At 34.0% G+C, this 57,671-nt stretch carries 56 protein-coding genes, 1 tRNA gene, 4 pseudogenes and 1 other annotated feature (1 of these 62 running past the window's edge); of the genes and pseudogenes, 19 read left to right on the top strand and 42 right to left on the bottom strand.

The window, feature by feature from the left end:
- Positions 1–574, top strand: partial view of a response regulator gene (locus SB717_RS28630; RefSeq protein ID WP_410906019.1) — the 3' portion only. Its footprint begins 71 nt before the window's first position; only the last 574 of its 645 coding nucleotides appear in the window; the start codon falls outside the window, past its left edge; it ends in the stop codon at positions 572–574.
- Between the two features lie 63 nt (positions 575–637).
- Here SB717_RS28630 and SB717_RS28625 read toward each other — a convergent pair whose 3' ends face one another.
- Complete coding sequence (locus SB717_RS28625; RefSeq protein WP_410906017.1) at positions 638–2,875, bottom strand: MMPL family transporter; 2,238 nt, start codon at positions 2,873–2,875, stop codon at positions 638–640.
- Positions 2,876–3,396: 521 nt separating this feature from the next.
- Here SB717_RS28625 and SB717_RS28620 point away from each other — a divergent pair.
- The 5 genes from SB717_RS28620 to SB717_RS28600 all read left to right on the top strand — a co-directional run bounded on the left by SB717_RS28620 (position 3,397) and on the right by SB717_RS28600 (position 5,610).
- Positions 3,397–3,579, top strand: a complete 183-nt coding sequence (locus SB717_RS28620) for a DUF6678 family protein (RefSeq protein WP_410906015.1) — start codon at positions 3,397–3,399, stop codon at positions 3,577–3,579.
- A 598-nt stretch (positions 3,580–4,177) separates the two neighbouring features.
- Positions 4,178–4,567: a hypothetical protein gene (locus SB717_RS28615; protein WP_410906013.1), complete on the top strand. Its 390-nt coding sequence runs from the start codon at positions 4,178–4,180 to the stop codon at positions 4,565–4,567.
- Positions 4,568–4,624: 57 nt separating this feature from the next.
- The gene (locus SB717_RS28610; protein WP_410906011.1) at positions 4,625–4,837 is read left to right on the top strand and encodes a hypothetical protein; all 213 of its coding nucleotides are present in this window, start codon (positions 4,625–4,627) and stop codon (positions 4,835–4,837) included.
- On the top strand, positions 4,834–5,310 hold the full coding sequence (locus tag SB717_RS28605; RefSeq protein WP_410906009.1) for a YrvL family regulatory protein: 477 nt from the start codon (positions 4,834–4,836) through the stop codon (positions 5,308–5,310). The genes SB717_RS28610 and SB717_RS28605 overlap by 4 nt, the downstream gene beginning before the upstream one ends.
- Before the next feature lie 123 nt (positions 5,311–5,433).
- Positions 5,434–5,610 (top strand): hypothetical protein, encoded by a 177-nt coding sequence (locus tag SB717_RS28600; RefSeq protein ID WP_176547838.1) that lies wholly within the window; start codon positions 5,434–5,436, stop codon positions 5,608–5,610.
- Between the two features lie 135 nt (positions 5,611–5,745).
- Here the strand turns inward: SB717_RS28600 and SB717_RS28595 are convergent.
- From SB717_RS28595 to SB717_RS28585, 3 genes and pseudogenes are all read right to left on the bottom strand, one after another.
- A pseudogene (locus tag SB717_RS28595) lies at positions 5,746–5,949 on the bottom strand (erythromycin esterase family protein); the annotation flags it as partial.
- 163 nt (positions 5,950–6,112) lie between these two features.
- A complete protein-coding gene (locus tag SB717_RS28590) occupies positions 6,113–7,681 on the bottom strand; it encodes a 2-isopropylmalate synthase (RefSeq protein WP_410906007.1) in 1,569 nt (522 codons plus the stop codon).
- Between the two features lie 57 nt (positions 7,682–7,738).
- Positions 7,739–7,982: a binding site (T-box leader), on the bottom strand.
- Positions 7,983–8,105: 123 nt separating this feature from the next.
- Positions 8,106–8,360: a DUF4304 domain-containing protein gene (locus SB717_RS28585; protein ID WP_410906005.1), complete on the bottom strand. Its 255-nt coding sequence runs from the start codon at positions 8,358–8,360 to the stop codon at positions 8,106–8,108.
- A gap of 850 nt (positions 8,361–9,210) precedes the next feature.
- Here SB717_RS28585 and SB717_RS28580 point away from each other — a divergent pair.
- Positions 9,211–10,719 carry a glycine betaine uptake BCCT transporter gene (locus tag SB717_RS28580; RefSeq protein ID WP_144646267.1) on the top strand — a complete coding sequence of 503 codons (1,509 nt, stop codon included), beginning with the start codon at positions 9,211–9,213 and terminating at the stop codon, positions 10,717–10,719.
- 64 nt (positions 10,720–10,783) lie between these two features.
- On the opposite strand, the gene SB717_RS28575 is transcribed toward SB717_RS28580, so the two are convergent.
- Entirely contained in the window at positions 10,784–11,941 is a 1,158-nt protein-coding gene (locus tag SB717_RS28575) for a cation:proton antiporter (protein WP_074683194.1), read from the bottom strand.
- A 374-nt stretch (positions 11,942–12,315) separates the two neighbouring features.
- Between SB717_RS28575 and SB717_RS28570 the strand changes: the two genes are divergently transcribed.
- The 3 genes from SB717_RS28570 (at position 12,316) to SB717_RS28560 (ending at position 14,253) form a co-directional block, all read left to right on the top strand.
- Entirely contained in the window at positions 12,316–13,497 is a 1,182-nt protein-coding gene (locus tag SB717_RS28570; protein WP_074683195.1) for a cation:proton antiporter, read from the top strand.
- A 170-nt stretch (positions 13,498–13,667) separates the two neighbouring features.
- On the top strand, positions 13,668–13,877 hold the full coding sequence (locus tag SB717_RS28565; RefSeq protein ID WP_410906003.1) for a hypothetical protein: 210 nt from the start codon (positions 13,668–13,670) through the stop codon (positions 13,875–13,877).
- A 115-nt stretch (positions 13,878–13,992) separates the two neighbouring features.
- Positions 13,993–14,253 carry a GreA/GreB family elongation factor gene (locus tag SB717_RS28560; RefSeq protein ID WP_410906029.1) on the top strand — a complete coding sequence of 87 codons (261 nt, stop codon included), beginning with the start codon at positions 13,993–13,995 and terminating at the stop codon, positions 14,251–14,253.
- 309 nt (positions 14,254–14,562) lie between these two features.
- On the opposite strand, the gene SB717_RS28555 is transcribed toward SB717_RS28560, so the two are convergent.
- A complete protein-coding gene (locus SB717_RS28555) occupies positions 14,563–16,101 on the bottom strand; it encodes an MDR family MFS transporter (RefSeq protein WP_029714741.1) in 1,539 nt (512 codons plus the stop codon).
- 83 nt (positions 16,102–16,184) lie between these two features.
- Positions 16,185–16,811 (bottom strand): PadR family transcriptional regulator, encoded by a 627-nt coding sequence (locus tag SB717_RS28550; RefSeq protein WP_049817104.1) that lies wholly within the window; start codon positions 16,809–16,811, stop codon positions 16,185–16,187.
- Between the two features lie 321 nt (positions 16,812–17,132).
- Here SB717_RS28550 and SB717_RS28545 point away from each other — a divergent pair.
- Both SB717_RS28545 and SB717_RS28540 read left to right on the top strand, forming a co-directional pair.
- Positions 17,133–17,527 (top strand): annotated as a pseudogene (locus tag SB717_RS28545) (recombinase family protein); the annotation flags it as partial.
- Between the two features lie 136 nt (positions 17,528–17,663).
- On the top strand, positions 17,664–17,801 hold the full coding sequence (locus SB717_RS28540; RefSeq protein WP_176547840.1) for a hypothetical protein: 138 nt from the start codon (positions 17,664–17,666) through the stop codon (positions 17,799–17,801).
- A gap of 378 nt (positions 17,802–18,179) precedes the next feature.
- Here the strand turns inward: SB717_RS28540 and SB717_RS28535 are convergent, their stop codons facing one another.
- The 7 genes from SB717_RS28535 to SB717_RS28505 form a co-directional block, all read right to left on the bottom strand.
- Positions 18,180–18,365 (bottom strand): hypothetical protein, encoded by a 186-nt coding sequence (locus SB717_RS28535; protein WP_025751520.1) that lies wholly within the window; start codon positions 18,363–18,365, stop codon positions 18,180–18,182.
- Positions 18,366–18,675: 310 nt separating this feature from the next.
- Positions 18,676–19,068, bottom strand: coding sequence for a UPF0715 family protein (locus SB717_RS28530; RefSeq protein ID WP_410906000.1), 393 nt, complete (start codon positions 19,066–19,068; stop codon positions 18,676–18,678).
- Positions 19,069–19,518: 450 nt separating this feature from the next.
- The gene (locus SB717_RS28525; protein ID WP_029714745.1) at positions 19,519–19,743 is read right to left on the bottom strand and encodes a hypothetical protein; all 225 of its coding nucleotides are present in this window, start codon (positions 19,741–19,743) and stop codon (positions 19,519–19,521) included.
- Positions 19,744–19,808: 65 nt separating this feature from the next.
- On the bottom strand, positions 19,809–20,399 hold the full coding sequence (locus tag SB717_RS28520) for an HMA2 domain-containing protein (RefSeq protein WP_029714746.1): 591 nt from the start codon (positions 20,397–20,399) through the stop codon (positions 19,809–19,811).
- Complete coding sequence (locus SB717_RS28515; RefSeq protein WP_410906027.1) at positions 20,371–22,485, bottom strand: heavy metal translocating P-type ATPase; 2,115 nt, start codon at positions 22,483–22,485, stop codon at positions 20,371–20,373. Before SB717_RS28515 ends, SB717_RS28520 begins: the two co-directional genes overlap by 29 nt.
- A complete protein-coding gene (locus SB717_RS28510) occupies positions 22,485–23,018 on the bottom strand; it encodes an HMA2 domain-containing protein (RefSeq protein WP_047933083.1) in 534 nt (177 codons plus the stop codon). Before SB717_RS28510 ends, SB717_RS28515 begins: the two co-directional genes overlap by 1 nt.
- An 18-nt stretch (positions 23,019–23,036) precedes the next feature.
- Entirely contained in the window at positions 23,037–23,321 is a 285-nt protein-coding gene (locus SB717_RS28505; protein WP_029714749.1) for an HMA2 domain-containing protein, read from the bottom strand.
- Positions 23,322–23,886: 565 nt separating this feature from the next.
- On the opposite strand from SB717_RS28505, the gene SB717_RS28500 reads away from it, so the two are divergent.
- Complete coding sequence (locus SB717_RS28500; RefSeq protein ID WP_029714750.1) at positions 23,887–24,723, top strand: STAS domain-containing protein; 837 nt, start codon at positions 23,887–23,889, stop codon at positions 24,721–24,723.
- 264 nt (positions 24,724–24,987) lie between these two features.
- Here the strand turns inward: SB717_RS28500 and SB717_RS28495 are convergent, their stop codons facing one another.
- Positions 24,988–26,079: a YsnF/AvaK domain-containing protein gene (locus SB717_RS28495; protein WP_410905997.1), complete on the bottom strand. Its 1,092-nt coding sequence runs from the start codon at positions 26,077–26,079 to the stop codon at positions 24,988–24,990.
- Between the two features lie 325 nt (positions 26,080–26,404).
- Between SB717_RS28495 and SB717_RS28490 the strand changes: the two genes are divergently transcribed.
- Both SB717_RS28490 and SB717_RS40295 read left to right on the top strand, forming a co-directional pair.
- Positions 26,405–26,716 (top strand): hypothetical protein, encoded by a 312-nt coding sequence (locus SB717_RS28490; RefSeq protein WP_074683201.1) that lies wholly within the window; start codon positions 26,405–26,407, stop codon positions 26,714–26,716.
- Positions 26,717–26,817: 101 nt separating this feature from the next.
- Positions 26,818–26,970: a DUF8096 family protein gene (locus SB717_RS40295; RefSeq protein ID WP_486360772.1), complete on the top strand. Its 153-nt coding sequence runs from the start codon at positions 26,818–26,820 to the stop codon at positions 26,968–26,970.
- Between the two features lie 140 nt (positions 26,971–27,110).
- Here SB717_RS40295 and aspA read toward each other — a convergent pair whose 3' ends face one another.
- The 7 genes from aspA to SB717_RS28455 form a co-directional block, all read right to left on the bottom strand.
- Positions 27,111–28,553 (bottom strand): aspartate ammonia-lyase, encoded by a 1,443-nt coding sequence (aspA, locus tag SB717_RS28485; RefSeq protein ID WP_410905995.1) that lies wholly within the window; start codon positions 28,551–28,553, stop codon positions 27,111–27,113.
- Positions 28,554–28,590: 37 nt separating this feature from the next.
- On the bottom strand, positions 28,591–29,862 hold the full coding sequence (locus SB717_RS28480; protein ID WP_029714754.1) for a cation:dicarboxylate symporter family transporter: 1,272 nt from the start codon (positions 29,860–29,862) through the stop codon (positions 28,591–28,593).
- A 1,346-nt stretch (positions 29,863–31,208) separates the two neighbouring features.
- Positions 31,209–31,334 (bottom strand): hypothetical protein, encoded by a 126-nt coding sequence (locus SB717_RS28475; protein WP_312036236.1) that lies wholly within the window; start codon positions 31,332–31,334, stop codon positions 31,209–31,211.
- Between the two features lie 32 nt (positions 31,335–31,366).
- Positions 31,367–31,639 (bottom strand): GlsB/YeaQ/YmgE family stress response membrane protein, encoded by a 273-nt coding sequence (locus tag SB717_RS28470; RefSeq protein ID WP_028408939.1) that lies wholly within the window; start codon positions 31,637–31,639, stop codon positions 31,367–31,369.
- Positions 31,640–32,027: 388 nt separating this feature from the next.
- The gene (locus SB717_RS28465; protein ID WP_074683203.1) at positions 32,028–32,507 is read right to left on the bottom strand and encodes a site-2 protease family protein; all 480 of its coding nucleotides are present in this window, start codon (positions 32,505–32,507) and stop codon (positions 32,028–32,030) included.
- Positions 32,508–32,835: 328 nt separating this feature from the next.
- Positions 32,836–33,411, bottom strand: coding sequence for an MEDS domain-containing protein (locus SB717_RS28460; RefSeq protein WP_410905993.1), 576 nt, complete (start codon positions 33,409–33,411; stop codon positions 32,836–32,838).
- A gap of 620 nt (positions 33,412–34,031) precedes the next feature.
- The gene (locus SB717_RS28455) at positions 34,032–34,379 is read right to left on the bottom strand and encodes a CBO0543 family protein (protein ID WP_410906025.1); all 348 of its coding nucleotides are present in this window, start codon (positions 34,377–34,379) and stop codon (positions 34,032–34,034) included.
- 257 nt (positions 34,380–34,636) lie between these two features.
- On the opposite strand from SB717_RS28455, the gene SB717_RS28450 reads away from it, so the two are divergent.
- Positions 34,637–34,711: transfer RNA gene (locus tag SB717_RS28450), tRNA-Gln, on the top strand.
- Between the two features lie 10 nt (positions 34,712–34,721).
- Here SB717_RS28450 and SB717_RS28445 read toward each other — a convergent pair.
- From SB717_RS28445 to nhaC, 15 genes and pseudogenes are all read right to left on the bottom strand, one after another.
- Positions 34,722–35,030 carry a hypothetical protein gene (locus SB717_RS28445; RefSeq protein ID WP_410905991.1) on the bottom strand — a complete coding sequence of 103 codons (309 nt, stop codon included), beginning with the start codon at positions 35,028–35,030 and terminating at the stop codon, positions 34,722–34,724.
- Between the two features lie 123 nt (positions 35,031–35,153).
- Positions 35,154–35,387, bottom strand: coding sequence for an alpha/beta hydrolase family protein (locus SB717_RS28440; protein ID WP_410905989.1), 234 nt, complete (start codon positions 35,385–35,387; stop codon positions 35,154–35,156).
- Positions 35,388–36,088: 701 nt separating this feature from the next.
- A complete protein-coding gene (locus SB717_RS28435) occupies positions 36,089–37,075 on the bottom strand; it encodes a DUF3231 family protein (protein ID WP_234483551.1) in 987 nt (328 codons plus the stop codon).
- A 167-nt stretch (positions 37,076–37,242) separates the two neighbouring features.
- Positions 37,243–38,244, bottom strand: coding sequence for a DUF3231 family protein (locus tag SB717_RS28430; RefSeq protein WP_074683208.1), 1,002 nt, complete (start codon positions 38,242–38,244; stop codon positions 37,243–37,245).
- A gap of 632 nt (positions 38,245–38,876) precedes the next feature.
- Positions 38,877–39,065 (bottom strand): annotated as a pseudogene (locus SB717_RS28425) (transporter); the annotation flags it as partial.
- 745 nt (positions 39,066–39,810) lie between these two features.
- Entirely contained in the window at positions 39,811–40,233 is a 423-nt protein-coding gene (locus SB717_RS28420; RefSeq protein ID WP_410905987.1) for a hypothetical protein, read from the bottom strand.
- Complete coding sequence (locus tag SB717_RS28415; protein ID WP_410905985.1) at positions 40,223–41,734, bottom strand: FTR1 family iron permease; 1,512 nt, start codon at positions 41,732–41,734, stop codon at positions 40,223–40,225. Before SB717_RS28415 ends, SB717_RS28420 begins: the two co-directional genes overlap by 11 nt.
- Positions 41,735–42,268: 534 nt before the next feature.
- Entirely contained in the window at positions 42,269–43,063 is a 795-nt protein-coding gene (locus tag SB717_RS28410) for a DUF2935 domain-containing protein (RefSeq protein ID WP_074683212.1), read from the bottom strand.
- A gap of 243 nt (positions 43,064–43,306) precedes the next feature.
- Positions 43,307–44,044: a transglycosylase domain-containing protein gene (locus tag SB717_RS28405; protein ID WP_098621000.1), complete on the bottom strand. Its 738-nt coding sequence runs from the start codon at positions 44,042–44,044 to the stop codon at positions 43,307–43,309.
- 45 nt (positions 44,045–44,089) lie between these two features.
- Positions 44,090–44,359, bottom strand: a complete 270-nt coding sequence (locus tag SB717_RS28400) for a Chromate resistance protein ChrB (protein ID WP_372491312.1) — start codon at positions 44,357–44,359, stop codon at positions 44,090–44,092.
- A gap of 299 nt (positions 44,360–44,658) precedes the next feature.
- Complete coding sequence (locus tag SB717_RS28395; RefSeq protein WP_081351007.1) at positions 44,659–44,934, bottom strand: hypothetical protein; 276 nt, start codon at positions 44,932–44,934, stop codon at positions 44,659–44,661.
- Between the two features lie 311 nt (positions 44,935–45,245).
- Entirely contained in the window at positions 45,246–45,695 is a 450-nt protein-coding gene (locus SB717_RS28390) for a DUF6843 domain-containing protein (protein WP_410905982.1), read from the bottom strand.
- Between the two features lie 145 nt (positions 45,696–45,840).
- The gene (locus tag SB717_RS28385; protein ID WP_410905980.1) at positions 45,841–46,179 is read right to left on the bottom strand and encodes a hypothetical protein; all 339 of its coding nucleotides are present in this window, start codon (positions 46,177–46,179) and stop codon (positions 45,841–45,843) included.
- Positions 46,180–46,366: 187 nt separating this feature from the next.
- Positions 46,367–46,921 carry an SF0329 family protein gene (locus tag SB717_RS28380; protein WP_182007350.1) on the bottom strand — a complete coding sequence of 185 codons (555 nt, stop codon included), beginning with the start codon at positions 46,919–46,921 and terminating at the stop codon, positions 46,367–46,369.
- Positions 46,922–47,426: 505 nt separating this feature from the next.
- On the bottom strand, positions 47,427–48,833 hold the full coding sequence (gene nhaC / locus SB717_RS28375; protein WP_182007349.1) for a Na+/H+ antiporter NhaC: 1,407 nt from the start codon (positions 48,831–48,833) through the stop codon (positions 47,427–47,429).
- Positions 48,834–49,777: 944 nt separating this feature from the next.
- Here nhaC and SB717_RS28370 point away from each other — a divergent pair.
- The 3 genes from SB717_RS28370 to SB717_RS28360 all read left to right on the top strand — a co-directional run bounded on the left by SB717_RS28370 (position 49,778) and on the right by SB717_RS28360 (position 53,348).
- Positions 49,778–50,224 carry a MarR family transcriptional regulator gene (locus SB717_RS28370; protein ID WP_074683216.1) on the top strand — a complete coding sequence of 149 codons (447 nt, stop codon included), beginning with the start codon at positions 49,778–49,780 and terminating at the stop codon, positions 50,222–50,224.
- Positions 50,225–50,324: 100 nt separating this feature from the next.
- Positions 50,325–51,524 carry an MFS transporter gene (locus SB717_RS28365; RefSeq protein WP_410905978.1) on the top strand — a complete coding sequence of 400 codons (1,200 nt, stop codon included), beginning with the start codon at positions 50,325–50,327 and terminating at the stop codon, positions 51,522–51,524.
- A gap of 402 nt (positions 51,525–51,926) precedes the next feature.
- Positions 51,927–53,348 (top strand): purple acid phosphatase family protein, encoded by a 1,422-nt coding sequence (locus SB717_RS28360; protein WP_410905976.1) that lies wholly within the window; start codon positions 51,927–51,929, stop codon positions 53,346–53,348.
- A 208-nt stretch (positions 53,349–53,556) separates the two neighbouring features.
- Here SB717_RS28360 and SB717_RS28355 read toward each other — a convergent pair whose 3' ends face one another.
- From SB717_RS28355 to SB717_RS28335, 5 genes and pseudogenes are all read right to left on the bottom strand, one after another.
- A complete protein-coding gene (locus tag SB717_RS28355; RefSeq protein ID WP_410905974.1) occupies positions 53,557–53,874 on the bottom strand; it encodes a magnetosome magnetite crystal formation protein family in 318 nt (105 codons plus the stop codon).
- A gap of 102 nt (positions 53,875–53,976) precedes the next feature.
- Positions 53,977–54,093, bottom strand: a complete 117-nt coding sequence (locus SB717_RS28350) for a helix-turn-helix transcriptional regulator (RefSeq protein ID WP_410906023.1) — start codon at positions 54,091–54,093, stop codon at positions 53,977–53,979.
- Between the two features lie 362 nt (positions 54,094–54,455).
- The gene (locus SB717_RS28345) at positions 54,456–55,079 is read right to left on the bottom strand and encodes a LysE family translocator (protein WP_410905972.1); all 624 of its coding nucleotides are present in this window, start codon (positions 55,077–55,079) and stop codon (positions 54,456–54,458) included.
- 188 nt (positions 55,080–55,267) lie between these two features.
- Positions 55,268–55,811: pseudogene (locus SB717_RS28340) on the bottom strand (hypothetical protein); the annotation flags it as partial.
- Positions 55,812–56,127: 316 nt separating this feature from the next.
- Positions 56,128–57,483: a TrkH family potassium uptake protein gene (locus tag SB717_RS28335; protein ID WP_074683220.1), complete on the bottom strand. Its 1,356-nt coding sequence runs from the start codon at positions 57,481–57,483 to the stop codon at positions 56,128–56,130.
- Positions 57,484–57,671: the final 188 nt, after the last annotated feature.

Here is a 57,671-nt window from a genome sequence, read left to right as displayed (position 1 = left end):
AAGTGATAAATATGTAATTGTAGGGGAAGCTGTAAACGGGAGAATAGCTATTGATCTAGTAGAAAAACTAAAGCCAGATGTCATTTTAATGGACTTGTATATGCCGGTGATGAGTGGACTAGAAGCTATTGCGGAACTCAGAAGAACAAACCCTGAAATTCCTATCGTTATCCTTACTACCTATAACGAGGATCAATTGATGATGAAAGGAATCGAGGCAGGAGCTAAAGGGTATTTATTAAAGGATACAGACATAGAGAATTTATTCGAATCCATCGATTCAGCCATTAGAGGAGAGACTTTGCTACAACCTGAGATTACAGAGCGAATTCAAAACTATAAAACAAAACTTCTAAAAGAGCAAAGTAAATCTAAAGTCATGTTAACACCAAGAGAAATGACTATCTTACAAGCCATCGCACGTGGTTCTACAAGTAAGGAAATTGCTTATGACATAGGGATTGCAGAGAGAACAGTAAAGTCTAAATTAACCAGTATCTACAATAAATTAGGGGTTGATTCAAGAACGGAAGCTGTAGTTGTAGCCATTCAATCAGGTATCATTCATTTATAAAATGAACCGATAAGGTAAAAGACGAAACAAAAAAAGACCTCTACATAAAGTAGAAGTCTTTTTTTACTTATCATATCTTAAGCTATGCTTTTTTTCTTCTTTATTTTTTTCTTCTTTATTTTTTTCTTTTTTTAATAATTCGTCTAGACCATGGCCCTCAATATCAACATTTGGAATAATATTATCTAACCATTTTGGTAAGTACCAAGATGCTTTTCCCATTAGTATCATAAGACCTGGAATGATGGTCAATCTAACAATAAAAGCATCAAATAGGATACCAAAGGCGAGAGCCAATCCCATTGATTTAATCATTACATCTCCTGCGAATATAAAGCTCGCAAATACGAAAATCATGATTAAGCCAGCAGCCGTAACAACAGGACCACTGAACTTGATACCTGCTTGAACAGATTCTCTCGCATTCCCTGTGTTCACATATTCCTCTCGCATACGGCTAACAAGGAAGACTTGATAGTCCATAGCAAGACCAAACAAGATACCTATTACAAGAATAGGTAAGAAAGCTAAAATAGGCCCTTCTGCTGGAATTCCGAATAATTTATCCAAATAACCATCCTGTAAAACGAAGACTGCAAACCCTAACGTAGCTGTCATAGTTAATAGGAAACCTAGTACTGCAGTCAGGGGAACGAGTAGAGATCGGAATACAACTATCAGTAATAACAAAGCAAATCCTACAATTAAACCGGCAAACAACGGTATAGCATCATTTAGTTTTTCAGCTATATCAATATTAATTGCAGTCATACCCGTCACATATATGTGTGGGCTATTTTTGCTATCTGATGCTGTAATATCTCTTATATCATGTACTAAGTTTGTCGTCTCTTCATCATTAGGTCCGGTTTTAGGAGTAATATTGACAATTGCGTAGTTTCCACTTTCACTTGGTACCGGGGAAGTTGTACTAGACACATTGTCTAATTCTGTTAGTTTCTTAGCAATTTTATTAATCGCATCTGTTTTATTTTCACTTGTATTAGATACATCAATCAACGCAACAAGGGGGCCATTAACTCCTTTACCAAACCCTTCTGCCATTAAATCATAGGCTTGCCTTTCTGGCGTACCTTCAGCCTTCATGCCGTCATCTGGAAGACCGAGTCTTAGATGAAGAGCAGGTACACTAATAGTTAATAGAAGCAAAATACTAATAATAGTAATCAACAATGGCTGACGTCTGAGAAATCTTCCCCACCAGTTAGTTGATTGCCCCTGTCTCTTTTCCCCTCCCTTTGTAATAAATCGAAAAACACCTGACACATTCTGATTAGGTTTCATCCTATTCCCTATCCAAGCTAGAACAGCTGGAACTAACGTGATAGAGATAAGCATAGCCATTAAAACACTGATAGCTGCCGTTAATCCCATGACTGCGAGAAATGGTACGCCAACTACTGTTAAACCGCAGAGCGCTACCATTACAGTCAAACCAGCAAATACAACGGCTCCTCCAGCTGTTCCCGTTGCTCGGGCAATTGATTCATGAATATCCATATCTTCGGACAGCTGTTGTCTATGCTTAGAGAAAATAAATAATGCATAGTCTATACCGACTGCTAAACCAATCATAATCGCTAGCGTCATACTTATGGACGAGATATTAAAGAAATTAGTAGCTAAGAATGTAATTCCTAAGCTTGTAGCTAATCCAATCAATGCTGTGAAAATCGGTAATCCTGCTATCAAAAATGAAGTGAACATGACAACCAACACGATGAATGCCATAACGATTCCAATTACTTCGGATATGCCACCAATCTCAAGTTTAAAAGCTGTAATATCTCCATTTAATTCTGTTTGAATACCTTGATTTTTTGTCATCTTGGCACTGTCTTTTACTAGTTCTTTAGATTTTTTAGTTATATTTTCAGCTTTTTCTTTATAAGTAATATCAGCATATGCTACAGTGCCCTCACTATTGATGGTGCCTACTTCATAAGGATTTGCAATAGATTTTACTGATTTATCCTGCGATATTTTATCAAGTGCATCCGAGATAGCTTTTTGAGCTTCTTTCGAATTAAGTTTGTCTTTCCCCTCAGCACCGAAAATCATCCGTATCGACCCAACATTAGGTGTAGATGGAAATTCTTTAGAAATGATATCAGCAGCTTTTTCAGAAGCTGTTCCTGGGATGGTCATCTCCTCACTGAACGCCGGTTTCATGGAAAAAGCAATTCCTAGGATGGCAATCATTATAATGATCCAACCACCAAGGACTTTAAATTTATTTCTGGCAGACCAACCACCTATTTTATACAACAATTTAGACATATCGTTCTCCTCTCCGTTTACTGCTCAATCCATATAATTAACCTCTTGGTCAAGACAAATCGTAACAAAGGTTTTTAATGCTGAATACGTACATTCGGGCAGATTTATTATTTTTTATGTTTTTTTTATAATAAAGGCCCTAGAAGGAATTAATCGGTATTTCCTTTTAGGACCTTCTTTAACACAATTCCAATAAACGTGGTGACATTCTTTGTTTTTAAAAAACGTAGATTAGATTAACCTTACATATGTTTTTGAAATTTCATTGTGTATTAGGATAAGGAAAGAAAAAGCTAAATTAAATACGCAGTTTGATAAGCTAAGAAATAAGGCAGTTTTATTTCTCAGCTTATTTATTTCGATAACATGTTTTGTATTAACTGATAGATAAATAAATAGATAATTTGGGAGCACTGGTAGAAAATAATTATAGGTAAGCAACCCCCTTTTATCCTATATACGATAAAGGGTTTTTTGTTTTCTGTAATGGTGATTATGGTAGCTAAGGGAGTGGTTTTATCATGAAGTTTTATGAATATCAATCAGCAATGAATAACACTAAATGGGAAGAAATTAAAAATGCAATGAATGATTGTTCTATACATACAATTTGGAGAGTACAAGATGTCAAAACTAAGTATATAAGTGATTGGGATGGAGATTGGTTTTATCATTTTAAAGGTAATTATAAAATCATTGAATAGTTAGAAATAAAAGTCAAAAATCTTGAAGAGAAGGATCGAGTGATAAATACACTTAGAACAATTAACGTACCAGGAGAAACAAAAGATAATGTTATAAAAGTTTATGGCTACGTTCAAAACAACAATCCTATAGATTATTTATAATAGCTAATGGTTCTTATAAGCCGCTTTATGGTAACTAGAAAGACAGATATAAACATATACTTTAACACCGTTATATATAGGGGTGTTAACTGTGGGAGTATCTTTTTATAATGGCCAAATATGTGATGGATGAAGGTATAATATGCGGATCATTTATAGAAATAGGAATTACTTTCATAGCTTTGTTCATTGTATATGTAGCTTACGAAACAATATACAAAACGAGATATGTTTAAAAGAAAAAAGGATTAAATATATTTTTAAAATATAAATTTAAATATTTACTAATTTATGTAATAATTGTATATATTTATTTCTTAAATGGCATTAGTAAGTAAATCTCTCTATGCATTTTAGAAATATAATCTAGGAACAGATGTAAAGGCAAAGTATAAAAAAGATGTTAGTAAGAAGAAAAGATGCAAAAGGAAGTACCTCTGAAAGGAACGAAATAATGGATAAAATAAAAAAGATTTTGGTATTGTTTTTAGCTATTCTTATATCAACCATCATAGTACTCTCTGTTATTTTTATTAACTGGGAGCATATCTTTGGTGACACTAGACCTATAGCAAATGCTAAAGCGATGTACCAATTAGAATTTAAAGATAAGAATATAGCTGAAACGACAGATGTTGATAATAACATTATGTATATAGTACCCAAAGGACATTTAGATACGTACATCGAAATGATGCAAAAGAAAGGGTACTCCTTAACAGAAAAAGACAATAAAAATCACACACTTTTATTAGAGAAAAGAAATAATTTTACAGAAATCTCTTATAAGAGCCTTACTTCAAGATATACCATAATAAGCAGCCCATTCCTAAAGAAAGTTTAACTATTTACTAGCACCAAAGTAGATATATGTAACTCTATAGAGTAATAGGAGTGTTATATGAAGTACGTAGATGTTGTTACAAAAAGTAAAGCAAGAAGTGTCTCTTTAGAATTTTTTATGACTTATGATAAAAATAAATTAAAACTAGTCGGGCTACTTTATTTGGAGCTGGAATTGGTGCTTTTTAGGCATACTGGCTTATACACACAATTGGCTAGGATAAATACACTGAAAAAAATTAGCAGCAAGGGATGTGAATGTTTACCTTGAAAGCCAAAAAAACTGGCCCCTCTCGCGATACATATAAATTTTTCGCTAAAGCATTGACTGTTATTTTTATAACTACAATTGTTATTGTTGCCGTTTCATCGATGCTAGGAGCATTTGTATTTGGATTTGTTGGTTTGTTTAAAATATTTGGAGTACAATACGACTCATTTCAATCTCTCCTAATATTTCTATTACTGTTTTTTATAATTGGATTTGTAGTTGATTTACTATCCATATTTCTTATTAATATATTTTCCCAGCAAATTAAAAATTCAAAAAACAAATTTCTCGTGAGATTGGTCATCGACTGTAGCTTTTCTTGGATTTCTATACATACTGCTGATGAATTAATTAGAAGCATTAATATTTCCTTTATAACTGAGCTCGTAGCTGTCTTTCTACTCTTCTTATTAGAAGTGACAATGGATATAAATAGCAAAGAAGAAAAGAATAATAGCTCACTGATCCCTTAAGGCCTTTAGGAATCTAATATCAAGGTTGCTTTAACCTAACAGAAAGCATTAAGTAGAAGATGTATATTATGTTTTATAGCATGGTCCCCAATTGTTTGTTTAATATTCGAGAGGAAGATGGAAATGAAAAAAATATCGAAACATCATGATGTCCAACGAAAATACAGAGAAAAAATACACCACAAACAGGCATCAAGCATATATGCTAAAGGGTGGTTCTTGTTCATTTTATTTGCCGTACTTCTCGTTCTTGTGAGCTATTTTTGGGGTGGAACGTTTATGCCTTATCGAACAATGTAGAAAAATGAATGTTAATAATTCATAATATTACAAATTAATTTGATAAAAAGCAGAATATCATCTATGATATTCTGCTTTTACTTATTTTTTCTAGTAAAAGAAGGAGTCTATACGCATAATTATCGCTCCAAAATCTTAAATAATTTTAGCTGGCGTGATACGTTCAATCCAAATAATTCCGTCATATTGTTCTTTCAGTATCATTTCTTCCTTTAAGAATCTCCAATAAAGGGCAATTCGAGGCGTGTATATCCAGGATGTTCGTTTATTATATGGAGTATGAACAAGGTCAACGAATAGTGAAGAGTAGTTTGCATACTTAAGTAGTGATTCTAAACTAGTAGGGTTCTCGGTAGAGTGCTTTTTATCAGATATGCAGCTTTTTACTCTCCCTCTTTATAGCATGTTTTCAGGCAATAAATCAGAAGACAAATGCTAATACCAAGGAATTTCTAATTGACGTAATAAACTAAGTATATCACTTTAAATATTACCTTTTTATCTATTCAATCGGAAGTAAAGTATCAATCACAATACTGTTTACAGCATTGATATACGCAAATGCACTTGCTTTCATAACATCCGTGTCTGTTGCTTTGGCAACATACTTTTCTCCTCTATATTCCACTTGAATCTTCACTTTCCCTAATGCTTCCTTCCCTCTTGATACACTGCTAATATTGTACTCAATCAATTTAATATCTAAATCACTAATTTCTGTAATAGCAGAATACAAAGCATCAATTGGGCCAGAACCGATGGCACTGCTTTTCAATATTTGATCATTCTTTTTAATCTTCACACTTGCAGATGGGAAGTTTGTGTTACTAATCACTTGCAAGTCCATTAGTTCATAAAAATGATTACTATAGTGCGTCATATCCTGGCTATGAATATCATTTTTTGCATAATAGTTCTCAACGATGACATATAAATCATGATTATATACTTCTTTTTTTGCATCTGCCAATTCAAGAAAAGCTTCAAATATCCCTTCAAATTGTATGTTAGTCATCTCATTAAAGCCTAATGATTCAAGGGCATTTTTTACCGCATGACGCCCAGAACGGGCGGTTAGAACAAGTTCCATATCATCTAGACCAACTTCAATCGGGCTAATGATTTCGTAAGCATCTCTTGCTTTTAATAAACCGTCTTGATGTATACCTGAAGAATGAGCAAAAGCATTATCACCTGTAATAGCTTTGTTTACTTGTACATCTAATCCCATTAAACTACTTACCAATCTAGATGTATTCATAATTTCTTTTGTATTAATATTTGTGTACGCGTTATAAACTGATGAACGCGTATTAATTGCCATCACGACCTCTTCTAGTGCAGCATTGCCTGCACGCTCACCAATGCCATTTATCGTACACTCAACTTTATCTGCCCCATTTTTAATTGCAGCTAACGTATTCGCAGTTGCCATTCCGAGATCATTATGACAATGGACACTTAAAAGCACTTTATCATTCAAATTTTTCAAGCGATTATTTATTTTAAAGATTAGTTCACCAAACTCTTCCGGCTCGGCATAGCCGACTGTATCGGGCACATTAATAATGGTAGCCCCTGCCTTTACAACAGCTTCAATCGTTGCCCATAAATATTCAAAATCGGAGCGAGATGCATCCTCCGTTGAATATTGTACGTCTGGTAGAAGTGTTTTTGCATATTTTACTGCATCAACACCGAGGTCTAAAATTTGACTTTTCGATTTTCCAAACTTCTTTTCCACGTGAATGTCTGAAGCGCCTAAAACTATATGGATTAACGGTTTCTTAGCATATTTCACACTATTATAAACAGCATCAATATCAGCCTTTACTGCTCTTGCTAACGCTGTGATGATTGTGTCGTCTGTATTTCCTACTTTCATAGCAATTTCTTTCACAGCATTAAAATCACCAGCTGAAGACGAAGGAAAACCAGCTTCGATAATATCGACTTTCAGCTTCTTTAGTTGCTGTGCTACTTCTAGTTTTTCATATAGATTCAGCTTAGCCCCCGGAACTTGCTCGCCATCTCTTAAAGTCGTATCAAACATCCAAATTTTTCTCGTCATTTCAGAAACACTCCTTTATCATATTAATATATAAAAAAAGCCCCGTCTCTATAAAAATATAGAGACGAGGCGTTGCTCGCGGTACCACTCTAATTGATTAATCATTACATAATTAACCCACTCATTTTCGGCAGCTATCACCACCTATCTTCATAACGGTAGAAAACCGACATCCCCTACTTATAATATTCAGGGAGTAGCTCTTGGACGAGTTCAAAGGCAATAACTACCGATTCTCACCAACCATCGGCTCTCTGAAAAGTTTATACATCCTTCTACTATTTCCAATCTTTGCTTATTATTATTTGATTACATGCAATATTATATCCATCTACCCAATTTGTCAACATATTTTTTGAATACAAAAACTATTCAGAATATAAATATATATTTTGGAAGTTATTAATCTGTACATAAACATTCACTATTTTTGTCTATGGGCGGTATCAATATTATAGACCTTTACCTTGTTAGGTGTATAAAACGTTTCAGATACATCTATATGACCTCCTGGAGAACATTTAGAAACCTCTATGTAGAGAACTTCACCCCAAGCAGTAAGTTGAAACATTAACAAATCAACACGATCCTCCAGTTTCCGATAAAAATGAGGAAAGGAACCTTTAAAACCACGATCTCTCAAAGTAGGAATAACATTTTCCCTTAAAGAATTAATCATATTATCTCTTTAAACAGACACTTTAGCACTCCCTACTCTTTTCTTTGTAATATCCCTATTACAGCCTATATACTATAAGGCTTCTAGTTACCATAAAACCTATTTCCGGAACACACCACAAAAAAGAACCCTTGTGCCGAAAGGAGTTCAAAACAGACACTTTTTACAGAGTATGCAGCTTTTTATCCATCCTTGATTTGACAAGCATCTGTAAATGGATTCAACCTTTATTCGATGTATAAAAAGTGCATGTTTTATTCATATTCAGCAACACATTAAAAATAGTCTCTAATTACGAAACATGGTAACCTAAGGGTGTTTCATACTAACCGATACGTATGAGCAAACCCTTACAAAAAAGCAACCTCGCTTAGCCAATGCTGAGGCTGCTTTTTTATTTTGTCTAAAGAATCATTAAGATAAAAGTATTAGGTAACAAGACATTTGCATTATGTTAATGTTATACTAGTAAATGCCCATTAATAACCCCCCTGAAATAAGTGCACTAAAGCAACATCTCCACTAGACAAAAAACAGACAAATAAACGACATTTTAAAGAAGATGAAGAGTATTAATTAAAGTGTAAGGAAAAGAAATCTTTGGAGAAGCTCATAGATTTATTGATAAATCGAGAGTTTTTAATTACAAAGTTTTCTCAAGCGCGAATGATGAATTAGGTAAAGTGTAAATACTTTAATCAAAATATCTTATTAACGCAATCTTTAAGGGTTAGTTATTATTGCTTCATAAAAAAGTTCAATGTTTAAATTGGTTTTGCATATTTTAATGTTCTCCAATCGAAGTAATGCCCTCTGCGAATGAATCAAAGATGGGAGTTTTTAATTTAACATGAAAAAAGTTTCAATAGTATTTTATATTTCAGTAGCCATACTGGCTCTTCTTGTTCTTGCGGGAGTTACAATGCCTGCAAAACTTGAACATGTAACGAGTAGCTTGCAAAATTCTATTACGAATACATTTGGCTGGTACTACTTAATTGTTGTAACGTTGTTTGTTATCGTTTGCTTGTATTTATTAGCAAGCCCGATTGGTCGGATTAAGCTTGGGAAACAGGAGGATAAGCCTGAGTTTTCACGCCCAACCTGGCTTGCCATGCTCTTTAGTGCAGGAATGGGGATTGGCTTAGTGTTCTATGGTACAGCTGAACCAATTAGTCACTATGCAATTAGCTCTCCAACAGGGGAAACGGGGACAGATCAAGCAATGAAAGACGCGATGAGGTTTACTTTCTTTCATTGGGGCATTCATGCATGGGCGATATATGGGATTATAGCTCTTTCATTAGCTTACTTTACCTTTAGAAAAGGCGAACGGAGCTTGATTAGCGCTACATTAAAACCGGTTATGGGAAAACATGCAGAGGGATTAGTAGGAAAAATAATTGATATTATTGCCGTTATTGCAACAGTTATTGGCGTCGCAACGACTCTTGGGTTTGGTGCTGTCCAAATTAACGGAGGATTATCTTATTTATTTAACGTTCCTTCAAATCTTACAAGTCAATTCCTTATTATTTTAGTTGTTACTATTTTATTTATAGTTTCAGCATTAACAGGTTTAGGAAAAGGGATTAAGATTCTTAGTAATGCTAATATGATTCTTGCATTTGTACTTTTCCTATTAACGTTCATATTAGGTCCGACTCTATTTACGCTAGATTTATTTACAGATACAATTGGCACTTATCTTCAGAACTTAATTAATATGAGTTTTCGTATAGCTCCACTTAATGAAGAAAATCGCAACTGGATCAATGGCTGGACCATCTTTTATTGGGCATGGTGGATTGCATGGTCCCCATTCGTAGGGATCTTTATTGCTCGAGTATCCAGAGGAAGAACTATTCGCGAATTCGTCGTATGCGTGTTACTAATTCCTTCTCTTATCGGCTTTATTTGGTTCTCTACATTTGGTAGCGCAGGTATGTTGCTCGAACATGATGGAATTGCTTCTATTTCGAAGTTAGCAACAGAAGAATCACTCTTTGGTGTGTTTGCAAACTATCCAATAGGAACAGTCTTATCAATCTTAGCTATTATCCTTGTTGCCACTTTCTTCATTACTTCAGCTGACTCAGGAACTTATGTTTTAGGAATGATGACAACGGATGGTTCTCAAAATCCAAGTAATAGCGTAAAGGTCATTTGGGGTGTGTTACTTACGGCTATAGCTCTTGTTCTTCTCTATTCGGGAGGACTGCAGGCGCTACAAAACACCATGATCATTGCTGCTCTTCCTTTTTCAATAGTCATGATCCTAATGACAATTAGCCTTCTTAAAGCTCTTAACAAAGAAGCGAAAGAATTTGGAATTGGAAAGTTAAAAAAACAAAAGTAAGAATCCTTAAAAAAAGCCCATTGATTAATCAATGGGCTTTTTCAATTTATAGGAATTATTACATTTAACCTGTATAGGTCATATTTTTTACTTCAGAATCGCTTTTAAAGAACCATTTCATCATAGGCGGAGTAACAATCGTTGTAACTAAAACAACTACGACGATTATTGCAAACATATCTTGCGTCAATAATTTGGATTCAAGTCCTATAGCTGCAATGATTAGAGCTACTTCTCCTCGAGATATCATTGCTGAACCAATCCCTAAGGAACTGTTCCAATTGAATCCAGCTAGTTTTGCTCCAACCGATGCACCTATTAGTTTAGTTAAGATGGCAACAATGCTTAAAAGAACAATTAATCCGATATTGTCCATAATGCCAGAAAACTGAGCAGTAACTCCAATAGACGTAAAGAACACCGGAACAAAAATTGAATAGCTAATGGTTTCAACTTTTTCAAATACTTCATGCTTAAATTTGGTTACGCTAATAGATACACCTGCTATATAGGCTCCAATTATTGCTGCAACGCCTGTGTATTCGGCTAGATAAGCATAAACAAAACAAATGATTAAGGCAGACGATGTTACTGCCTCTGTCACCTTTAATGATGAAAAACGATTTAAGAACCAAGGTACTACTTTCCATCCAACAAAGATAGCACCAGCAAAGAAGAATACTTTCTTTAGTATAACTACACTTAAATTAATGTCTCCACCGGCAAAACTCATTAAAAATGCTAGTGCAATAATGACGACTACGTCATCAATAACGGCTGCGCCAAGGATTGTTGTACCTTCACGCGATTTTAATTGATTCATCTCTTTTAGGGCCTGGACAGATATACTTACACTTGTAGCTGAAAGTAGAAGACCTAAAAACCAAGATTGCATGGTGCTGAGTCCTAGCAATATTCCGGCCAAATATCCTACTAATAATGGGAAAACAATTCCCCCTACACCTACAAAAGTAGATGCTTTACCAGTTCGCTTAAACTCATCTACATCTGTTTCCAATCCTGCTATAAACATTAGCAAGATTACACCTAACTGACTAAATTCTTTTAATGTTTCTGTCTCAGTTACTAGACCCAAAAGAGAAGGTCCAATTAGGATACCGACCAACAGTTTACCCAGAACAGAGGGTTGACCTAACTTTACACTTATATCTCCTGCAATTTTAGAAAAAACTAAAATTATTGCTAATTGAAGAATTAACATTTATTTACCACCTTTCTTCCTCCCATAACTAAACCTAAACCTCTTTAAACCAGCAAAAAGAGCCTGCTACCAAAGGACATACTTATCCCTTGGTGGCAGGCTCCTCCAATAAACAAAGACTAGTTTAGCTAATGCAATATATGTTTTGTTTTTGCTCAATGTACATATACGGATGAACTATATGAAAGGTTTCATTAAAAAAGCTTTTATCGAAGTTTTTTAAGTAAATAAGTGATAGTGTTAATTTAGGATTAAATTCACTTTATGTAGCCATAATAAAATTCGCTAGCGTACCTAGTTAAATCGTATCCCATGAATAACTAGATAGTTCTTTTACAATATACGTCATCTTTTAATTGAAAAGGAGGAAATAAATGATTGCATACTGGATTATTTTATTAGCTATTGCCGTAGGTGTTGTGTTTATTGCAGAAAAAATGAAACAACCTTATCCAACCTTTCTTGTAGTAATGGGGTTAATCATTGGTTTGACACCAATTCCTGGATTGGGAGAAATAAAAAGTTATGTAGTGAATGATGCAGTGTTTCAAACTACCGTTATTTTTATTTTTTTATCAGCCTTGTTAGGTGATGCAGCGCTTAAGCTTCCCTTCAATGAATTAAAAGAAAACAAGAAATCCATTTCATTGTTAGCTCTTTTGGGTACGTTTCTTACTTTTTTAATAGTTGCTACTTTAACTTATTTTTTACTGCACCTTTCTTTACAAGAAGCTTTAATTTTTGGTGCACTTATGGCGGCTACGGATCCTGTATCTGTTCTAAGTATTTTTAAGTCTATGGGGCTAAACAAACGTCTTTCTATTGTGGTGGAAGGAGAAAGTTTAGCCAATGACGGAGTCGCTGTTGTACTATTCCAAATTGCTGTGGTAACCACTGTTTTAAGCTTAACAGGTACGTTGGATGCGATACTTGAGTTCCTAAAAGTCGTAAGTGGAGGCATATTGATTGGAGGAGTGTTTGGTTTTATAGCCTCTCGTATTACATCTAAAATAGATCATTATTTAGTGGAGACAGGGTTATCCATGGTTCTGTTTTATGGTACCTTTCAGTTAGCTGAACACTTTGAGGTTTCTGGGGTAATAGCTGTAGTAGTAGGTGGCGTAATCTTGGGGAATTACGGAAGAAATGTTGGTATGTCAGACTTAACGCATGAAAAAGTGAATTCCTTTTGGGAAACCATTGCCTTTCTCTCTAACACGCTTATTTTCTTGTTAGTAGGATTAGAAGTTAGTCGTATTGATTTTTTAAATAAAGGATGGCTTATCTTCACAAGCATTCTTATCGTTATTTTGGCACGTTTTATAGCTGTCTATATAAGCTTATCCTTCGATAAGTCTATCCCTGCTTTGTGGAAACCTATTATAGCCTGGGGAGGATTAAAGGGATCTCTTTCGATTGCTCTTATCTTAGGTGTAACGCCAGAGTTTGCAGGAAGAGATCTCCTCTTAGCTATGACATTCAGTAACGTAGTATTCTCCTTGCTGGTTCAAGGAACGACACTGAAGAAGCTAGTTTCAATTTTGAAGATAAAATAAATATAAAAATAAGCCTCTTTTCTTGATAACAAGCGATTAATAAAATAAGTGATTTTATTTTGAAACTTATTAGCAGGCTGCTCCGTATAACCCTTTGAAAATAAATCACCCTAAAATCTCCACTTAAAAGATGCAGATATACAGTGGTGAGTTTACGAGGAGGAGACTAGGTGGATTCTAAACTAAGCTGGTTTATGAAAAATCCGGCTATCTATTTAGGAACTATACTGTTGTTAACATTTGGTATCAAACTCTCTCTAGGATACATGCGAGAACGTGAATTCTATATTCTAGACTTGATGTGTAGCACTATAGGCTTAATTACCGTGGTAGTGAGCATTACTAAAAAAGTTTCAAACAAAACATCAAAGCCCACATAACATTGCAGTTATGTGGTCTTTGATATTAATTCACTAAATTCCATAAAATAGAAATTTTTATAGTTCGTAAAAGTATACTCATGAGGTACAAAAATACCTATTAAGCTTTAGTGCTCTGTCTGAAGATACTTCCGTTGTACCCAAAGTTTTTATTGAAAGCCAGGTTTCGTTAATGTACTTGGACAATAAGGAAACTGAACAATTCACCATTTGCTTCCCAGATCAATCTGATCCGGATAAGGGAAATATTTCATTTTTATCTCCTGTTGGGAGGCAATTGGTATTACGTTCAGCTGGAGAAAAATTAGCATTAACAACTCCGGGAGGCAATACCGAGGTAATTATTAAGGAGATTAAGTTTAAAAGTCATTGGTAGATAAGACTAAGCCCTTACCAGAAAGTTTGGTAAGGGCTTAAGGAAGCGTCCATATGATGAAATCATTTCGCCTCCTGACATATGGATACTTGAACTCCTCTTTCTTATTATTGAAAAACTATTTAAGGTTTCAGCAGAGAAACTTATGCGAGTATCATTAATGGTTCTTGGAACTGCTTGGTTACTGCTATTCCTCATGATATTGATTACACACGCATATTAGAATAAAAAAAAGAAGTTCCCCCCCTGGTAACTTCTTTTTTTTGGAATATCTAAAAAATTATTAACTATGATTATAATCAAACTACTCTATTTGTTTATCTCAATTTTCTTATTGGACATTTCATTTTCTAGAGATGTTTTCAATTGTTCTTTGCTCATTATTAGCGCGGCCACAAATGCAAGCACCGTAGGAATGAGCGCCCACATAAAGGTATGAGCGATAGAAGAAGAAAGAACTCCTACAATTTTATCTAACACAGGTGCTGGGATATGAGCACGAGCCTCCGGCGCAAGAATTACGCGAGGATCGTTAAATGTTGGGTTGTTGACCATTTGATCTTGTCCTGCAAAAATTTCCTTAAGTTTAGAAGAAAACTCGTCTCGTTGAATGATTCCAAAAATGGTAATACCAAGCGTCATGCCTAACGAGCGAATAAAAGAAACAGTTGAATTCACAGATCCTCTTTGTGCCGGCTCAAAATGATGAATTGCTGCGTTACTGAGAACAGAGAATGTTGCTCCAATTCCTAGTCCTGTAAGAATCATATAGATTGTAACTAAGAAACGACTTGTATCAGGATTCAATGTTGTTAGTAAGAATACACCTGCTCCTAGAATAATCGTAACGACAATCATGATGCTACGATAGCTTAATTTATTCATTAGAAAACCGCCGGTTGTTGCTGAGACGACAGAACCTAACATCATCGGAAGCAGTACAAGACCTGAGTTAGTAGCTGTCCCTCCAAGCACACCTTGGATGTAGATAGGTATATACACGGAAGCTGTGACAAATGCCATCCCACTGAAAAGGCCCAAGAGGTTACTTGTGGTGAATAAACGAATCTTAAACATTGGAAAAGAGATAATAGGATCTTTAGCTTTTCTTTCAATTAAAATAAAGGCAACAAACAACACGACAAACGCAATGAATAAACCTAAGATTTCTCCAGAACTCCACTCATATTTATTACCGCCAAGCTCTAAGGCAAACATTAAGCTGACAATTGAGCCAACTAGAGTTATAGCGCCCCACCAATCAATTTTTTGTTTGGCATGCACAGGTGATTCCTTGTAGAAAAATACGATAAATGCTAATGCTAGAAGACCCAAAGGAATATTCACATAAAACACCCAGTGCCAGTTGATGTAATCAGTAATATAAGCACCTAACAGGGGTCCGAAAATACTCGATAAACCAAAAACTGCTCCAAATAAACCGCCTAGTTTGCCACGTTTCTCAACAGGAACAGTATCAAACATAATAGTAAAAGCGATAGGGATGAGTGCTCCGCCGCCAATCCCTTGAATTGCTCGATAGATGCTGAGCTGGATAATACTCTCTGCCGTACCACACAAAATTGACCCTATTAAAAAGACAATTAGTCCAAAAACAAAAAACATTTTACGTCCAAACATATCAGAGAGTTTACCAAATATCGGCATACCGGCCATTTCAGCGACCATATAAGCTGATGTAACCCATACAAACTTATCAAGCCCGCCAAGCTCTCCGACTATAGTTCCCATAGCAGTAGCGACAATCGTGTTGTCCATAGACGCCATTAAAATTGCTAGCAAAAGACCTGCCAGCACTAGCTTTAAATTACCTTGTTTTGCATTCATATTTAATCATTTTTCTCCTTTTGTAACACAATAAATTCTGAAAGTTTGTAAATTCTAAATAACTTAACAAGCACTAGCCAAGACTAATCCATTGGTTCTTCTTTAGAAGTAAGATATAACGATATCTCGCGTAACCATTCCCAATCCCATTTTAATTTTCCTCCTTGAATATCGTCGATGATAGATTGGGACCATTCTAACTCAGCTAGTGACATAGTTCTCAGATATTCCACCTCAAGTAAGAACAAGCGTGGAATACCCCTACTTATAGCTATTTCCATCTGTTTTTCTGCGTAAGCTAATGTTTTCTCTAAAGCAAGTACTCTCTTTTGAAGTTGTTTTCTCACGTCTTCAGGTGTTAAAAGAGCGAGAAAAGAAATAGCAGCTGGAAATTCTAAAAATTCCTGTTTGGGTGTGGAAAGCATTCCTCTTATCCACTCGTACGCAGCTTCTCTCCCTTCTTCTGTTACTTCATAAACAATTAAATCTGGTCTCCCTTCATTCTGCTTTTTTTCTTGAATTACAATCGCTCTATCGCGATGCAAACGATCAATGGTCTGATAGATGCTATTTCGATAACGAACGTTAATAACTTCATCCTTTCCTCTCTCTTTGATAAGCTGTTGCATGCGATAAGGATGCATAGGCTCTTCAATGAGGAGACAAAGTATAGCTAAAGCAAGAGGTGATTTCTTAATTTCATTTTTCATAGTTATAATATTACTATTAATAATATTACTAACGCAAGAGGAAGATAAAACCACCAAATAAGCAAATAGATTTATCATTTCTTGAAATATTTCTAACTAATTGCCTCGATGTTTTTTATTTTCAAAAGAACGTATTATATTTAATAAATCATTCTTAAACCTTGGCTGTTTCCCATAACAAGAAAAGTCTTTTTTGTTACGCAGTAAACTATATTCAATACAAGAATACTTTTATGAGTTTATTTCGTTTTTGCCTTTTGATTAAATAAAAGTTAAGAAGCAGTAGAGGAGAATATAACACCTGAGTGAGTTAGAAAAGGTGTACGTGTTAGTTCAACCAGAAAAATCCTTCGAGGCAATTTCAGCAATTGAACGAAATCAGAATGGATATTATTTTTGAAGAAAAAGTTTCTGGAGCAGCAAAAGATCGTGAGCAACTTCAAAAAATGTTAGAGGACTTACGAGAAGGTGACATTATTTATGTTAAAGATTTAATTCCGATTACTTGTAGTACGCGGAATTTATTTGAGTTGATCGATCTAACACAAAGTAAAAAGGCAAACTTAAGGTCACTCAAGGCCCCATGGCTAAATTTATAAGAAGATAACCCATACAGTCAATTTTTAATTACTGTGATGGCTGGTGTTAACCAATTAAAGTCATATCTTATCCGTATCCGTCAGCGTGAAGGAATTGAAATGACTAAGAAAGAAGGTTTTTCTATGAAATCCATATTATTAATTGGACAAATTCTTATAGAAATATCTAACATTAGGTGGACTAGTTAATTTGAATAACTGACGCAGCCATAGCACACTAGTAGTCAACCTAGAGATAACGGAGGGATTGTCCATGGAAGAAGTAGATGAAGAAGTAAGAAAAGTTTTTGCTATTACGTTAATAAAGGACGGTCTGTCAGATTCAGAAGTCAATAGGTTTACAGGTTGTTCTATAGAAGAAATTAAAAACCTTCACGAGGAATGTAAATAAAAAATGTGAAATTGCTAAGAGGCAACCCTTCTTGTGCTTGCTTGCTTTAATTTATGTATTAGCATTTACAGTGACTAATATTAATCATTAAATCCTGATATAGAGTTCATCACAGAAGACATTTCGTTTAATAGAAAAATGTCTTCTGTGATCTTTTTTAACTGTCAATAACAAATAACTAGATATAAATATATAAGCACAACTGTAATTAAACAGAATTCTGATACCACTAAAAGATTTTAAAAAAGTTCTTTATAGAAACCCCTTTTTATTTTTAAGATTTAACCTTTGAGCTCTAAGTAGAAAAATATGTTTTACTTTCGGTTTGTCTTTTTTCCTAAAATGCTTCATGGTCAGGCTGTTTAAACAATTTATTCCCTATCCACTAACCCTTTCTTTTAAATAACCTAGAAATCCATTTTGGACTTTAACTATATGGTCACCTATCCAAATACTATTGACCCTAAAATAATACCAACTTCGAGATTCACCTAAAAATTCTCTAACGCTATAACCTTCTTTGATTAAATGAGCTTGAATTTCTTCTTTCCAATCATTAAACATCTTCTTCCCTCCTATTTAAGATTGTTAAGACTTTCCTTTTACTAATCCCCATTTCATTCAAGGAGAAACCAATCATTCTTATTATTCATATATGTTAGTAATAACTATGTCATATAAGTTTTATAACAATGTCAACTACGCTGAATTGAGCACCTTCAAAAGATTTATAGAGGGTAACTTATCAAAAATGTATAAAAATCTGCATGTTTCATAATGAGGAACTTCTTGAGAACCTTTGCCTCCCTAAGATTCTCTTTTTGGTATATTCCAGAAAGAGTTTTATGTAAATTAGCTAATTTAGATTTGAATTTTAATAATAGGGATATTCCTTCTTGTTCATGATAACAGAATCCCAAAACCAGTATATGATGGCTGCACCTACTGCAAGTATAAACATTTCACGATAATCCCATATTGGATGAGACCAATTCCCTTGAAGCTTATAGGAGATATAAAGGAATAGGATTGCTACGACACAATAGGTAAATAAGTAGAGAATATTGAACTTCTTAGGCCATTTATTTAGAAATATCTGCAATGGTACGGCTGCAACAGAATAAGGAATGATTGTAATAAGTGAGATCATAAAAAATGCAATAACAGCTCTATAACTAGGCTTAATGATGATAAGCAATATGGAATAAGAGACGCTAGAGCTAATAACTGTTAATGCATGATATGGCAAAAGCTCTTTAAATTTCACTGATTGAACCCCCCTTCTTGCCTACTCCACGGATGTATATTATATAAAGATAAAAGCTAGTTAACTTTCGTTTTTTTATTGAGCTTTTTTGATAAATAAAAACAAACTAATCCAGTACCTGCTGCCTTATAAAAAGGAATAAATGCATAGGACGGTGCGATTAAAACAATAACGAACAAATAGATACCTATAGCAAATATAAGCCAACTCGTTATAAGTAAAAAGCTAGATAAAAACTCCTTCACAGACTTCATCCTTTAGAGAAGATTATATTTTTCTCTGTAAGTATTGATAATTTCAAAATCACAGAATATAATAAAAGCAACAGTTTGCCAAAGGCAAATTTTTAGCGTGCAGCAAAAATATCTAATCATTTAAAAATAATCCCCCCTTATTGTGAAATAAAAAGAGTGAGAGATAGCCTGGAACTATCTCTCACTCTTTTTATCATTATTTCACTTGTAATTCGGCAATCATATCTTCTAAACGCTCTTTCTGTGCTTGAAGCTCTTCCATAGAAGGTTGATAGGATGAAATAGTTTGCTGTCCACCATATGACTGTTTAGGTTGAACCAAACGTTGTAACTGCCCACCATTTTGTTCATACAAACGGTAGCCTACTGCGCCTACTACTGTTCCTGATACAAATCCCATTAGAAAATCGCGATTAATCATTATAAAACTCCCCCATAATCCTAAGTTTTTTATATCAATTCATACAAAAGGTATGAATGAATATCTTAAGTAATCGTAGATAACTTTTGTGATTGCACTTTCTGCTTTTCATGTAACAATTCCAAAACATTTACAATCCATGTAATCATCGCTACATATAGCATATTTGATGGCCCTAGAGATAACATCGTAACAATGCCGGTTAAAATATCTGGGTGCCTCATTTTATTGCTCGTACCATGAGATAAGACCGTATAGCCTGTTGCAACTACTGCTCCATATACGAGTGCATCTGGTTTATAAAAAGATGATTTTCGAATACCTGCCAGTAGAAGTAATCCCCCAGAAAACAATGTACGTAGCCAATCATTTCGTGTGGCAGGATCCATTTGAATCATAATATCATCTAATGGATCTAAACGCGTTTGCTGAAAAAAGATAGATACATAACGAAAGATGGTATTGCGAGAAAGTTGTGAAACATCATAGTAAATAAGCATGGTTTGAATGGTGGGTTCTATTCTCACACTCGTTATACCTTTTAAAGCAGAAAACATATGCTCTATTTCCACATGATTTTTCTTATCTCTCAATGCTGGGATATGAAATCGAATACGACCTGGTATATCATGCAGAACGTAGAATTTGGGATTCATTAGTTTCCCTCCCTAACCATAAAATTCTTGCACTATTTATTACTACACCAATGGTGGCTGCATTATGAATAGCTGCTCCCACAATTGGAGAGAAGATACCTAAAGCACCGAATAAAATTGCAATACCATTAATAGCAAACGTGGCAATAAAGTTTTGTCTAATAATGTTCATGGTCTTTTTAGATAGTCCAACTAACTCAGAAAGCATTTCTGGGTTATCAGACGTAATAATAACGTCACTGGCTTCTGAAGCAATGTCTGTTCGTTTAGCACCCATCGTTACACCTACATGAGCATGAGCTAAAGCTGGTGCATCGTTAATGCCGTCACCTACCATCATGACAGCTCCTGTTTTCCCATACTTCTTTACATAAAAGGCTTTATCATCTGGCAAAGCCTCTGCATGATACCAGTTCAGTTTTAAGCGACGCGCCATCTCTCTTGCAACCGTTCTCTTGTCTCCAGTAAGCATAATGATGTCGTTGATACCTTGATGTCGAAGATTGTTCACTGCGCGGTGCATACCAGAACGTATTTTGTCAAAAATGCTAACTACTCCTACAAGTGTTTGATCGTAAGCTACATAAATCACATTTTCGTCGTTTTGCATTTGTTGAAGTAAGTTGGTTGTTTTAACTTTTAATTCATTCATAAAGCGCAAACTTCCAACAACAACTCTTTTACCATTTAGCCAAGTGGAAATTCCTTTTCCTACCGTTGTTTCTACCTGAGCATTATTGTCTCTAATAGGAATTAAAATGTTCCAATCTTTCGCTTGCTTCATAATTGCATCAGCAATAGGATGGGTAGAATTTTTCTCAGCTGCTGCAGCTAAACGAATGACATCTTCTTGATTAAAGCCTTCAGCAGCAATTACTTGCTGAACCACAGGCGTTCCTTCTGTAATCGTTCCGGTCTTATCAAGAATAACTGTATTTAATTTAGACATCTTTTCAATATGATCACTGCCTTTAACAATAGCCCCTTCTTTTGCAGCACGTCCAATGGATGCGTATAAAGCTGTGGCCGTTGATAATTTAATTCCGCAAATAAAATCAATAACTAACATACTCATCGCTCTGTTAAGGTTTCGAGTGAAGAAAAATGTAAGAAGTGCCAAACCAAAAGAAACAGGAACCATTTTTTCAGCTACTGCGTCGGCTATATTTTGAATAGGAGCGCGTTTATCTTGTGCTTCCTCCAACAGTTTCACAATTTTAGAGAGGGATGTATCTTCTCCTACTTTTTCAACTGTTACAGTAACATGTCCACTCTGCAAAACACTTCCAGCGTACACATTATCTCCACCACTTACCTCTCGTGGCATATACTCCCCAGTAATTGAAGCTTCATCTGCCGTGCCGTTCCCCTCTATTATGATTCCATCCACGGGAATTTTTTCTCCAGTAAAAACTACAACCTTATCACCAACTTGAATATCCTCGACTAAAACCTTTTCTTCAACGCCCTTTTCCTTTACTCTCCAGGCATATGAGACATCTAATTTTAGGACAGAGTGAATATAATGCTTGGTTTGTTCAGACGTATAGTCTGTTAATAGCTCACTAATAGTAGACATCAAAGTGATAATTAAAGCCGATCCTGGATTCTTCATATACAAAGAAGCGAATATAGAAGCAGCTGTTAATGTATTAGCATTCCCTTTTCCTGCTTTTAGGACATGAACAACACCATCTTTAATTACATCATAGGAAGTACTAATAGCAGTAAAGGTGCTAACCCAATAAGAAAGTGCTTTTACTATAGAAGGATACGAAGAACGTTGAAGGTACCAATTAACTAAAAAAATAGTTCCAGAAGCTATGATAGGTATAGCCTTTTTCCATGAACATGCTGCTTGCTTGAGTGTATGTTTATATTTATGAATGAACAATTTTAGACTGTATAAAGAGAGAGTAATATGATGATAAATAAGTAGACTTCCGGTTACTTGATTATAGCTTGCAGAATATACCCCTGGAAAAGAGCGTAACCAAGTTTCAATATGGCTTGTTTCTAGCTGTTTAGTTATATAAAATCGGGTTCTTCCAGGGAGAGAATGAGCTACCTTTACCCCGAACATCATCACCTATTCTTTTCCCCCTTATCCTTAATGATGTTGTATGACCAATAAAGTAAGCTTGCAGAGAAAGCAGGCGCACTTCCAAACGTCTGAATTCCTTTTCCTAATAAAAATAGAACAAATAAACTATCGAAGTCAGCAAAGCCATTAGTTTGCTTTTTAATTCCTTTATCTATAAATCCAAGTGTGTTAGTCATGCCATTCATCAATGTAGCATCTTTGTTTAAAATGGCGTTAGCTGCTATTTGTACGATATAACTCATCAGTTCATCTAGCTCTTCCTGGTTAATATGAGGTACAACAAATTGAAGCAGCAAACTTCCGGTTAGTTCTGAAGCTTCCGATGTTAAAATAAGAGGATGTTTTTTTACTTCTTCCGTTAGAGCATGTGCAATGATACGGTGCTTCCAACTGTCACATTGTATACGCAGTCGCCCCGGCATCGCATGCAATACTTTTATTTTTTGATCACGGAATTGAGACATAATTTTTGGAGCAATAAAAGAGGCACCTAAACCAATTACAGTAGGAAGCATGCTCATCCCTCCCTTTCCTTAAGCTCTATATTCTTCTTGATATATTTGTTCAATAAGTTGAAACCACTCTTCAAGCTCTTTGTTATTTGTCATATAAGAAGCCTTATATGTAATAAGTAAACTCCCGGTATCTGGTGTAAATACTGCGTCATAGACAAGGGTTTGAGACTTCAAATTTAAAATAATTAATTTAACTAGTTTTTCATTCTCTTTCCAAACAGTTGAACGAAGTCTAATTCTTCCTGGAATAAAATGCACAAGATTAATTTGTAACTTATGTAGTTTTCTTTCTACATGCTTCATCAGTATCTTCTCTTTAATGCTCATCAATATCAGCTACCACCAATCATTTTTCTTTATTTTACCAAGTTATATATTTTATAACAATATAAGTATTAAAATACTGTAAATTTTATTACGCACAAGTAAGCAATAAACCTCATATTTATAGTTGTTTTTCCTTACGAGCATATATATAAAACGTGCACTTTTTATACATCATCCTCCCACTTGGATATCGAGTAAGCGTAGTCATATCAAGGGTGTATAAAAGGCTGCATAATCGATAAAAAGAGAACTCCACAACCCCCTTACGCCACAAGAGGGTCTTTTTGGTGCGTATTCCGGAAGGACACACTATGTTAACTAAAAAGCAACTCCTAATATATAGTAAAAAAGATGGATGTAAAATATATGTTTTAAGGGTAAAAATATAAAGAGCCTTATCTAAATACATGTCTAGTGTCTTAGTGCAAGGGAGGAGGACTTTTTTTATACAAAGATTGAGAGTGATAATAGATAATAATTGATTTAAAGATATTGATTCATTAGGGATAACTATATTCAATAAATAAGGGGCGTATTTAAAATGGAAGCTATTTATAATCAGAGAGAGAAAATGACTGATTTTATTAGAGATAACAAGCAGAATTTCCAGGATAAACTCTTATCTGAGGCGGTTAACGTAGCCTCTAAAATTAATGACATTTTAGAAACTGGAAATATTGATCTTTTGAAAAATGCTCAAAAGTTAGCTCTATACGTCGTAGAACAAAAAGAAGAACAACTCATTGCTTTTGCTCAACAAGAAGGCGTAGCCTGGGCAGAGCACTCTTTAACTCTTGCTTTTAAACTAGAATGGGTACAGGCCATTAGGCGAACATTATGGCATTTTCTCTATCAATATGATCTAATAAATAACCAATTTAATAGCCGTGAAGAATTTTATGCCTTAGAAAAACGAATTAATGATAAAATTGATCAGTTTCTTAACACTTTTTTAATTAGCTATTCAAAGTATAAAGATGAATTAATCGCCTCACAAAGGGAATTAGTTGAACATCTGTCCGTTCCTGTTATACCGCTTAGTCAATCTGTAGCTGTATTACCGTTGATTGGAATGATGGACACATACCGTATCCGAACGATTGAGGAGAAAGTATTAACTGGTATATCAGATTTAAAGATTCAAACATTAATTATAGACCTTTCTGGAGCTGCTAACATGGAGATGCATGTTATCGACCATTTTCAGAAAGTATTAACTGGAATTTCAATGATGGGATGTAAAGCTATTCTTACAGGTTTACGTGCTGACCTAGTTAGGACAATGATTCACTCAGGAATCTCCTTTGAGGACAAGGCAGAAGCCAAAGGGACGTTACAGCAAACGTTGAAAGAGTATTTAGAACTGAACCAACTGTAAGAAGAACTTAGACGTTTTCTCTATATGCTTAGATACGGATGAGTTTGTGAAATTAGAATTGTTTGAATAAGTCAATAACGTTTGTTTTGTCTGAGTAGTCATTACCCTAGAGTTTTAATTCTAGGGTTGTTTTGCTATAGTACCAATAATTAAACTTATGTTAACTTTAAAGGGAAATAAAAAAAAGCTGCCAATAAAGCTAGACAGCCCTTTCTTAAATCTCCTCAATTATTCCCTCTATTATAAACTGCAGAGGAGACTTACTTATTTCTTCTGCTTGTTTGTTGATTTCTCATTATTCTTCCCTTTTTCAGAAGTAGTAATATCCGCACCTTCAACATGACTTTCTGGTTTCTGATTGTTTACTGAGGCTGTAACCTCTTCAATCTCTTTGATAACAGGAGAAGTTGTCACTTTAAGTTGAGCTTCTTGTTTCTTATCGGCTGAAAGTTTAACTTTTTCCTCTTTTGGAGCATCAGAAGCAATTGCGGCTGCAACTTCTTGATAACTTTGATCTACGTGGTTATCCATGTTCTGATAGATTTCAGAATCAGCAAGTTCGGGAACCGCAGGGAGCTCTGACTGTTCAATTTGTGCTTCTTCCTTTCGAACAGTATCTTGCACCTCTTTAATCTCCTGAATTTTACGCTTACCAATGATCACTTCTTCCACAACCACAGGTCTCTTAGTTACTTCAATTCGCTCCTCCATAATAGGAATACGAATGATCTCGTTTTCTGTCAATGGGCTGCCATCATACTGACCGTCTATGACCTGGCGACGTTCTACGTAGACTTCCTCACGCATAACTGGAACTTGGACAGTTCGCAATTCTTCTACAATTTCCTTACGAAGTTGTACTTCCCCAGTCTGAACTCGTTCTTTCCTTACATTGAGTTGCTCTTCACGAAGTTGCACTGACCTATGCCCCTCTGTCTCGTATGGCGACTCCCTAACCGTATTATATGAAGGAATTGTTTGAGTTTCATCCACATCAATTAGGACAAGAATTTTCCCTTCCTTTACATCCATTTCACACTGTTTTGCAGTAAAGTTTTGAATCCCCATTCTAACAAGTTTTGAAGTTAGGCCACCAGCTTGGGTAGTAGAAATCATTCCACCCGTCATCATGGTAAGAAAGCTGTCCATCATCACACCTGCCAACGAACTTACAGCTGGTGTTGCAGCTTCTATCATTACATTCGTTTCAATCCCTAACTGTAAAGTATTATTGCTATCCTTTGCTACTACTAATATGTCTGTTTCACGATACCCCTGATGTTTTAACCCCTTAATTGCATGTATCGCTTCTTGCTCCGAATGAAAAGTCCCTGCAACTCGTTTTCTCGTTCCCATTTTCCCATCTCCTTAAATTTTAATTAAACGAAAACTTCTTTTCACATTTAATTCCATCCTTATTGTGTATATCATGTACCCAGTGAGTGTCTATTTAAAACTTGATACGGATGACTATGTAAATGACCCCTAAATTATAAAATGTAGAAAGATGAAGTAGAGGCAATAGCCATATTCGGGAAAACTTTAGATTTTTTATTGAAAAAGAACATTTGTTCGTATATAATATGAAAAAGGAAAAACCTCATATTTTTCCTTAATTGAAACATATAGGATATTTAATACAGAGATAATTTACAATTAGTTTTCGTGGGGGGAAAAAGCGATGAATTCTACATACCATCATTTAAAAGATACAAAAAAAGAAGAAGGGCAAAAAGAATTACTTGAGCGAAACCTAGAAGCTCATAGAAGTAGAAGATGGGTAACCAACTCTATTTATGCTATATCCCTACTTGTACTCGTACTTTGTTTCTATTTTCATGTACCACAGGCTGCAATTATTACTCTAATCTTATTTTTGATATGTGCAACTAGTGAAATACTGTATAGAGCGTTAGATAAAAAGATGGAACTACGGTTAAAACGGATTAAACAAGAGAAAAGAAAAATCATATTTAAAGGAAATAAATCCTAACAGCTTTTCTATAAATTCCTTTCTGCTATACAGATTTGAAATTATTTTTCACATGAGAACGAAGAAGAAAGAGTTAGCTTCGTTATAGAATAAAGTAAAAAATCATCCTTGATAAAGTTTGTGACTATGCTGAATTTTCTAATAAAATTAGTGTCCGATACGATAACTGCATTTCATCTTACTTCAAAAGTTCTATAAAAGGTGGCATTTTTCTACGTGAATGTCGAGAGTGTGGCATGAAGAAAAGCATTTAGGTGGTATTTAGACTATAAAAATAGCATGGTTTGAAGCGCATGTGGTATTTTTAGACGTTTATACAGAAAATAAGCCACCTAGGGATATCCAAAGTAGGTGGCTTATACGATAAACTTAATATGGAGCACGCTTTTAAAAATTAATTTCTGTCAAAAAGAGAGCTGCCAGATATACCTGGGTTCGTCATTTCATAGGGATTTAAAATTAATTCAAGCTCGTCCTCAGTCAATACGTCATATTGCAAACATAGTTCTCGTACCGACTTTCCGTTTAAAATAGCCTCCCTAGCAATTCGCGCTGCTACTTCATATCCGATATGTGGATTTACGGCTGTAATAATCCCTACACTTTTTTCTACATACTCTTTTAAACGTCCCTCATTTGCTTCAATGCCTCTTAGACAATGGTCTGTGAAGACGTGGAATGCGTTATTCATAATACTGATTGACTGAAGCAAGTTAAACACAAGAACAGGCTCCATCACATTTAGTTCAAGTTGACCTGCTTCCGATGCCAGGCAAATTGTATGATCATTACCTATAACTTGAAAAGCTACTTGATTAATCATTTCAGGCATGACAGGATTGACCTTTCCAGGCATAATAGATGAACCAGGTTGACGAGCTGGTAATATAAGTTCAGCTAATCCTGCACGAGGACCAGATGCCATTAATCGGATATCATTCGCAATTTTAGACATATTAATCATGCAAACTTTTAAGCTAGCAGAGACTTCTGTATAAGCATCTGTATTTTGAGTCGCGTCTACAAGATGGTCGGCACCTCGTAATGGTAACTCACTAATATGAGCTAGATGTCTCACAACACATTCAATATAACGAGGGTCTGCATTTAAACCTGTTCCTACGGCTGTGGCTCCCATGTTGACTTCATATAAGTGTTCACATGATTGTTTAATACGTTTCATATCACGCTCTAAAACACGACTATAAGCTTCAAACTCTTGACCAAGTCTGATTGGAACAGCATCTTGTAAATGAGTACGTCCCATTTTTATGATGTGGTCAAATTGTTGGGCTTTTTCTTGAAATACGGATTGCATCTCACTCATCGTTTTTAAGAGCTTTTCTAATAAGTTGAGCGTTGCTATATGAATCGCTGTTGGGAATACATCATTTGTAGATTGCGACATATTCACATGACTATTTGGACTTAATTCCGAATAGGATCCTTTTGGATGGCCAAGCAATTCTAAAGCGCGATTTGCAATAACCTCATTTGTATTCATATTTATTGAAGTACCGGCACCACCCTGTATTGGATCAACAATGAAATAATCATCTTTTTTCCCTTCAATAACTTCATCTGCTGCTTTAACAATTACACTTCCTAACCCTTCATATAAGCGTTTAACATCCATATTAGCAAGAGCAGCAGCCTTTTTAACGATTCCTAATGCTTTAATAAGCTCGGGGTGAATTTGATATCCTGTTATTGGGAAGTTTTCAACTGCACGTAAAGTTTGAATCCCATAATAAGCATAAGTAGGAACTTCTTTTGTTCCTAGGAAATCTTTTTCGATTCTTACATTTTGTTTTTCTGGTATTTCTATATTTGTCATAACATTGATCTCCTTCTTTACATAAAAAGAAATTTTTTTATGCTACGTCCGATTTTCTAATAGAATCTGTATAATGCTTTGCTTTTTCTTTGTCGAATCCGCCTTCCCACTTAGACATCACAATAGCAGCTAATGCGTTACCTACTACGTTGACAGATGTACGAAGCATATCTAAAATGCGATCAATACCAGCGATAAATGCCATACCTTCTAGAGGTAATCCCATTGAGCCCAGTGTTGTTAATACAACAACAAATGATGCTCCTGCAACTCCTGCCATTCCCTTGGAAGTCAACATCAACACAAGTAAGAGTGTAATTTGTTCTATGAAAGATAAATGAATGCCATACATTTGTGCAATGAAAAGGGCAGCAATGGCTTGATAAATGGATGACCCATCAAGGTTAAAGGTATATCCTGTCGGAATAACAAATGATGTGACAGCTTTCGGACAACCAAAGTTCTCCATTTTAGTCATTAACCTTGGCAATACTGCTTCAGAGCTTGCGGTTGTAAACGCTAAAATCAACTCATCTTTTAAGATTTTTATAAGGACTAAAACATTGGTTCCAGCCATTTTTGCAATAATACCCAATACTACAAAAACAAAGAAAATCATGGTCAGATATATAACGAGTACTAACTTTCCTAAAGGAATTAATGAACCAATTCCAAACTTCGCGACATTCAAACCAATTAAAGCAAATACGCCAAATGGAGCGAATTTCATAACTAAGTTTGTCATCCAAAACATAGATTCTAGTACGCCTTCAAAAAAGTTTAAAACTGGTTTGCCTTTTTCTCCAATTGCTGCAACTCCTAAACCAAATAAGACTGAGAAAAAGATAATCGCTAATAAATTCCCTTCAGTCAACGATTGGAATATATTAGTTGGGATAATATGAACGATTTGAGCTGCTACACCTGTACTCTCAGTTGTTTTAGATGTTTCTTCATATTTAGATATATCACCTTTCTCAAGGTTCCCCATATCTATACCACTACCTGGATGGAATAAATTTGCGGCTAATAAGCCCACTGCTAATGCAATTGTAGTAACAATTTCAAAATAAAGAATGGTTTTTCCACCTAGTCTTCCTAACTTTTTAATGTCACCTACACCAGCTATAGATACGATGAGTGCGGATACAACGATAGGAATAACAATCATTTTAATTAGGTGAAGAAAAATATCCCCTAAAGGTTGAAGAATGGCCATCACTGTATTATTTCCATAAAAAATAGCGCCTATAGCAATCCCGAACGCAAGTCCAATAAATATTTGTGTAGCTAATCCCAATTTCTTCATAGTTGTAACCCCTTTCAATTTGCGGTTCATTAAAACACTTAAAGAGAGCCTATGCTTAGGCTAGCGTCTATAAAAAAGACAATAATCAAAAATAAGTCCGATGTGTGAATAATCTTTAAAATAAATGGTAATCATATGATTTGAAATTAACTCCCCCCTTCAGTAAAGCGTTTTCGAAATCTTCATTGTAAAATACACTTTTTCGGCTCACCTTATATACCTGAGCATACAGTATCGTTTATAAAGAGATTTTCTATTATCCTTTTAACCTTTTTGAAATCCTGTTTGTTGTCTAACATCCATATAAATTTAGTAACAGTCACTTCTAGGTTTATATGAATGTTAGACAATAATATTCTAATCTATTATTCCCTCATTTCAGATAAAGAAATATCCTCTTCTTTATCTAGTGTCTAGAGATAAGATAGCAATAACACTAGATATCTCTAGACCTTGTTAAAATAATTAAATCTCTTAAAGTGTTTTTCTTCGAATGAAATGATATCGCTTTCAAAAAATCTCAATCGTAGTGACTACATATATCTTCTCTGAAAGCTAAAGAAATTTAGGATTTATTCCATGTGTAACTGAATTAACGAAACTACAGCATTAAGTTGGGTTATCTCGTTTAATCTCTTCATACTGTAATCTTATTATAATAAACATTCGTTTCTTGTATATAGGTAATGACTGGAATCAAAAAAATGATAATAACGAAAAGTATATTTTAAATTTCATGTTCTCTTTTTGCGTACTTCAGTTACATTATATTTATATACGACGGATAAATCAAGAAAATTATTATTCATTTCGCGTACATTTTATTTAGACAGGTCTCATAGAAGTGAATGATATTTTAATAACGAAGAACTGTTATTGAAATATTAACCTTTCGTAGCGTGAAAGAGCCTATGCCTTTAAGAAATACTATAAGCAAGGTCATTGTATAACAGAGACAGGATTCATTCAGTTTGTTGATTCTCTTGGGGGGTTATTTATTTTTATTGATGAGGTATTTGAGCTAAAGAATAAAATGTAAATATATAACAACCAAGCCCGTCAGAATTTAAAGGGACCTTTTGTTTATATTCAATAAGGTTGAGTAATAGATACTTCAGTTTAAGTGAGGAAGCTAATTCCCGCCCTATAAAAAAAGCGCAGATTCTAGGGCCGTTTACTCCTGACCTACTGAAGTAAAGAAGGATATCTGCACTTTATTCTTAAATATTTTCCATAACAATAAGCGACCCTATATACCGTAACCAAAGTTACCAAGGTCGCTTATACTATATTTTGATTTATTATTTTTTTGTCTGTTTCTTTATAATAAAATATCTGTAATCTCATTAATCTTCTGACAGAATTTCGCTATCATTATTAATTTGATTGAACAAATAAGTAAGATAAGAATCTAGTTCAAATTGATTACCTTCAACAAAATCATATAGCATAGAATTATTTTCTTCTCTCATTTTTAGTCACTCCAATTTAAGTTTTTTCAATTTTATACATGATGACCATGATTCTTTTTTTGACCCATTTTTCTTAAAAGAAAGCTTACAATTAATACTAAAATGATTGATCCAATAATTGCTGGGATGATTGCAAAACCGCCAATGACTGGCCCCCAACTTCCCAATATAAGGCCGCCTAACCAAGAACCAATAAAGCCGGCGATAATATTACCAATAATACCTCCAGGAACGTCGCGTCCTGTAATTAAACCGGCGAGCCACCCAATAATTCCACCTACAATTAGCATCCATAGAATCTCCATTACTACTTCCCTCCTTTTAAATTATTTAGTTAACTTTACCCCACACTAAAACTCATTAATCTTGTTATTTTTTTCCTGATCAGAGCTTTTCTCGTATATAAAAGGATTTCTTCTCATTTCTCGACTGTTTCAGGAAAAAGATAAGCGATTAGGACAGCCCTCAGCATACAAAAAAACAGCACCTCCTATATAAACATCTACGCCTTACCTACTGCAGTATGAGCTCCTTGTTATCTTTTGAGTAGACAGGTAAGTTTAATGCAGTAGCTACATCATAGCATCTAAAGAATTACGACTTGATTACTAATCAGTATCTATTTCAGTACCGTTGCCGCGTTAACACACATTGTGGATGTACAGTTTTAATTAGCCATTTTTCTTTCCTTTGTTAATCCGGATTACACGTTATCTTTCCATATCTCAATGCATCATAGATAGCTCGCCCATCACTTAAGCTCGTTTCTGAATATTCAAAGGGTAAGAGCGAGAAAACAATATAATAAAGAGAGAAATAAACAAATTGGTAAGAAAAGAGATTTTTTGAGAGAACACCCAACATAATTAAACCATACACAAGAAGGATAGACGCTACATTAGCTATGGTACCTCCAGCATAAACACAAGCATGAGTAAACCGGTTATCATACTTTAATTTTTCGTAAATACAAAAGGAGTGCAAAAAATAAATAGATTTTATTTTAATTTTCTTCCACCTAAAAATCGTTCTTCCTTGTCCAATGGTAAAATCGACCCTTCCTCCTAAAATAATAGCCATAAGTGAGTGCCCCAGTTGATGAATAACAGACACAAGTGGAATGACAATTAAAAAAGAAAATAATAATTTCGGCATATCACTCCATCCAAACATACCTGTCTCCCCTTCATTCTAAAATAATCTTACATTTGATATTCGACATTTTCGTCTATCAAAACCAGTAATTTTATGAGGTCCGTATAAGAGAATGATGCTTTTCTATGCTTTGTGTTTATGATTTCCATTAGGTTAACTAAATAATTAAACCGGACTTTCTTTACAATAAAAAGAGCTACCTCGAAATAGAAAAACTAACCAGAAGAGACATAAGAAAACGAGGAAAGAGCTTATGGTGGTAAATAAACTGAATGGATGAAAAGGAACCATTGATTTCTTTAAAAATAAAAAACGCTTAGTATGATTGCTTAAGCGTTTTTTATCTTTATTCCAAATCATTTAATGGCCGGTATTGTTTAGAAGTAATTAAATCACCTTCAATGAGAACATAAGGATGTGTTTCCATCAGAATAGTTTTGAGATACTCTGGCATCCTCTCTCCTTTGTATGCACAAATTAATGGGAATGAGAGTTTATTTACCGCACTATCCACTATTTTTTCAAAATCTTCGATTAGATGTAAAGGATCTTCCATTGTGCTCCATTCTACATGTGCCCACGATCTGAAAGAAATTCTATTTTCTAAGTAGGGCTGAACGCTCTTATTAAAATAATTAAGAATAGCAGGAGAATGATAACTACCACTTGAATAATAGAAATCAAAGTTGTTTATACGATGTATCATTTTCATTTGATCTGTGGTCAATAGTATGTTCAAATGGTCATGAATAAAAGGATAAAAACGGTCATTTTCAATAAGAAGAATGCAATCTCCAGCAAAAATCCCCTCTTGGATATAACTTACAACTTGTCGTATATAATTTTCTTGCTGGTCGTAGGAATACAGTATATGAATACTCTTTTGTTCTGCAAACAACTGATTCATTTTACTTTTCAACACATAATCCCTTCTTTCTTCTCGCTCTCTCATTATACTTGAATTATGTAAACAAAATATAGTGGTAACTTATTGAATTTTCAAAAAAATAGACAAAACCACATACAGAAGGTGCGCTTTTTATATACTTCCCTAAGCGCTGTCTCAAAGAGAAATCTTGTTAAATCAACGATGTATAAAAAGATGCATAAAGTAAAAAATTCTTCTTCCTGCGAACTCTTTTCTATCAAGGGTTCTTTTTTGTGGTTTGTTGCGAAAAGAGTATGTAAACTAGCTTTGTATATCATATTCAACTTAAAATAAAGATTTTATTTTAAGTTTTTCTATTTTATGAAGTAATTGTATGGTTCGTTTAAGACAGAACAATTAAATCTATAATGATAATGCTCGTCAATCTAACAATACTTGGTTTAGGAAAGGAACATTATGTTAACTCAGGTTTTATATCTTATACGCTTCAACCATACAAAAAACCCACCATTTTCCAGTTGAAAGAGATAGGTTTTTTCGTGACGTAATTAAAAATTAATCGTGATGATTTTATTCATCTTGTGCAGTTTGCTCTAATTATGGAACATTATTTTTTATAAAAAATTGAGTTAAACAATAGTGATATTTAAACACTAAGATTTCCCTCTATAATTTTTCAAATTTCTTTTAGAAGCTATGTAAGATGCAGCTATGTAAATGACAACTAAAATAGGAAACGAATAAATGTATCTCCAGTGTAGTGGTTTATAGACGCCAATCCAATTAAGCAGTGGAAGACCAATAAAAGAAGCTAATGCTGAATAAATTAGTGCTTTGATTACAGGTTTAATTTTAGGCTTCACTTTTATAAAAAACATCATGGAGATAGGTAATAGAAATAAGTCCCAAGGTAAGTAGTTAGAAGTTAACGGAAATACTTCATATCGGTAATCCCATAGTCCTGAAAAGTCTCCAATCATGTCAAGAAATGAAGAAAAGATAGCTATATTTTGTCTATTGCTTATGTAAAAATGAGTGGGAAATATAAAGTTAATGCTAAATAGTTCAAGATTGTATCTTGTGAAGTTCAGTATAATTTTTTTATTTTGAATGAAAATAGCTCATAGAGTAGATAATATTTATTGTGATTTAATGCTTTGAATCTTTTAGTTCATTATAGTGAGGGAGTAGTCAGGTAGTTCATCAGGCTCAAGACCCAAAGGCCACAGGTTCAAATCCTGTTCCACAACCATTTTATTGGGCTATCTCCAAGCGGTAAGACAACGGATTTTGATTCCGTCATGCGTTGGTTCCAATCCAGCTAGTCCAGCCATTCGTCTATATTAATTAATGATATAGATTCTCCATATGTTCTTCTTTTTACTATCTATAAAATGACTCCATCTTTCTCCTTGGCAAATATAATCACTAAACGTAGCATTCTTCATTACAATATGACCTCCACATTTATCTGCCAATTGTTTAGCAGACACTTCATCTACGGGAAATGCTAACGATTCATCATTAGTAAATTCGTAACTGCATACCTCTTTCTTTTTTACGTTCTTATACGAATGATATACGTAATATAATGTACCTAACTTTATAAAATAGTATGGATACTCTCTGTTAGGCAATTTACCTCCCTCCATTTCTGGATCCTTCTATTGCTTTATAAGTCACTATTACTATCTTACTTTGACTTAAAAAGGTAAAATCCTTCTACGTCAAAGGTTTTCCTTTTTCATGTGTGCCGGAAAGTTCTATTATGGTAACTAAGGTTGTAAATCATATGCAGCATTCTTACCAGCCAAATGTATAAATATTTTAGCTAATTCAACCGGTTTTTCCCAATGCGCGTTATGTCCGGCGGAAATTTCAATGTATTCCCATTTTTCTTGTTTAGCTCTATTCGCAAATTTATTGATGGACTCCAGAACAGGATGACTACTCTTTTGGGTGCAATTAATAAATACACGCGGTATTTGTCTCAGTTCTGCTTTATTCATTAATTTAATCTTTTGTTCAAATGCTTTAAAAGGATGATGTGTGTTATAGATAGGTCCACTATCAGGTTTTGAAAGTCTGAATCCATCTCCTTTTGATTGAACAATCTCCTTCTTTTATTTTACGAATGATTTTGAATATAGATCATTAATTGATCGATTATCTTCAAGTATTAGAGCGTCAAAAAAGATGAGTGTGGAAATCCTATTCGGTAGTTGATCTGCAGCACCAATAATAACTCCACCACCGTAGCTGTGCCCTGCTAAGTAAATGTTGTTTAAATCCTCAAAGAGTATGGTGTTTACTACGTCAGTAATATGGGTTTCTAAGTTAATATCAGGTGTTAAAAGATGATTTCGATCGCCTAATCCAGTTAAAGTTAATGAAAAAACTAAATGTCCTTGTTTTATCAGTTCTTTTTCAACTTCTCTCCATGCTCAGGCTCCATCAAAAGCTCCATCGCAAAGGAAGAAAGTACCCATATATTCACCTCACCTATTATTTCTTATAGCTACCTTATGTATTCATTTTAAAATAATGATAACCTGTTTAGTTTGATAATAATTGGTGCCTATAATATACAGGTTAAAAACAGAAAAAAGCTACTGTCCCCAACAGTAGCTTTTTCTGTTCTTGTAAGGAGACTGGAGAATTACCATGATGATGCTTCCTGGACCGACTACCGTTGACAATTGTGTACTCCCTACTTTGAAGATAAATCTTCTCTATCCGCAGCTTCGGGTGGTGTTTCCATCCATTCATTTTCTATCATGATATCCGCTGCATCATGAACAAATCCTGATATATCCTTTAAAAAATCTGCATACATTAGCGCTAAATCGCGTCTTCCGTTTACTGCTACTGAATTTCCAAAATTTCTTACTCTCATTGAAAACATATCCATCTTATGAAAAACCATTAATTTCTCGGAAAAAGGAGAAGATGTTGAAGTTGTCACTAAATGATCAATTAGTCCTGGGGAAGGCAAGTTATCATCGTGAAGTTTTTTTATATAACCTTCAATCGCTTTATAAGTAAGTTCTTCTCCTTTTATAAATAAATTTCGAATTTTTTTCGTTTTTGTAACTTGACTAAATGCCATTACTAAGGCTTTACTTGCCACGTTCGTTTCTAAATTATCGTATAAATGGGCAATTTCTAATGCATGTAAAGGTCGCACATCTCCAATAAAACCTTTTAAATAGTTTTTGTGTGCTATATTTACTTTTTGTGGGGTCGGAATAATAGGTGATTTAATAACCCACCCCTTATTTATTGAAAGATCTTTAATCTTTTCCCCCAATTTTATAGTTGACTCCATACAATAAAGGGAAAATTCCCTTATATCCCCTCTATACATTAACGGTATTCCTACACTATAAAGACTAAGTCCTACTTTAGTTACATATCTTAAATAATGTACATAGAACTCGTCTTCAAATAATTTTGGAGCAGCAAGATTAACATCGTCTTTTGTAAAACCCTGTGGAATAGGAATGTTCTCTTTTACGAAAGTATCTTTTATAGTACTCTGGAATTCTTTACTCAAATTTAATGCATTTTCTAATAACCTCTTTACATCTTGATCTTCAACATGCTGGAGAAAATAACTTAGAATACATGTAGCCATACTATTACCCATATATGTAGCCCAAAGTTTACCCATTTCCGCAGAATTTAATTTTTCCATATAAAATCTCCTAAATCGATTTTTTCTTAGATTTACCATTAAAAGAATATCTATTCTTCTACTCCCTAAACTATAGTTTTTCTAGAAAAAATCATTTAAATAAATCTCAACCTGTGCATTGGTAAAGTAAGATGCTGGATTAACGTGCTGATGTCTTTTTCTAAACTTTAATTATGAGGCAATTCCTTTTGATCATTTGCTTGAGGGGGTTTCTCTATCCATCCTCTTTCAATCATAATGTTTCCCCAACTTGTAGTAAGTTTTAAATCCCTTAGAATAGATGCTTCACAATGTGTTATTACATCTACCCTCATACTTACAGCCATAGCATTAGAGTAATATACCATTGCTAAATTAAACATAAACCCGGCATGAAATAACATTAATTTATCTGAGAAAGGAGCTACTTTCGAATTTGTAACTTGGGTGTCTAATAACCCTGGGGAATGAAGGTTGGCTTCATGTAATATCGAAGAAAAGATACCAATATGTTTGTTGCACAAATTTAAAGCATCACCCATAAATTTATGTGCTTTTTTATCCTTAGTTACTTGCTGAAAACCAAGAATAATCCCCTTTGCTGCAATACTCTTTCTCAAATTAAAGTATATATTTGAAGCCTCCATCGTATTTAAAGGCCTCTTCTTCCCTAATATGTCCATTGCATATCCTAAGTCCGTAATGATTTCACTATTTTGTGGCGTAGAATAATAAGGGTCTCTTTCATAAATTCCTTTAGATAAGAGAATATCAATTGATTTATTATAAACGTCCATCGCATCAATATTACATTGATAGTAATGGTCGCGTATATCTTTTCGAACTGAGCCACTAAACGACATACCATGTCCTGATAATCCATGAATTGTCATATCATGTATGTACTGCAGCCAAAAGGAATCGGTAAATAAAGAAGGAGCTTGCAGGTTTACATCTTTATCTGTGAAGCCATTTGGTAGAGGGAAATTCTCGTTATTTAAAAGCTTCGTTAACATTTTAAGATGCTTTTCAGATAATCCTAAACAAAATTCAAAAAGGGAACGGATTTCGGAGTCTTTAACGGTTGCTAATACGTATTTGCTAATGCAAATTGCCATCGTTTCCCGAATATATTGGACCCACAGGCTTGTAATTTCTGAGGAAGTTAATCTACTATCGTTTCTGCCCAAATTTGTTACCTCCTATAGGATATAAATGCTACAAATAGATTATCCTAGTATTTTACATTTATGCATTGTGGTAACAAATTGCATTTATAGTAAAGACCACACACTATTGAATCTCCCCCATAGATAGACATAAAAATCTAATGAATATCTAAAAAGCTGCACAATCCATAATAGAGACTCTTATGAAATCCCCCGTTGCTGAACAAGGAGGTTTTTCTGGTTGGTTCCTTTAAGAGTGTTTATGTTAACTATGTACATATCATATACAGCCTAAAAACAGAAAAAACTCCCCTATCTAATTGTTCAGTTAGTTTTTTGGGGGAGTTTTTTCTTCTACATAAATTTCATTAAAGGATTGAAACCTTATCAGCTACTATTTAACTAAGTTAGCGCAATCAACGAATACAGCAAAACCATCGTGTGACCCTACGTCATCTCATTTTAAATAGGCGTCAACTCTCCCTTTGCATTTTACGATTTTAGGTAACCTAGAGTTACGCAATTAACTCTAAGATAAATCTATATTTGCGAACTATTTAAATGGAGAAACATAGCTAATTCTATAAAAAAGCTATCCTTTTGGTTATTTCATTTTACAAAAAGGATAGCTTTCACACGCTTGAGCATTATTAATTCCTTACTTTTATGTCTTTTACACTCTTTATGCCTGGAGTATTCAAAATGGTTTCTTTGTACTCTTCTAACTGGTGTTCGTCGAAACCATCGATTAAATGATGAGAAGCTTCTTTAAAAATGTCCCAGGCTATTTTACAGATAAGGAATCCTACAATAACAGCCTTAACAGAGTCTAACCAAGGAAGATGAGTTCCAATATGTTTCTTTATCTTTTTGATGTATTATGAGCTAATTATCTTGCATTTTATCAATATATAAAGTGCCATCAAGTAATATACGAGCTTTTGGAGACTTTAAATTCATATAACTTACTAGAACAGTGAGCAGCGACCAAAAAACCATATTAACGAAACCATCGCTCATATCAATACTACTATCAATCGTAATGGAAGCAGCGACAGCACCAATTGTGTCCCTGTAATGTAGTTAAAATAAGTTAACTAACTTACTTGTTTTTTCCCCATAATAGGAGTCATCAATAGTAAAACACTAAAAAAATAATTACCCTGCCTATAATTTCAATAAAACTCATTGCTCATTCTCCTTCAGTATGTTCGTATCAGGAATAAAAAGCCCTCCTTTTGTATCATCTAAATTTATTAATTAGGCTAGTAATTTAATCAAAAAGTGCCATTGAGCTTTTAATGTATTTTTATTATGTGTTAATACAGATAAATTATATAAGGCACCTAAGTATAAATCATGTATAGATGTGAACTTCATTCACTTCTATACATAACAACAGATAGTGTTCTTTTCCCATCTCTTTCTGATAATAAATTTTAAAAACCTAAATAGCTGTCATATATAATATAGATGGCTAAAAGAGTACCTGTCTTCAATGACTTGCTATATATATTAAATTTTATAAAGATAAAAAAGAGCTCTTTATCTATGTTAACTATAAATAAAGAGCTCTTTTTTATTGTTTTATTTTAAATTTTGTACCTCTGTTAGTACACTGTCTAAATCTGTTGCTGCTTTGTCTAACGTTTTTGTATCGAGGGGTTCAATCTTTGCTCCTGCTTCAATTGTATGAAGTGGCGTTTCTACCTTTTCATATAGATCGGGACTTTTATCCTTTACTGAGTCCTCAAACACTTCCCATTTCTCCTCTAATTTCTCTCCACTATCTTTTACTTTCGTAGCGTCTTTTGCTGTAAGTTGTGTTTTCATATCCGCAAGTACTTGTTTCATGTCTTTTGCACCGTCAGCAATCGAAACTGTTTTTGAATTTGAGGATTCCTCTGTTGTTTTTGAAGCTTTTTTCTTTGTATCTTCTTTTGCTCCGCAAGCTGCTAATGTTAATGACGTTGCTAAGATGATTGGTACAATAAGTTTTTTAGAGCGCATGTTTTGATTCCCCCTGATTTGTCTGTTGTAAATTTGCTTTTTTATCTTTTTTTCTATTCCATATCATTGCGACAACTGCAACTATAAATAGAATGATCTGTGGAATTACACTTTCCCATGTTGAATAAATCGCAAAGAAATCTATAGTAGGGATTGGAGCTTGTGTAGCTGGTAATAATCCAGCAAGTTGTAGCCCGTGAATGCCCATACCTGCAAATTTGAAGCATAAGTAAAACATTAGAATACTGGATACTAGGAAAAACGGGCGCATTGGTATCTTCAATCCAACTTTTAAAATTAAGTAAGAGAGAACGATCAATAGTACTAATCCAATAGCTATCCCTGTTAAAAGTGTAGGTAGCTTAATGGATGAAGCCATCCCGATAAAGAATAACACGGTTTCTGTTCCTTCCCGGAAAACTGCAAGGAAAGAAAGAATAGCTAATGACCATAGACTTCCTTTATCAATAGCCTTTGTACTTTGAGCCTGAATGTATCGTTGCCATTCTGCCGTACTCGATTTACTATGAAGCCAATAACTCATATACAGAAGCATCATGGCAGCAAAGACTCCCGTCCACCCAGCGATTAAGAAGTTATTATTCCCAAATGCTCCGGCAGAAAACAACATGTTTACAATAATACCTAAGATAATACTGGCTCCCAGGCCCGATCCAACACCAATCCAAATCCATCTACTCTTATCTGCATGACCAGATTTTTTTAGAAAACCTAAAAGTGCTACTACAACTAGTAAACCTTCTAAACCTTCACGTAAAAGGATTGTTGTAGCATCTAACATGTTATAACTTGTTTTAGATGCAAGTGGAGAAAGATAATCACGCATTCCTTCAATTGTTTTTTTAGCTCCCTTTACGTCAGGGTTCTTAGAAGAAAGCATTGCATACGACGTTACCATGTCCCTCTCAGCGTTTGTATAGATTTTAGAAGACTGTGTTAATACTACGCTTTCTATATCCAGCCAAGAGGAGCGGAACTGCTCAATATCCGTTTTTGCACCATTCACATCGTTATGATCTAATTTAGAAAGTGACTGATTTAATAACACAATCAAATCGGCTACGTTACCTTGCTTTGTTCCCTCATCTTCAGTTTTTGCTACCGTATGAGGGAATTTTCCAGAAATAAACTTTTCATTGGTTTGTTTTAAATTTTTGAGAGAATTTTCTAAATTCTCTTTTTTAATAGGTTGCTGAGCCAAAGCAAATTGTATCTGTCCCATCCCGTCTTCTATTTCACGATAAGCATCCTGAGACTGTTTTTTTATACCACTTTCAATCGACATCCATGTAGATGAAAATGTTTCGTATTGTTTTTTGGCTCCTTGCATATCTCCACTTTGTACAGATTGAATCGCTTCAATAATGTTTTTGTTTGCATCTTGCAAGTTATCTTCTGCATTTGCCGCAAAACTACGAAATGGGAATGCTATCATTGCAATTGCAAAAATAATTATGTAGAGGCTAATCCTACGTTGCATTATTTTCCCTCTCTCTCAAAGAAATAAATAACTATTAATTGCATGAATCGAAAATGAAAATCATTATCATTTATAATTTCTATAAGATTATAAATCCTTTTTAACTGTAACGTCAATAACAATTTGTTACATTTTATATAGTGATGGAAAAAAAGATATATAGATTTTATTATAAACTGTATATTTTTCTTATATCCCAATTCTATATGATTAATTTCTTTCCCTTAGATGTTCGTTTTAATTTGCATGCTTGCTTACTTTTTAGCTTGGTTCCACATGTACATTAGCATCCACTACATTATGTTCTTGGGCTAATGCACTCTCCACTTTAGTTGTTATGATTAGGGTCTATTCCTATAAAAGTAGATGTCACTTGCTAATCCTCCTCCCAATTTCCCGTATATTCAAGAGCAATGCTATGGTCATAAGACACTTCGAAAGATAACAACAAAAGGCTTCATTAAAATCCGAAGCCCTTTGAATGTAAATCATTAAGATTCATAAAGAAGAAAGTTTAAATTTAACATCAATGTATTATTTATGTGCTTGAAGACTCTTTTCAAACATATCGATAATATGAAGGAACCTTTCAGCCTCTCGAAAAACATGATCAGCCAGAAGAGGATGGATAATACTTTTAATTCTACATTCCTCAATTAAATCTCTGGCTGTTTTTTTAAAGTCCCGAAGAGAAGCTACAGAAACACGATTCTGATCAAGAAATTGATCTAAAAGAGGAACTGTTTGAGATTGTGGTTTCATAGACTCTAAATCTCTTGCTTGAAAAACCAATTGATCAAAATCATGGCTGAAGTTTCTGGCCATATCAACAAGTTTTCGTTCGGATGGATCAAGAAGATGACCTATAAACTGGGCATGATCAGCCATAATCCTTAAAAAGAAGACATTTTCCTTTATAATGGCATCAGCAAGTGGCTTCAATTTCCCTTCGTTTAATTCAATTAATCGTTTTCTAAAATAGTTGGCTTCTCTACTAGTATGATCAACCAAAAGAGGAAAGTTATTTGAACCCGGTAGTTTACAGGTCAGAATTAAGCCTAAAACTTTTCTCTTAAAAGCAAATATACCTGTAGCTGCTTGTTGGACTTCTGAATTGAATCTTTTTATTTGCTCCGGATCTGTTTGATTATTAAATGAATGAGACCGTTGTTCAATTTCTTCAAATAATTGATAAAATTGATTCGCTTCCTGAATTAATTGTGTATCCTCACATCTAAAACCTAATCGAAGAAACAATGAGTGTTCCTTCATAATCCTTGACCAAAAACGAATTTCGTCTAAAGATTGTGCAACAAATGCGTTAGTCATTATTATCCCTCCTACAATTGTAAATTAGTTTCATTCTAAGTTATTCTGCTTTATGCCTGGACATGCTTAGGCTCACATAAAAAAGCTCAAATCTTTTCAGACTTGAGCTTTTTCAATATATTCTTAAATCTATTATATTATTTAGATGAATGGCACTGCTGTATAAAAAGAAGGTATATTAATTAGTTCTCTTTGATTTTTAGCCCTAAATATCAGCACCTCAAAAGAAGTCATAACAATTTATTATTCCAGTGCTTTCTTGGTTAAAAGGATTTCTTGCTTGTTTGCTTCTTCTTCTTCTTCTTTAGAAATTATATGATTTTCTTCCATTAATGAAAGAACGATCGAGCGTCGTTCTTTTGCCAGTTCTATATTGTTACGAGGAGAATATTTACTAGGTGCTTTAGGTAAACCAGCTAATAAAGCAGACTCCGCAATCGTTAAATCTTTTGCATCTTTCCCGAAGTATTCTTGTGCGGCTGCCTGAATTCCATAAGAACCACTGCCAAAATAGATATGGTTTAAATACATCTCTAAAATTTCATCTTTCGAGTATTTTCTCTCTAATTCTATGGCATACACAATCTCTTTCGACTTTCTGGTAAAAGTTTTTTCACTGGAAAGAAATACGTTTCGGGCAAGTTGCTGTGTAATCGTGCTGGCTCCTTCACTTTTACTTCCTTCCAAGACGTCTCTATATAAAGCTCGAAGGATGCCTTTCGGGTCAACACCCTTGTGTTCATAGAAGCGTTTATCTTCAGTTACAACAAAAGCCATTTTAAGATAATCCGGTAATTCCTTTAAAGTAGCAACTTTCTTGTCTTGAGTTGGAGAAAAATCCTGAATGCCAGCCACATTTACTTTGTCTAATATGACTCCTTGTACATAGTTTTCAGCTGAACAACTAGTTAACAAAAAAGTGCATAATAAAAGAATAGAAAACTTTCCAATTACTTTCTTTCCTATAGAACCCTTAATCATGATATTCTTCCTCTTTATGTTTTATTTAAATAAATTAAATGCTTATTACACATTTTTTTCTTCGACAAGTCCTTCACATAGATATAACTTCTCTGTAAATTCTTCAAGTACTTTATTGCACTTTTCAAAGAGATCCGATGCCTCTTTATTTGTTTCACATAAAAAATAATCTCTTTTCTTTATCTTTACTAACCATTTTTTCAACCTTCTTAATTCAGCCTCGTTTTCTTCTATTTCTTGTAAGAATTTATTTGATTCCTCAATAAATTCTTTGTATTCCAAGGTCCGTTCCTGATTAAACTTGGACGTTACCATTTGCTCCGAAGAAAGCGAAAGTCTTTCAATTTCAAGGATAGAGGGCTCCCCCCACTTTCATGGATAAATTTAAGATGGTTTCTTGTTGTTCACGACTACTTTTTTTATTTAATGCTTCTTCGCAACCTTGTAGTAACAAAATAACGGACATAAAAAATGGAATACATCTTAATTTATACAAAATCCCCTCCATAAACTAAATCAGAAATACACGATATACCGCTAAAACCACGGTACACACAAATGAGTTATCGAAAACAGCTTGTTAATAAAAGATACTCGTTTCATATAAGTTAATCTCAAAAATTGAACATAACCTCACCAATAGTATTTGGCTTCCAATACAAGATTTGCTCTAACTCACTGCTGTTCAGGTTATTCTTATTTTCTAAGCTTACTTTTCCTTTGCTGTTTCTTATACCTAAGGGTTCATTAAGTTCTTCTTTACTTAGAACTTTATAGAATGGCATAAAATCCTTTGAAAACACAGGATCATCAATAAAATTAATATGTTTAAATCCAACAGTAGAGGCAAGAGCTAGAAAGGGATAATATGCATTGAGTAAAATATACATCTCTCGATTAGAAATATCTACTTTTACCTTTAAAAAATTACTTGTTTAATTTCCCTTATCAACTTTTAATATTTTCCCTTGATTTCTTCTGACTAAATCGAAGCATATACTTTTAAAATGGTTCTTATCTATTTCATTCGCTTTATTATCTATTGAATGATAAAAACCAGTTACTCCGTTAAGAAGATGCATTAAGCAAATAACTCCTTTCAGAATGCTTAGATATTTGTATTTTAAGTGTATAAAGCGTGCAATTCTAGTTACCACAATGTGACTAATAGGTAAAAGGATATGAAAACACTAATTTATACTCACTGACTAAAACATTCGGGTTGAGCTGTGCTAGCATCGTCTTTCCCACCTACAAAAAAAGTAAAATAGTTTCCGTTGTAGTCATCTTCAGCCGTCATTTCCCAATTAATGTCCCTCTCCCAATTTAATTTCTTCACTTTTTTTCCCTGATCATTCACATAATAATATTCTGAATTATGCCAACCTGAATCTTCCGTAGAATACCAACCAAAAGATTCTGGTGAAGATGTTTCTAACTTTCCATCCTTAGAAATTTTATGAATAACTTTATCATTCTGAACTTTTAAAGGTGGCTTTCCTCTTACGTTATAAAAGACGCCAACACAGCCTTTATAGCCATTTGGTATTAAATATACTGTATCTATTCCTCTTCGTTCGTGAAAAAATAAAAAATAGATGGTACCAACTAACAACAATATTCCCACAAATATGTATCCGATTTTTTTCATTCTTTACTCCTTCAATTTCAGTACAACTACTTGATGAATTTATAAAAAATACAAAGTTAGTTTATATGACAAACGTTATCACTAATAAAAAAGACTCCTCTTAAGAGGGCTTCAGTCATATCAAGTCCTTTTCCATACCTTTACTTTATTCACTGAGGTAAGATTCATTATCAAAAGTAGATAAATTAACTTCCCTAGAACCTTTTTTATAAGCTTGATCTTCCCCCATTGTTTCTCCCTTTCTCCGTCCCCATAACCAAATACTTACTTGGTACCAAGGAGGAAGATTTCCTGCCTCAGAAGCAATAAACCATTTGTATTTTTCAGTGATATAGCCCTCACCTACAGTTGTTTTTACTAAGTGAGCTTCGCGAGGTATAGGAAATTCTTCAACGTCATGAGATGAAGTATAAGCTAGCTTAAAATAATTGATTAATAACAACGCGATGATAACAACAGCAAAAAGCTTTTTTCTTTTCTTCATGATAAAATGTATACCTTTACCTTTTTGTTGCTAATATAGCACTGTAAATAAAGAAAATATATGAAAAAATAATAGATATATATATAGGTAGTATGCATCTTTTTATTACAGTAACCTGTTTTAATTCAATCTCTAGTTAGCATAATACAGCTTATCAGCACCAAAAAAGGCTCTCTGCAGAGCCTTTTTAGTAATTAAGTATGTCTTCAAAGGTCATAATACCTTCAACTTCACACCTCAATTTGTAAAACCCTAAAATTAATGGGTGAACATCAGCACTGTATTTCAAATTTTTTAACTTTCTCTTGCCTAACCTTTTATCTAACAGTGCGATAGCTTTGATAATAACACTTTCAGAATTTAAAGCATTGTCAATGGATAGTTGAGGATACTGAGTAAATGTATCATAAACCTGGTCGACATTAAAGATACCTTTATCCTCTAGAATCACTGTAGTATAGTCTAAATCATTTGTCCTGCCAATAAACTCTGGAAAACATTCATATAAACAGTCGGGAAAAGGTTTGTCTGTTTTCTTTTTTATTTCCGTCCAAAGTTTATCATGTTCCATTAAATAATTTGCGGAAGACGCATTGAAGACTTCTTTTTTATCTAGAGTGATCCATATACGCTTTTGCTCCCCCAGGGAAACATTATATTGGGTCAAATGGATATTTAATCTGTGCTTTAATTTATCACAAATTAAACTCTCTATATTTCTTTTTACTTTTGTCCATTTCATAGCATTATTTTACTCTTAGTAACGACAAATACCTCCTTAATCATCATTTCTTTAAGAAATATCATTTAGGAGTTGTTTTTGATATTTTTGCTCAATCTCCATTTAAAGTTATAAATGCTGTTTATCCTGTAATATTTAAGCCCTGACAATTTATTATTAGCAATAAAATTTAAAAGGACAAACAGCCGAAAGGTTGGCTGTTCTTCAAAAATGACATGTCAGATAAACTAAAAGGTAAACTTATATAAACTCACTGTAAAGTAATTTTTCACCTACCGACAAAAAAGACACTCTTTATGGAGTGTCTTTTGAATATGAATTTGTTGGGTCAGATATAAAATCCTATATAAATAAAAAAATTATATATTTAATTTTAGATAAATCTTTATGGAATTCTCCGAACAGCTTACGTATTAATTTCACCTACAATTAAAAGAATGTTTGATAGACTATTGACGATAGCTTATGAAGCTAGCGCCTCAAAGGGAACAAAATTTCTAGATTTCTAAGAAATTTTTTTAGTATCAGAACTATTACCTTTAATATACCAAATAAATTTCCCTGTATAGCCATAAATAATAGCAAGTGCGATGGAAACAAAGCTTAACCACATGAATGGAACGTAGGAGAAGGTAGAGATACCTAAAATTCCCGCCATAAAAATTCCATTATCAGACCAGGGAATCATCCCAGATGTTAATGTCCCACCCACTTCAGAGTTTCGAGCCAGTACTCTTCGGTCAATGTGTAATTTATCATAGCTTTCTGCCATAATTTTAGGGGTTAAAATTAATGAAACGTACATAGCACAACCAAATACATTTGCTAAAAAAGCAACGATTAAAGTAGATAAGGTCACGTTCCCTGCTGATGTTAGGCGATGTTGAAACTTAGAAACAATTACTTTTAATACTCCTAAATGCTCCAACAAGCCTCCAAATCCTAACCCAAAAATAATTACGACCACTGACCCCAGCATTCCTTCGATTCCTCCCCGGTTTAGGAGAGTATCTATAAAGTCGATCCCAGTATTAATTGAGAAACCTTCATAAGCAGTACCAAGAGCATCGGCAATATTCATGCCTTGGAACACAAAAGCCCAAATCACTCCAAGAAAAGCCCCCATAACAATCGTAGGCATAGAGGGTTTTTTTAATGCAAGCATAAGAATTACAAATACGGCAGGTATCAGCATCCAAACATGAATATCAAAGGTTTTAAGTAATGAAGTCTTTAGAAACTCTACTTTTTCTAAGTCTGTATTTTTACCTCCATACATAAACCCTGTGACAGTAAAAAGAATAGCCGTGATAACGTATGCAGGAATATCTAAATATAACATGGCACGTACGTGTGCAATAACATCCACTTTAGACATTGATGCTGCAAGCACCGTACTGTCAGATAGTGGAGATAACTTATCTCCAAAATATGCACCAGAAAGAACAGCACCAGCTACAAGTGGAAGAGGAATACCAAGTCCCTCTCCGATTGCTATCATAGCAATTCCAGCAGTTCCAACAGTTCCCCATGATGTGCCTGTAGCTAAAGAGGTAAGTGAGCAAATAACGAGTGTAGCTAATAAAAAAATACTTGGATGGATAAACTCTAACCCATAATAAATAAGTGTTGGTACAACTCCTCCTGCAATCCAAGTCCCAATAAGAGCACCGACCGAAACGAGAATCAATATAGCTTCAAGACCATTCGAGATGCCACCGGTAATAGCTCCTTGTAATTCTTGGTATCGGTGTCCCAAACGTAATCCAAGTAAAATGACAAGGAACCATGAAATAAACAACGCTAGCTGTATAGGTAAGTCAAAAGTTACAGTAAAAGAAAAGACAATGCCTAAAAATAATCCCAATGTGCAAATAATCTCTAACATAGATGGTAATCGTACGTGTTTCATAGTAGTTCCCCCTTAAATAAAGCGTTTTCATAATTTGTTGTAAAAAATATACTTATTTCTTTGGCTTTCTTCCCCTAACCTTCTTGGAATCCGGTTTTTTGTCTAACATGCATATCAATTTAGAAACGCTCACTTCTCTTGTTCATGCTTCTCGAATGTGTAATGATAGCCTGATGTATTTTTTCTTCCTTCCTCCATTCAATGCCTTATCCTTTGTTCAAACATGAGGTAGTAATGACTGTAGACATTTATGTATTTTTTGGAAATACTTAATTGTTTCATCGTGTTTATTCTTTAAAATAAAATGATACCGTTTTCAAAAGATGTTAATTAAAATCTCTCTACATATATTCTCTAGAAATTTAAAGAATTCAGGCTCTATTTCAAGATGCAACTTCATTATATTGTATCTCTTTCTTTTGTAGAGAGGAAATACATTGAATATAATCAAAGAAAAACAGAAAATTATACTTCTAAGTTTTATGTACTCCTTTCGCGTACTTAAGTTATATTATATTTATAACATGAAGATAAATCAAGTAATTTATTATTCATTTCGCGTACAATACAGTTGGTTTTGATATAGAGTTAATTTATACAAACGGGAAATAAGCCGAAAAATTTATTCTAAAAATAATTGATAATATTGATTAGGATATATATATTCAAACAAAAGTAAAGGTAACAAATCTAAAGAATTATAATTCTTAGATCTGTTCTTCTCACCTCCCAAAAAATCCAATATGTTAAGTAGATCGTAAAGTATTTTATAAAAATAATTGATTTAAGTATTTACTCTAACTGACGATAAATACATAGTTTCACTTCTCATTAATAATAATATTCGTTACGTATTCTCAATGAATACTATAGTGCTTGGGCATGTTTTATTGTGAAAGAAACAAAAACTCGTTATACTGTATACAAATTAGGGAGGAGTTATTATGGATAAAAGACAGCAGTTAATGAGTGAACTTATGGATTTATGTAATGAGATAATCTGGCGTAATAAACCGGAAGTAGAATTGGCTTTAAAGGACTATAAGTTGAGTGAAATAGAATTAATCGAAAATATTGCTCTAATCCCGAATGCAAATGTAACAAAACTTGCAGCTGCAAGCTACATGACTCGAGGTGCTATAAGCAAGCTTACCAAGAAGCTAATAGCTAAAAATATTATTGAGAGTTATCAAAGTGTTGAAAATAAAAAGGAAATATATTTTCGACTAACAACCCATGGACAAAAGATAAATGATATCCATAAAGAATTACACCAATCTTTTCTTAAACGTGATGCAGAAGTATTCAAGCACATGACCGATGAAGAATTTGACACTATTTTTCGTTTCATTGGTCGATATAGACATCATCTGAAAAATATCACTGAGTAAGTGGTGTTTTTTTATATTGTTTTATTGTTGACGAGGAAACAATAAAGGAGTAAACTTATATTTGTTTCTTAGGAAACAATAACCTTAAAGGAGAACGATCATGGATACTTCAATAAATAAACATTCCCTAACGTTTGGGTTTATCACTGTCTTCTTAACGGGTCTTGGATTGACTATAGTTAGCCCTGTTTTACCTTTTTTAGTAAAGACTTATACTAGTAATCCCAGCGGTCAGGCTACTGCAGTGACATTACTTACGTCTATATACGCTCTTTCTGTCTTCTTGGCTGCACCAGTCTTAGGTGCGTTAAGCGACAGATATGGTCGGCGTCCAGTATTAATTAGTAGTCTAATCGGCTCTGCCCTTGGTTATTTTATTTTTGGACTTGGAGGTGCACTTTGGATTCTCTTCCTTGGTCGTATCATTGAAGGTTTGACAGGTGGCGAAATTTCAGCCATTTTTGCTTACTTTGCAGATATTACCTCTTCAAATGAACGCACTAAGTACTTTGGTTGGATTAGTGCTGTTGTTGGGGTGGGCACTGCTCTTGGCCCTATCATTGGAGGTGTACTTGCAACTTTCGGAAACAGTGTTCCTATGTATGCTGGCACGGTTATCACATTGCTTAATGCCATATATGGCTATTTTTTTATGCCTGAGAGTCTTGAGAAGTCCAGACGCTCTTCCAGTATTTCTGTTAGAGAGCTTAATCCATTTATACAATTATCCAAGGTTTTTTCCTTTAAATCTGTTAAATGGCTGCTAATTGCTGGGTTCCTCATTTGGATGCCTAACGGATCATTACAAGCTATCTTCTCTCAGTTTTCAATAGATACCTTTGCTTGGCAGCCTATATTTATTGGTCTGACATTTTCTATAATAGGTATACTTGATATCTTTTCACAAACAATCATTATGCCACGATTACTCAAATTTTTGACAGATAAAAAAATTGCTCTTTTAGGCATGATAAGTCAAATTATTGGTTTTATCCTTATTTCAATTTCAGCCCTTACAGCTTTTTACTTAGTTTTTATTGTTGGGATGATTTTCTTCGGCCTGGGTGATTCGGTCTTTGGGCCATCATTTAATGGGATGCTCTCAAAATCTGTTAGTGACAGTGAACAAGGGCATATACTAGGGGGGGCTCAAAGTATTCAATCTTTAGCCCGGTTCATTGGACCAATTATTGGCGGTCAGTTGTATTCAGTAGTTAGCCACACTACTCCAGCCATCATGGGTGTGGTATTGATTGGTGTATCTGCTCTCTTTTTGTCAAAGCAGCATCAATATATTTAACAAAAACAAAATTCCAAAATTATCCTTTAGGAGATGATATGAAACTATAAAATGTTCATCAAATTTTTGAACAAACTATCAGATAATGTTTCTAAGAAGTCTTTCAAAATAAATATTCCTAAAGATTGCATAACTCGTACGCTCTTTGAATAAACTATCCGAGATGCTGCGAAGCATCACTTTGAAAATCCTCATTGTTTCGAGTTGACAACATATTACGAGAAAAACCTACTGATTCATTTCGTATCAGTAGGTTTTTTTATTCTTTTCAGTTATATATGATATTAAACCAATCTTAACACAATTAAAATATAAAATTGATAATACGTATATAGAGCTTTGTTACATTTAAATTACTGTCTCAGGGGATGGTAATGACATATATACAAGGAGGAAAAGTACATGAAAAAAGCAGGAAGAAAAATAATTTCTTTTGCCTTAACTCTAAGCATTGTAGGTGGATTTGGGGGCACACTCTCTTTCGCAGCAGAAAATTCAAATTCTACTAATGTGAGCAAGGTAACAGTAACATTTTACGGTGATTCTACTAACTCTAAAGGATTCACTTGGTATACCTCACTTGATGCCAAGAATAGTGATGTACAGATTGTAAAAAAGACAGGCACAAAGAAACCCGATTTTAAGAAGAAGCCCTTACTTTTTTCAGGAAGGCATACCGTATCTACAAATTCTCAAGGAGAGTATGTACATAAAGCCGTAGCAACTGGACTTAAGGCAGACACTGAATATTACTACTGTGTTGGAGATGCATCATTAAATAAATGGAGTGAAGTAGGTTCCTTTACAACCGCACCTAAAAAAGGGGCTTTTACATTTATTGATTTAGCTGATACTCAGGCTAAAGCAGAAGATGAAGCAATTCTCTCATCTCAAACGATTGCAAAAGCGTTAGATACTGTGTCTAATGCCGAATTCGTAATGCATAACGGAGACATCGTTGACAATGGAGTCAAAGAGGAACAATGGAATTGGCTTCTGGGTCACTCTCAGAAAAGCTTGCTAAACACAACAGTGGCTCCTTCTGCAGGAAATCATGAGGATGAAAATTATGCTTTTATTGATCACTTTAACTTAGATGTTTCTAAAAAATCAGCTGCCAAAACAGGCGCTTATTATTCTTATGATTATAGTGATGCGCATTTTGTTGTTCTCAATAGCAACGAGGATTCTGAGAAGCATGCCAACTTTTCGGAAGATCAAATCAAGTGGTTGAAAAAAGATGTTAAGGCAGCAAAAACCAGTGGTGCTAAATGGATTATTGTCAATATTCATAAAGGTCCTTATACGACTTCTAATCATGCAACCGATGATGATATCATGGGTCCAAATGGAGTTAGAAACCAGGTAGCGCCACTTATGGCTGAACTTAACATTGACTTTGTTCTTCAAGGGCATGACCATATTTATGCACGTACAAAACCGATAAAGAGCAATGGCTTGGCTTCACAAACAGAAAAAATTAAAGAGACTAAAAAAGGACAAACCATTGAATATACCGTTAATCCGGACGGTTCGATTTATTTAATCCCTGCGACAGCTGGGCCAAAAGTATATTATAAAAATCAAAACCCTTTACTTGGAGAGTCCTACTATAATCTTTTCGAGGTCGCCGATGAAAATCATGCAGCAATTTATGGTCCAGATCCGAACGATAATAGGCGTCCAGTACGCGGGCAAATTCAGAACTTCGTTGGTATTACTATTAATAAAAATAAACTGACTGCCGTAACTTATGAAATTGATCAAAATAAAAATCATGCAAAACCTTATATCATTGACCGATTTGGCATTATTAAGAAATAACATCTTTTTAAGGAATCAAAACTCATTTAACGTCTTGCAAACAAGCGCCGGCAATGCAATGCCAGCGCTTGTTTATTAAGCTTTATCTAACATTCACTCTAATATTAGTTAACATAAAACGTATTGTAAGAAGTATCTAAAAAATAAAAGACCCGCCTGAATGAAAGGTGAGTGCTTTTATTTAATCTAATAATTCCTGATTTAATGTTTATGCTTTTAGTTGCTTGACACCTTCTTTTACGTTCCATAAAATAACACCAAACGTAATTAGAAAGATTACAATTGTACAGCCACTAGCTAATACGGAATTAGGTGTCTTTGTTCCAGCTAATTTAGCAGATATGTAGTAACTGATTGCTATAACAATAAGAGTTAAAGTCGGTATTAATTGAAATATAAATGCTCTCTTTCCATGCTTCTTCATTTCCTTATAACCAAATATTAGTGTAATAAGTGGAAAAATAAGTGGAGCGAAAAACAAACTAAAATAGTTTAATGCCGATAAAAGACTACGATTAGAGAACATACCCGTTCCTCCTTTCACTTTGACCTTCCCTTGTAAAGAACGATCTCCTTTTATTAGCTCATCAAGACTAATTTCAAATAGTTCACTTAGCATTGTTAGGTTTTAAATGTCGGGGTATCCTTTTCCACTTTCCCATTTATAAATTGCTTGTCTAGTCACATTCATTTTTTGACCTACCTGCTCTTGTGAAAGATTTTCGTTTTTACGTACATTTCTAATCTGTTCAGCAAGTTTTATCTTAGCTGCCTCCTTTATAATCAGTGTATGGTTTTAATCAATATAAAGCGATAAACCCCTGGTATACATACGACGACACTCAGTTTACATTGAAAAAAAGCCCACTTTTCATTGAGAATTTTTGGGTGAAATAAAAATATGATTTAAAAAAATTGTTTTTCACAACAACTTTTTTAAATCATATTAATTACCTTATTGCACCATTTTAAAAACTACTATATGTTACTTTTTTAGTAGAATGCATTATGTATTTTTAGTTACCATAAAACACATTCATTATGGTAATTAACGGTGTATAGAGCACACACTTTATATCCCCTATTAATAGTTGAAATTACAACCACCTAAGTATGAGCTTTCTCTAGAGCAAGTTTTATACCAAATCCTATTAATATAGTCCCTGTTATTCCCTCTATAACCTTTTGTATCTTAGGCTTCTTCATAAAAGCACTAATCTGGTTAAGTAAATAAATATAAAATAAATACCACATGACAGTTAATACAATATAAGTTATTCCCAGTATAAGAAACGGCATAAAAGTATGGCCTCCAGGATTCACAAACTGTGGTAGGAAGGTTAAGAAAAAAACAGCTATTTTTGGATTTAGTAGATTGGTGAGGAAACCTTGTTTAAAAGAAGACCTATTTTTATACTTATTTTCGACAACTGTTTCAGCTTTTTCTTGATTTCTCAATGTCCATAATGACTTGATACCTAAATAAATTAAGTACACTGCACCAATATATTTGAAGATAGAAAATAACAGAGCTGATTTCGCAATAATCGCCGAAAGCCCTACAATAGCAGTTAATGTATGAATAGATAATGCGCAACAAATTCCAATCATTGTTTTAAAACCTCCCCGTTTCCCAACAGTAAGAGTATTTTTTGTCATGACAGCAGTGTCTGGACCAGGTAAAATAATTAGAAATATACATGTAATCACGAACAAATAAAAGTTTTCCATCTTATTATCGCCCCTCAATTAAAATAGTTCTGTATCTACAATTCTTACATTGTATTATAGGTTAATCATTTTATTAATTGAAGATAAACACTATAATATTTCTTATTTATTTTTTCAACTAATGGATTCTTTTTTATGAATTCAAAGAAACATTATGTTAACTAAAGATGTATATCTTATAAAGTTTAAAAACAGAAAAAACACCTCCAAGTAACAATAAAGAAAGCAACGATTATTCGATGAATATAAAGCTGACCTAAACCTGGCATAAATAAGGACCATATGATAGACATAATAGGATTTCTTTTATCCAAGTAGTTAATCTCCATAGATCCCATAGCAAAGGAATTAAAAGTGTGATTTTCTCTTTCAGCTAAGAGATATATTTTATTTAAATCAACAGTCGTTCGATAACTATCCCATATGGCAAAGATATATACGGGAATATAAATGAGAAGCCATCTAGTGTTTAGTGACTCTTTCGCCATGTCTATGTCCCCAGGAATGAATCATAGCCACGTTTATATTTGACTGAAGATTAATAACAACTTCCCAAATAAATAAAACAAATCCTCGAAGATATTTGGATAAAAGTAAATGGCCGAAACCGGGAAAGGCTGCAGACCACCAGGCTATGATGTAAGGATTTCTTAAGTGAATCTGAGTGGTTCCAAATATACTAACGTGAGCTATATAGCGTCTTGCTGTGTTATCGTTTGTATAGTTTTTCATGTATGTTCTCCTATGGAATGATTAAGGGTGTGAAAAAGCCATTTTTTTATATCTCTAATCCATAATTAACATACTTTGATATCTTTATTCTGTTTTACACGTTTAAAATACCTAAAAATCCTTCATAAGATCAAAAGGGTTTTTAGGTATTAGGGTTCTAGAAAAGACAAAAACTTAGATTTTTCTCATATTAAGTTTTTTAGTAACATTGTTTACATGCTTCTCTGATTGTTCTAATTGTTTTTTAGTATTTAACATGGAAGAAGATATTCATGATTAGATTACTTGCGCCTATAAGAGTGAATATGTTGATTTTTTAACCAATTAGAATCTTTTCTTCTGCATACCGAATTTTAGATTGTTTATTTGAACGAATCGCAAGCACAAAACCAATGGTAAGAGGTCCTACCCTGCCAATAAACATCATAATAGTAATGAGAATACGTCCAACAGGACTTAAGTCGCCTGTAAAGTTAGCACTTAATCCAACTGTTCCAGAAGCAGAAAATGTTTCAAATAAAAGTGTAGACATATCTACACCTTTTTCTGTGATTGTGAGTAGAAAGAAAATAATTGAAACAAAAACAATCCCAGAGGTAGCAATAGAAAAAGCTCTATAAACAAGCGATTTCGGAATTCGGCGTCGAAAAACATTAATTTCTTCTTTATTCGTCAATACCGTCCATAAAGCAAACAATATTAAGACAAACGTAGTTATTTTAATTCCACCGCCTGTTGAACCTGGGGCTGCTCCAATAAACATAAGACCCATCATATACACTTTTGAAGGTAATGTGAGCGCCCCAATATCCAAAGTATTAAAACCAGCAGTACGAGGAACTACACCTTGAAAGTAAGATGCCCACCATTTATCACTCATGCTTAATTCACCCAAAGTATGAGGGTTATGATACTCTAAGGCGAAAATAATGAGTGTGCTCACCACATTTAGTGCAATGGTCGAAACTAATACAATTTTAGTGTGAAGAGAAAACTTCCTTATGTTTCGTTTCTGAAAAATATCTGCAATGACAAAAAAACCAGTTCCTCCTATTATGAAAAGTAACGTAATCATAATATTTACGGTTGGATCTCCTACCCACTTACTTAAATTATCTGATTTCAAACCAAACCCTGCATTGTTAAAAGCAGATATAGAATGAAATATTCCATAATAGATAGCCTTTCCCCAGCTCATTTCTTGAGACCAACGGATAGCTAGGATAAGGGCTCCAATGCCTTCCACAGCCAGTGTAATTAGTACAACACGTCTGACTAATGCAATAACGCCTTGTAGCGAGAAAGCATTTAAAGATTCCTTAAGTATTAATCTTTGTTGCAATCCAATTTTTTTACCTAGTACAATAAACATGAGTATACCGATAGTCATGAATCCCCAGCCACCAACTTGGATGAGCACAAGCAGAATGAGCTGTCCAAATAAAGTAAATGTAGTACCGGTATCTACCACAGCTAGCCCTGTTACACATACAGCAGAAGTGGCTTCAAAGAGAGCATCAATAAAGCTTAAATGATGCCTATCACTTGTAGCAGCAGGGATCATTAATAAACCGGTTCCGACCAATATTAATCCTAAAAATCCTAAGAACAAGATACTTGCAGGTTCTAGATGTTTCATTTTATGTTTTTTACGTGGCTTAGAAATTAGCATATTACATTTCCCTTCAGAATGTTTTGAGTAAAAGTTTATTATATAATATACCCATTTATTTCAAAAGATGGTCATTAATTTTATTGCCCCCATAGTTTCCGAGAAAGCAGTTTATGTTAATGTAGTGTAGTGTTTCTCCTCAAAAACGGAAATCCATTTTTGAGGGAATCACTCTTTTTATGTGGAAA

The organism is Priestia sp. SIMBA_032 (genome assembly GCF_046535215.1).
Lineage (GTDB): Bacteria > Bacillota > Bacilli > Bacillales > Bacillaceae_H > Priestia > Priestia aryabhattai.
Note: the sequence above shows the minus strand (reverse complement) of the source record. Positions and strands in the feature narration are given on the sequence as shown.

Excerpts from the sequence above, each read along its gene's own strand:
- SB717_RS28625 (WP_410906017.1), bottom strand. The coding sequence starts at position 2,875 with ATGTCTAAATTGTTGTATAAAATAGGTGGTTGGTCTGCCAGAAATAAA.
- SB717_RS28620 (WP_410906015.1), top strand. The coding sequence starts at position 3,397 with ATGAAGTTTTATGAATATCAATCAGCAATGAATAACACTAAATGGGAA.
- SB717_RS28615 (WP_410906013.1), top strand. The coding sequence starts at position 4,178 with ATGGATAAAATAAAAAAGATTTTGGTATTGTTTTTAGCTATTCTTATA.
- SB717_RS28610 (WP_410906011.1), top strand. The coding sequence starts at position 4,625 with ATGAAGTACGTAGATGTTGTTACAAAAAGTAAAGCAAGAAGTGTCTCT.
- SB717_RS28600 (WP_176547838.1), top strand. The coding sequence starts at position 5,434 with ATGAAAAAAATATCGAAACATCATGATGTCCAACGAAAATACAGAGAA.
- SB717_RS28590 (WP_410906007.1), bottom strand. The coding sequence starts at position 7,681 with ATGACGAGAAAAATTTGGATGTTTGATACGACTTTAAGAGATGGCGAG.
- SB717_RS28585 (WP_410906005.1), bottom strand. The coding sequence starts at position 8,360 with ATGATTAATTCTTTAAGGGAAAATGTTATTCCTACTTTGAGAGATCGT.
- SB717_RS28580 (WP_144646267.1), top strand. The coding sequence starts at position 9,211 with ATGAAAAAAGTTTCAATAGTATTTTATATTTCAGTAGCCATACTGGCT.
- SB717_RS28575 (WP_074683194.1), bottom strand. The coding sequence starts at position 11,941 with ATGTTAATTCTTCAATTAGCAATAATTTTAGTTTTTTCTAAAATTGCA.
- SB717_RS28570 (WP_074683195.1), top strand. The coding sequence starts at position 12,316 with ATGATTGCATACTGGATTATTTTATTAGCTATTGCCGTAGGTGTTGTG.
- SB717_RS28555 (WP_029714741.1), bottom strand. The coding sequence starts at position 16,101 with ATGAATGCAAAACAAGGTAATTTAAAGCTAGTGCTGGCAGGTCTTTTG.
- SB717_RS28550 (WP_049817104.1), bottom strand. The coding sequence starts at position 16,811 with ATGAAAAATGAAATTAAGAAATCACCTCTTGCTTTAGCTATACTTTGT.
- SB717_RS28540 (WP_176547840.1), top strand. The coding sequence starts at position 17,664 with ATGGAAGAAGTAGATGAAGAAGTAAGAAAAGTTTTTGCTATTACGTTA.
- SB717_RS28535 (WP_025751520.1), bottom strand. The coding sequence starts at position 18,365 with ATGTTTAATGATTGGAAAGAAGAAATTCAAGCTCATTTAATCAAAGAA.
- SB717_RS28525 (WP_029714745.1), bottom strand. The coding sequence starts at position 19,743 with ATGATTAATCGCGATTTTCTAATGGGATTTGTATCAGGAACAGTAGTA.
- SB717_RS28520 (WP_029714746.1), bottom strand. The coding sequence starts at position 20,399 with ATGAATCCCAAATTCTACGTTCTGCATGATATACCAGGTCGTATTCGA.
- SB717_RS28515 (WP_410906027.1), bottom strand. The coding sequence starts at position 22,485 with ATGATGTTCGGGGTAAAGGTAGCTCATTCTCTCCCTGGAAGAACCCGA.
- SB717_RS28510 (WP_047933083.1), bottom strand. The coding sequence starts at position 23,018 with ATGCTTCCTACTGTAATTGGTTTAGGTGCCTCTTTTATTGCTCCAAAA.
- SB717_RS28505 (WP_029714749.1), bottom strand. The coding sequence starts at position 23,321 with ATGAAGCATGTAGAAAGAAAACTACATAAGTTACAAATTAATCTTGTG.
- SB717_RS28500 (WP_029714750.1), top strand. The coding sequence starts at position 23,887 with ATGGAAGCTATTTATAATCAGAGAGAGAAAATGACTGATTTTATTAGA.
- SB717_RS28495 (WP_410905997.1), bottom strand. The coding sequence starts at position 26,079 with ATGGGAACGAGAAAACGAGTTGCAGGGACTTTTCATTCGGAGCAAGAA.
- SB717_RS28490 (WP_074683201.1), top strand. The coding sequence starts at position 26,405 with ATGAATTCTACATACCATCATTTAAAAGATACAAAAAAAGAAGAAGGG.
- aspA (WP_410905995.1), bottom strand. The coding sequence starts at position 28,553 with ATGACAAATATAGAAATACCAGAAAAACAAAATGTAAGAATCGAAAAA.
- SB717_RS28480 (WP_029714754.1), bottom strand. The coding sequence starts at position 29,862 with ATGAAGAAATTGGGATTAGCTACACAAATATTTATTGGACTTGCGTTC.
- SB717_RS28475 (WP_312036236.1), bottom strand. The coding sequence starts at position 31,334 with ATGAGAGAAGAAAATAATTCTATGCTATATGATTTTGTTGAAGGTAAT.
- SB717_RS28470 (WP_028408939.1), bottom strand. The coding sequence starts at position 31,639 with ATGGAGATTCTATGGATGCTAATTGTAGGTGGAATTATTGGGTGGCTC.
- SB717_RS28465 (WP_074683203.1), bottom strand. The coding sequence starts at position 32,507 with ATGTTTGGATGGAGTGATATGCCGAAATTATTATTTTCTTTTTTAATT.
- SB717_RS28445 (WP_410905991.1), bottom strand. The coding sequence starts at position 35,030 with ATGGAGGGAGGTAAATTGCCTAACAGAGAGTATCCATACTATTTTATA.
- SB717_RS28440 (WP_410905989.1), bottom strand. The coding sequence starts at position 35,387 with ATGAATAAAGCAGAACTGAGACAAATACCGCGTGTATTTATTAATTGC.
- SB717_RS28435 (WP_234483551.1), bottom strand. The coding sequence starts at position 37,075 with ATGGAAAAATTAAATTCTGCGGAAATGGGTAAACTTTGGGCTACATAT.
- SB717_RS28420 (WP_410905987.1), bottom strand. The coding sequence starts at position 40,233 with ATGCGCTCTAAAAAACTTATTGTACCAATCATCTTAGCAACGTCATTA.
- SB717_RS28415 (WP_410905985.1), bottom strand. The coding sequence starts at position 41,734 with ATGCAACGTAGGATTAGCCTCTACATAATTATTTTTGCAATTGCAATG.
- SB717_RS28410 (WP_074683212.1), bottom strand. The coding sequence starts at position 43,063 with ATGACTAACGCATTTGTTGCACAATCTTTAGACGAAATTCGTTTTTGG.
- SB717_RS28405 (WP_098621000.1), bottom strand. The coding sequence starts at position 44,044 with ATGATTAAGGGTTCTATAGGAAAGAAAGTAATTGGAAAGTTTTCTATT.
- SB717_RS28400 (WP_372491312.1), bottom strand. The coding sequence starts at position 44,359 with ATGGTAACGTCCAAGTTTAATCAGGAACGGACCTTGGAATACAAAGAA.
- SB717_RS28395 (WP_081351007.1), bottom strand. The coding sequence starts at position 44,934 with ATGTATATTTTACTCAATGCATATTATCCCTTTCTAGCTCTTGCCTCT.
- SB717_RS28390 (WP_410905982.1), bottom strand. The coding sequence starts at position 45,695 with ATGAAAAAAATCGGATACATATTTGTGGGAATATTGTTGTTAGTTGGT.
- SB717_RS28385 (WP_410905980.1), bottom strand. The coding sequence starts at position 46,179 with ATGAAGAAAAGAAAAAAGCTTTTTGCTGTTGTTATCATCGCGTTGTTA.
- SB717_RS28380 (WP_182007350.1), bottom strand. The coding sequence starts at position 46,921 with ATGAAATGGACAAAAGTAAAAAGAAATATAGAGAGTTTAATTTGTGAT.
- nhaC (WP_182007349.1), bottom strand. The coding sequence starts at position 48,833 with ATGAAACACGTACGATTACCATCTATGTTAGAGATTATTTGCACATTG.
- SB717_RS28370 (WP_074683216.1), top strand. The coding sequence starts at position 49,778 with ATGGATAAAAGACAGCAGTTAATGAGTGAACTTATGGATTTATGTAAT.
- SB717_RS28365 (WP_410905978.1), top strand. The coding sequence starts at position 50,325 with ATGGATACTTCAATAAATAAACATTCCCTAACGTTTGGGTTTATCACT.
- SB717_RS28360 (WP_410905976.1), top strand. The coding sequence starts at position 51,927 with ATGAAAAAAGCAGGAAGAAAAATAATTTCTTTTGCCTTAACTCTAAGC.
- SB717_RS28355 (WP_410905974.1), bottom strand. The coding sequence starts at position 53,874 with ATGTTCTCTAATCGTAGTCTTTTATCGGCATTAAACTATTTTAGTTTG.
- SB717_RS28345 (WP_410905972.1), bottom strand. The coding sequence starts at position 55,079 with ATGGAAAACTTTTATTTGTTCGTGATTACATGTATATTTCTAATTATT.
- SB717_RS28335 (WP_074683220.1), bottom strand. The coding sequence starts at position 57,483 with ATGCTAATTTCTAAGCCACGTAAAAAACATAAAATGAAACATCTAGAA.